The sequence below is a fragment of the Ottowia sp. genome, assembly GCF_035444425.1.
In the GTDB taxonomy this organism is placed as follows: Bacteria; Pseudomonadota; Gammaproteobacteria; order Burkholderiales; family Burkholderiaceae_C; genus Ottowia.
Genome location: NZ_DAOMOQ010000023.1, coordinates 1 through 50817, shown reverse-complemented (window position 1 = coordinate 50817; position 50817 = coordinate 1). Strand labels below are relative to the sequence as shown.

Genomic DNA, 50817 nt, shown 5'->3' with positions numbered 1-50817 from the left:
CTCAGTAACGAAGCTAACGCGTGAAGTTGACCGCCTGGGGAGTACGGCCGCAAGGCTAAAACTCAAAGGAATTGACGGGGACCCGCACAAGCGGTGGATGATGTGGTTTAATTCGATGCAACGCGAAAAACCTTACCTACCCTTGACATGTCTGGAACCTTGCTGAGAGGCGAGGGTGCCTTCGGGAGCCAGAACACAGGTGCTGCATGGCTGTCGTCAGCTCGTGTCGTGAGATGTTGGGTTAAGTCCCGCAACGAGCGCAACCCTTGCCATTAGTTGCTACGAAAGGGCACTCTAATGGGACTGCCGGTGACAAACCGGAGGAAGGTGGGGATGACGTCAAGTCCTCATGGCCCTTATAGGTGGGGCTACACACGTCATACAATGGCCGGTACAGAGGGTTGCCAACCCGCGAGGGGGAGCCAATCCCACAAAGCCGGTCGTAGTCCGGATTGGAGTCTGCAACTCGACTCCATGAAGTCGGAATCGCTAGTAATCGCGGATCAGAATGTCGCGGTGAATACGTTCCCGGGTCTTGTACACACCGCCCGTCACACCATGGGAGTGGGTTTCACCAGAAGTAGGTAGCTTAACCTTCGGGAGGGCGCTCACCACGGTGAGATTCATGACTGGGGTGAAGTCGTAACAAGGTAGCCGTATCGGAAGGTGCGGCTGGATCACCTCCTTTCTGGAAAACAGCAATTCAATTCAAACGTCCACACTTATCGGTTGTTGGAAGGTGTCGCCGCCAGCGGTCTGGGCTAGCGTGGCCAAGCGACCGGCTTGGGTCTGTAGCTCAGTTGGTTAGAGCACCGTCTTGATAAGGCGGGGGTCGTTGGTTCGAGACCAACCAGACCCACCATCCCACCGCATCGGAAGTCAGACTTCGGGGGATTAGCTCAGCTGGGAGAGCACCTGCTTTGCAAGCAGGGGGTCGTCGGTTCGATCCCGTCATCCTCCACCATTCATTGCCCGCATCAAAGCGTTCATGCAAGAGTGCTTTGATATTGGCATTGCCAATAACGAGTCGCAAGACTCACGGCTGTTCTTTAACAATTCATAGAGTCGAATCAGCGTTGTCAACGGAAAGAGCGTCATGGCTCACCGTGCCGTTGGCAACAATTTTTGATTGCGTCACAACGAATTCAGCTTGTCTGAAATTCGAGTAATTTGAGCTCTCAGCTCAATTACGGCATAACGCGCCAGGTGAAAGACCTGGCAAGTCTCTTGATGACTTCGTGTTTCGTGAGAAACGTCAAAGTTATAGGGTCAAGTGACTAAGAGCATGTGGTGGATGCCTTGGCGATGATAGGCGACGAAGGACGTGATAGCCTGCGATAAGCTTCGGGGAGCTGGCAAATTAGCTTTGATCCGGAGATTTCCGAATGGGGAAACCCACCCTTTAGGGTATCGCATGATGAATCCATAGTCATGCGAGGCAAACCGGGTGAACTGAAACATCTAAGTAGCTCGAGGAAAAGACATCAACCGAGATTCCGAAAGTAGTGGCGAGCGAAATCGGAGCAGCCTTCTAGTGATAGCACGACAGTTAGCAAAACGGTTTGGAAAGACCGGCCATAGTGGGTGATAGCCCTGTATGCGAAAACTGACGTGTGGTACTAGGCTAGAGACAAGTAGGGCGGGACACGTGTAATCCTGTCTGAACATGGGGGGACCATCCTCCAAGGCTAAATACTCATCATCGACCGATAGTGAACCAGTACCGTGAGGGAAAGGCGAAAAGAACCCCGGGAGGGGAGTGAAATAGATCCTGAAACCGCATGCATACAAACAGTGGGAGCCTCGAAAGGGGTGACTGCGTACCTTTTGTATAATGGGTCAGCGACTTACGTTCAGTAGCGAGCTTAACCGCATAGGGGAGGCGTAGGGAAACCGAGTCTGATAAGGGCGCATGAGTTGCTGGGCGTAGACCCGAAACCGGATGATCTATCCATGGCCAGGATGAAGGTGCCGTAACAGGTACTGGAGGTCCGAACCGACTGGTGTTGCAAAACTAGCGGATGAGCTGTGGATAGGGGTGAAAGGCTAAACAAACTTGGAAATAGCTGGTTCTCTCCGAAAACTATTTAGGTAGTGCCTCAAGTATTACCTTCGGGGGTAGAGCACTGTTTTGGCTAGGGGGTCATGGCGACTTACCAAACCAAGGCAAACTCCGAATACTGCAGAGTACAGCTTGGGAGACAGAGCACCGGGTGCTAACGTCCGGACTCAAGAGGGAAACAACCCAGACCGCCAGCTAAGGTCCCTAAAATTGGCTAAGTGGGAAACGAAGTGGGAAGGCATAGACAGTCAGGATGTTGGCTTAGAAGCAGCCATCCTTTAAAGAAAGCGTAATAGCTCACTGATCGAGTCGTCCTGCGCGGAAGATGTAACGGGGCTAAGCCAGTTACCGAAGCTGCGGATGCACAGCGATGTGCATGGTAGGAGAGCGTTCTGTAAGCCTGTGAAGGTGAATCGTAAGGTTTGCTGGAGGTATCAGAAGTGCGAATGCTGACATGAGTAGCGTTAAAGCGGGTGAAAAGCCCGCTCGCCGTAAGCGCAAGGTTTCCTACGCAACGTTCATCGGCGTAGGGTGAGTCGGCCCCTAAGGCGAGGCAGAGATGCGTAGCTGATGGGAAACAGGTCAATATTCCTGTACCGATGTGTAGTGCGATGTGGGGACGGATCCTAATAGGTCATCCAGTTATTGGATTCTGGTTTAGGCAGATGTAGGCGACAGGTAGGCAAATCCGCCTGTCATATACCGAGGCTGTCGATCGAGCGAGCTTGCTCGCGAAGTGACTGAACGGGGTCCCAGGAAAAGCCACTAAGCTTCAGCTGCACACGACCGTACCGCAAACCGACACTGGTGCGCGAGATGAGTATTCTAAGGCGCTTGAGAGAACTCTGGAGAAGGAACTCGGCAAATTGACACCGTAACTTCGGGAGAAGGTGTGCCCCGGTAATGTGATGAGAACATCTGAGCATGAAAGGGTTGCAATAAATAGGTGGCTGCGACTGTTTATCAAAAACACAGCACTCTGCAAACACGAAAGTGGACGTATAGGGTGTGACGCCTGCCCGGTGCTGGAAGGTTAAGTGATGGGGTGCAAGCTCTTGATCGAAGCCCCAGTAAACGGCGGCCGTAACTATAACGGTCCTAAGGTAGCGAAATTCCTTGTCGGGTAAGTTCCGACCTGCACGAATGGCGTAACGATGGCCACACTGTCTCCTCCTGAGACTCAGCGAAGTTGAAATGTTTGTGATGATGCAATCTCCCCGCGGAAAGACGGAAAGACCCCATGAACCTTTACTGTAGCTTTGTATTGGACTTTGAACAGATCTGTGTAGGATAGGTGGGAGGCTTTGAAGTGTGGTCGCTAGATCACATGGAGCCAACGTTGAAATACCACCCTGGTGTGTTTGAGGTTCTAACCTAGGCCCATTATCTGGGTCGGGGACAGTGCATGGTAGGCAGTTTGACTGGGGCGGTCTCCTCCTAAAGCGTAACGGAGGAGTTCGAAGGTACGCTAGTTACGGTCGGACATCGTGACGATAGTGCAATGGCATAAGCGTGCTTAACTGCGAGACTGACAAGTCGAGCAGATGCGAAAGCAGGTCATAGTGATCCGGTGGTTCTGTATGGAAGGGCCATCGCTCAACGGATAAAAGGTACTCTGGGGATAACAGGCTGATACCGCCCAAGAGTTCATATCGACGGCGGTGTTTGGCACCTCGATGTCGGCTCATCTCATCCTGGGGCTGTAGCCGGTCCCAAGGGTATGGCTGTTCGCCATTTAAAGAGGTACGTGAGCTGGGTTTAAAACGTCGTGAGACAGTTTGGTCCCTATCTTCCGTGGGCGCTGCAGATTTGAGGAAGGCTGCTCCTAGTACGAGAGGACCGGAGTGGACGCACCGCTGGTGTACCTGTTGTCACGCCCGTGGCATTGCAGGGTAGCTAAGTGCGGAAGAGATAACCGCTGAAAGCATCTAAGCGGGAAACTCGTTTCAAGATGAGATCTGCCGGGGCCTTGAGCCCCCTAAAGAGTCGTTCTAGACCAGGACGTTGATAGGCTGGGTGTGGAAGTGCAGCAATGCATTAAGCTAACCAGTACTAATTGCTCGTGCGGCTTGACCCTATAACTTTGATCGAAGCCGATCAGGGTTGTTATGCCAAGTGACGCATTCAAGAGATCGTGCAGGTTTGCACGATACCGAAGCTGATTTGCTCTATGAATTGGTCGTCCAGTCGCTCGACTGGACGGCAAAAAGTTATGCCTGATGACCATAGCGAGGTGGTACCACTCCTTCCCATCCCGAACAGGACAGTGAAACGCCTTAGCGCCGATGATAGTGCGGATTCCCGTGTGAAAGTAGGACATTGTCAGGCTATTACAGCGAGAGACGCCCAGTCATTACTGACTGGGCGTTTTCTTTTGTACAGTCGAAAATCATTGCGGCGCAGCTTGCGTGCGCCTGCCGGGCAGTTTGGTCCATCACGTATTTGAGCTGCGGCAGCGGCTTGGCAACGGCTCTACAATGCGCTCATGATTTCGCGTGAACCGACCATCGAGCGTCTGGCAACCGCCAGTGATCTGTTGCTGCAGCCTTTCGGCCTGGACGAAGGCGATCTCGGCAGCACCCTGGCCTTGATTGCCGAGCAGAACATCGACGACGCCGACCTCTACTTCCAGTACACGCGCAGCGAGGGCTGGAGCCTGGAGGAAGGCATCGTCAAGACGGGCAGCTTTTCGATCGATCAGGGCGTGGGCGTGCGCGCAGTTGCGGGAGAGAAGACGGCGTTTGCGTATTCGGACGATATTTCCATTGGGTCACTGACCGATGCGGCGCGCGCGGTGCGGGCGATTGGCGGCGCCGGCCAGAGCCGGCGTGTCCGAGTGTCGGGGCGCAAACTGGCCGCCAGCCGGGTTCTGTACGGCGGACTTGATCCGATCGCCACTCTGGACAGCGCCGACAAGGTGGCGCTGCTGGAAAAGGTCGAAAAACTGGCGCGAGCCAAGGATCCACGCGTCGTGCAGGTGATGGCCGGGCTGGCCAGTGAATACGACGTCGTGCTGGTGGCGCGGCTGGACGGAACGCTAGCGGCCGACGTCCGCCCGCTGGTGCGGCTGTCGGTGACGGTGATCGCCGAACAGGGTGGTCGCAGCGAGGTCGGCTCCTTCGGCGGCGGCGGTCGTTTCGGTCTGGCCTACTTCGATGATGCATTGGTGCAACACTACGTCGACGAGGCGGTGACGGCGGCACTGACGAATCTGGAGTCGCGGCCGGCGCCGGCTGGCGAGATGACGGTGGTGCTCGGCCCCGGTTGGCCAGGTGTGCTTTTGCACGAGGCGGTCGGCCACGGGCTGGAAGGCGACTTCAACCGCAAGGGTTCGAGCGCCTTCAGCGGCCGCATCGGCCAGCGCGTGGCGGCCAAGGGCGTCACGGTGCTGGATGACGGCACGATTCCCGACCGGCGCGGCAGCCTGAACGTGGACGATGAAGGCCACGCCACGCAGCGCAACGTATTGATCGAGGACGGGATTCTCAAGGCCTACATGCAGGACGCGATGAATGCGCGCCTGATGAAGGGCAAGCCGACCGGCAACGGCCGGCGCGAGAGCTACGCCCACATACCGATGCCGCGCATGACCAACACCTACATGCTTGGCGGCGACAAGGATCCACGCGAAATCGTCGCCAGCATCAGGAAGGGCCTTTACGCGACCAACTTCGGTGGTGGACAGGTGGACATCACCAGCGGCAAGTTCGTGTTTTCGGCCAGCGAGGCGTTCTGGGTCGAGAACGGCAGAATCCAGTACCCGGTGAAGGGCGCCACCATCGTCGGCAGCGGGCCGGAGTCGTTGAAGAAGATCAAGATGATCGGCAGCGACATGCGGCTGGATTCCGGCGTGGGGACCTGTGGCAAGGAAGGCCAGAGCGTGCCGGTCGGCGTCGGGCAGCCGACCCTGCGTATCGACGGCCTGACGGTGGGTGGGACGGCCTGAGCGCGGTGTTTCACGCAGCCGCAACCCTGCTCATGCAGGTGAGCCTGTCTTTTTCGCACCACAGCTCCCGGCTGTCAGGATGCTTGGCGCCGAGTTGTGCTACATTTAACAGCTTATGGAAACGCGAGTCGCTTTCGGCTTTTACTTTTGGTTCTCTGTCCACGGCGGACGAGAGGTAAACGTGTAAGCGCGAAACGGACCTCCTGAAAAGAACCGCCGATGCGAAGAGCCCGGCGGTTTTTTTGTGCCTGGATCAACCCCCAGACCATTACCTGAAGGAACAGACCATGAACGCCAAAGCCGTGCCTGCCACCGATTCCTGGCAGAGCTCGCCGGAACGCACCAGCCAGACCGACGACGAACGCATCAAGGAAATCACCGTGCTACCGCCTCCCGAGCACCTGATCCGCTTCTTCCCGATCCGTGGCACGGCCGTGGAAGCGCTGATCAGCAACACCCGCCGGGCCATCGGCCGCATCATTGCCGGCAAGGACGATCGGTTGATGGTGGTCATCGGCCCATGCTCGATCCATGATCCGATCGCTGCGATGGACTATGCCCGGCGTCTGAAATCGCTGCGCGACAAGTACGCCGATGTGCTGGAAATCGTGATGCGCGTCTATTTCGAGAAGCCGCGCACCACCGTCGGCTGGAAGGGATTGATCAACGATCCCTACCTGGATGAAAGCTACCGCATCGACGAAGGCCTGCGCATCGCGCGCCAGCTGCTGATCGAGATCAATCGCCTAGGCCTGCCCGCCGGCAGCGAGTTCCTCGACGTGATCTCGCCGCAGTACATCGCCGACCTGATCGCCTGGGGCGCGATCGGCGCACGTACCACGGAGAGCCAGGTGCATCGCGAACTGGCCAGCGGCCTGTCGGCGCCGATCGGCTTCAAGAACGGCACCGACGGCAACATCCGGATCGCCACCGATGCCATCCAAGCGGCCGCGCGCGGACACCACTTCCTGTCGGTGCACAAGAATGGCCAGGTCGCGATCGTTCACACCGACGGCAACAAGGATTGCCATGTCATCCTGCGTGGTGGCAAGGCGCCCAACTATGACGCCGCCAGTGTCGAGGCGGCGTGCAAGGAACTCGAGGCCTGCAAGCTGCGGCCTTCGCTGATGATCGACCTCAGCCACGCCAACAGCAGCAAGCAGCACGAGCGCCAGCTTGACGTGGCGCGCGACGTCGCGGCACAGGTCGCCAGCGGCTCGCGCCGGGTATTCGGCGTGATGGTCGAAAGCCACATCAACGGTGGCGCGCAGAAGTTCACGCCTGGCAAGGACGATGTCGGTGCGCTCGAGTACGCCAAGAGCATCACCGACGCCTGCATCGGCTGGGACGGTTCGCAGAAGATCCTGGAAATGCTGGCCGACGCGGTACGGGCACGCCGCGTGCGCTGATTGGCTTCAGGCGGGCGCGGACCGAAGTTCGAATACAGTTGCTGGGTGTGCGGCTGGCGGTGTCGCCGCCGCGCTCATCCTCAGGAGAAAGTCCCATCATGCAGAGTGAAGTCCGCGTCATCCAGGATGAACGCACCGAGTGGCGTTTCGATCTCGATCCAGCCGAGCCCATGAGCAATGCCGACGGTCGCGAGTGGCTGGACGCGCAGTTCACCCAGTTGGGCAGCGAGCCGCTGCGCCCGACCGGCAAGCTGCTGCTGGCCGACAAGGTGCTGGTGGTGGCACGCGATGCGGGGCCACGCCTGCTCGGCGATGCCGCATGGGGCCGGGCGTTTGCCCGCGCCGCCAGTGCCGCGCTGGCTAAGCCGGTGGTGCGGATTGACCTGGAGGCGATGACGATTTCCTACTGACTGGCCGGCCGCTGCGCGGCTGCCGCCGTGGCGGCGACATGGCCAACGCTAAGCCTCGCGCAAGGCTTCCAGCAGCTTGCCGTGCACGCCGCCGAAACCGCCGTTGCTCATGCACAGCACGTGGTCGCCAGCGCGGGCGACCGCAGCGACCTGGCGCACGATGTCGTCGATCGAATCAGACACCTGCGCCTTTGAGCCGAGTGGCGCCAGCGCCGCGGTGGCGTCCCAATCCAGGCCGCCCCTGTGGCAGAAGCTCAGGTCGGCATGCTCCAGCGACCAGGGCAACTGCGCTTTCATGGTGCCCAGCTTCATGGTGTTGCTGCGCGGCTCGAACACTGCGAGTATGCGCTCACTTGTGCGGCCGGTGGTGTCCAGCTGATGGCGCAATCCATCGACCGTGGTGCGGATGGCGGTCGGATGGTGGGCGAAATCGTCGTACACGGTGATGACGCCGCCCGCGCGCGGCACGGTGCCGCGCGTTTCCATGCGGCGGCGCACGTTCTGGAAGCTGCCGAGCGCGCGCGCCGCGTCCTGTGGCGCCACGCCGACATGCTCGGCCGCGGCAATGGCGGCCAGGGCGTTGAGCTGGTTGTGGATGCCCGACAGCGGCCAGACGACGTGGCCGGCAGCCTGGCCGCGCTGCATAACCTCGAAATCCGAGGCATCGCCCAGCGCCGAAAAGTCGGCCACGGCGCTGCCGAAACTGCGTCGTTCGCTCCAGCAACCCTGGCCCAGCACGCGCACCAGGCTTTCCTCCAGATCGTTGAACACCACGCGGCCGGAACCGGGGACGCTGCGCAGCAGATGGTGGAACTGGCGTTCGATGGCGGCCAGGTCGTCGAAGATGTCGGCGTGGTCGAATTCCAGGTTGTTGAGCACCGCGGTGCGCGGACGGTAGTGCACGAACTTGCTGCGCTTGTCGAAGAAGGCAGTGTCGTATTCATCGGCTTCCAGCACGAACAGCGGCCTGGGCCGGCCGGCCGCCTGGGCGCCGAGCCGGGCCGAGATGCCGAAGTCGAGTGGCACACCGCCGATCAAAAAGCCGGGCGTCAGGCCCGCCGATTCCAGCACCCAGGCCAGCATCGACGCGGTGGTGGTCTTGCCGTGCGTGCCAGCCACGGCCAGCACGTGGCGACCCTGCAGCACGTTCTCGAGCAGCCATTGCGGGCCGCTGATGTAGGGCGCCCCGGCATCGAGGATGGCCTCCATCAAGGGGTACTTGGGCGAGCCGTCGGGCAGTTGTGCGCGGCTGATGACGTTGCCGATGACGAACACGTCGGGCTTGATGGCCAGCTGCTCGACGCCGTAACCCTCGATCAGCTCGATACCCAGTGCGCGCAGCTGATCGCTCATCGGCGGGTAGACGCCGGCGTCGCAGCCGGTGACGGTGTGGCCGGCCTCGCGCGCCAGAGCGGCGACGCCACCCATGAAGGTGCCGCAGATACCGAGGATGTGGATGTGCATGGGATCCGATTCTACGTCCTGACATTCCGCTTGCCTGGCTGTGAATCGGCTTATGGCATGAGTTGCCAGCTATTCAAAATGTAGCTTTCGGGGCTGTGCCGAGCGGTCATCTGGCCCCGTTGGGCGCCGGCATGCGGGCACGCCAACGCCATGTGTTCAACTACTTCTGGAACTGTTCGCGCAGCTTCAGCTTGTAGAACTTGCCGGTCGAGGTGCGCGGCACGGCATCGATGGTCTCGTAGCGTTCGGGCAGTTGCCATTTGGCGAATCCCTTGCCGAGCAGCAGTGTGTTCAACTCGTCGGGCGTGGCCTGCTCGCCGGGCTTGAAGACGACGCAGGCCAACGGCCGCTCGCTCCATTTCTCATCGGGAATCGCGATCACGGCGGCTTCGGCCACGGCGGGGTGGGCCATGAGCGCGTTTTCCAGTTCGACCGAACTGATCCACTCGCCGCCCGACTTGATCAGGTCCTTGGTGCGGTCGCTGATGCGCACGAAACCGAGGTCGTCGACGCTGGCCACGTCACCGGTGCGCAGCCAGCCGTCTGCGGTGAACTTGTCGGCCGGCGCGCCGGCGTGGTGGTAGCCGCCGGTGATGAAGGGGCCGCGCACCTGCAACTCGCCCACGCTGGTGCCGTTCCATGGCTGGTCGCCCGCATCGCCATGGATGCGCAGATCGACCAGGGGTACCGGTATTCCGGCAGTGGCCGCGTGGCGGAATTTCTCGTCGATGTCCGCGCCCGCCAGTTCGGCGCGTGGGTACGACAGCGTGCCGACCGGGCTGGTTTCGGTCATGCCCCAGCCCTGCATGATCCAGACACCATGCTTGTCGAAGGCGCGGATCAGGCTTTCTGGCACCGCCGCGCCGCCGACCATCGAGCGCAGGCCGGCTGGCAGCTTCCAGCGGCCGTGGTTGGGGGAGCCTTCCTTCAGCGAAGCGTCGTAGGCCTGGATCATGGCGAGCCAGATGGTTGGCACTCCCAGGGTCAGGGTGGGTGGTTCCTGCTGCATCAGGTCGAGCAGGTCATCGGGGTGCAGGTGCGGGCCCGGAAACACCAGCTTGGCGCCCACCATGACGGCGATGTAGGGCATGCCCCAACTGTTGGCGTGGAACATCGGTGTGACGGGCAGTACCACATCGGTATTGCGCACACAGGTGGCGTCGGGCAGGCCGGCCACCAGCGTGTGCAGCACCGTCGAGCGGTGCGAGTACACGACGCCCTTGGGCTTGCCGGTGGTGCCGCTGGTGTAGCACATCGACACGGGGTCGTTCTCGTCGTGCGGCACATAGGCGAAGCCGTCGGCATCGGCGCTCGCCAGCAGGGCCTCGTAATCGGTGAACCCGGCCGGCACCGGAGCGCCGGAGAAGGGAAACACGATCACCTTCTCGAACCGGTGCAGATGGGCGAACTGCTGGTAGAGCGGCAGCAGCACGTCGTCGATGACCAGAAAGCGGTCCTCGGCGTCGCCGGCAATCCAGCCGATCTCCTCGGGCGGTAGACGCAGGTTCAGCGTGTGCATCACGCCACCGGCGGCCGGGATGCCGAAATAGCACTCCAGGTGCGCGTGGTGGTTCCAGCTCAGCGTCGCCACACGGTCGCCCTTGTTCAGGCCCAGCTCGAGTAGGGCGGCGGCCAAGGTGCGGGTGCGGCGGTAGAACTCGCCATAGCTGTGGCGCCTGAGCGACTTGTCCGGCAGGCGGGACACCACCTCATTGCCGTGGAACAGCTTGCCCGCGCGCTCCAGCAGGTGGTTGAGCGAGAGCGGCACGCTCATCATCGTCGTCTGCATGATCGTCAGGCCTCCTGTCTGGTAGTCAAATGCAAGACAAAGCACTTTACGGCAACGGCCTGCCCTGGCAGGGCAGAATGTGATCCATGGAAACCCTGACGCAGGAGATCGCCGCCGCCGCCGCGCGCATGGTGGTCGAGGACGGGCTGGATTACGGTGCCGCCAAGCGCCGCGCCGGCAAGCTGCTGGGCCTGCCGCCCCGCACGGCGCTGCCGGACAACGACACGGTCGAAGCCGCGGTGCGCGAGCATATCGCCCTGTTCCACGCGGATACGCAGCCGGCCGAACTGGCGGCGCTGCGCCGGCTGGCGCTGCAATGGATGGAACGCCTGGCGGAGTTTCGCCCGCATCTGACGGGCGCCGTGTGGAACGGCACCGCGACCCGGCTGTCGGACGTGGTCCTGCAACTGTTCTGCGATGATCCGAAGTCGGCCGAGATCGCACTCATCGATCACCGGGTCGACTACCAGGCGCGCAGCGTGAACGGCTTCAACGGCGACGCGGTGGATGCCCTGAGCTTTTCCAGCCCGTGCGCGGAGCTGGGCGAAGCCATTGGCGTGCACCTGATGATCTACGACCATGATGACCTGCGCGGGGCCCTCCGGCCCGGCGCCAACGGCCGCGTATCGCGTGGCGACCGCAAGGCGCTGCTGGCGCGCATAGAAGAGGAATCGCAGCATGACTGAACAGCATCCGACCCAGGCCATGGCGGAAGTCGAGAGCGCAACACCCGCGCCGGCCGTCACCCGGCGCTGGGGCCTGGCGGCGATGGCCGCCGCGGCCGCCGCCGCAGGCGCCGGCGTGGCGTGGTGGCGCCTGCAGCCGGGCGAGGCGGACCTGACCGGCTTCTGGGGTCTGTCGTTCCCGACGCCCGACGGCACCACCCTGACCATGGCCAGCCTGCGCGGCAAGCCTCTGCTGGTCAATTTCTGGGCCACCTGGTGCCCGCCCTGCATCGAGGAGCTGCCGCTGCTGAGCCGTTTCTACGAAGCGAACTGGGCCAGCGGCTGGCAGCTGGTCGGGTTGGCGGTGGATCAGCCCGATCCGGTCAAGCGCTTTCTGGACCGCACGCCGGTGGCCTTCCCGGTGGCCATGGCGGGGCTGGCGGGTGTCGATCTGAGCAAGCAGCTGGGCAACGATGCCGGCGGCCTGCCCTTCACCGTGGTATTCGACGCAGAAGGTACACTGCGGCACCGCAAGATCGGCCAAGTCCACGAAGCCGACCTGAAGGCCTGGCGCGGCTGAGCGCCTCGACCGGCCCGGGCGGCACCCAGCCAGCTTAAACAATTCAAAGCAAAATCCGGGCAATTGAAGCCAATTTAAGTTAAATTCGGCGCAATTCACCCGGAATCCACATCTCCATGGATCTACGCAAACTCAAGACCCTGATCGACCTGGTGTCGGAGTCCAACGTCTCGGAACTCGAGATCACCGAAGCCGAGGGCAAGGTCCGGATCGTCAAGGCGTCACCCTCCGGCCCGGTGCAAATGGTGTATGCGCCGCCAGCAGCGGTGCCGGTGGCCGCCCCGGCACCAACCGGAGCGGTGGCGGCACCCGCGGCCGCCGAGGCGCCGCCGCCGGCACCCGCCGAGCCGGTGGTCACCGGCTTCCTGGTCAAGTCGCCGATGGTGGGCACCTTTTATCGCGCCGCCAGCCCGGGTGCCAAGGCCTTCGTCGAGATCGGCCAGAAGGTCAACGAGGGTGACACCTTGTGCATCATCGAGGCGATGAAGATCCTCAACGAGATCGAGGCCGAGAAGGCCGGCACCATCACCCAGATCCTGGGCGAGAACGGCCAGGCGGTGGAATATGGCCAGCCGCTGTTCGTGATCGAGTAAACGGCATCAGATGTTCAAGAAGATCCTGGTCGTCGACTGCGGCATCCTGGCGACAGGCCAGGCGAAACAAACCGCCCCGGCACGTGCCAGCGTGCGGGCGACGAGCCGCGAAGGTGGGCATGTTTAAGAAGATCCTGGTCGCCAACCGCGGCGTTCTGGCCACGGGCCAGGCGAAGCAAACCGACCTGGCGCGCGCCAGCGCGCGGGCGATGAGCCGCGGGGGCGCGCATGTTTAAGAAGATCCTGGTCGCCAACCGCGGCGTTCTGGCCACGGGCCAGGCGAAGCAAACCGACCTGGCGCGCGCCAGCGCGCGGGCGATGAGCCGCGGGGGCGCGCATGTTTAAGAAGATCCTGGTCGCCAACCGCGGCGAAATCGCCCTGCGCGTGCAGCGCGCCTGCCGCGAGCTCGGCATCAAGGCCGTGATGGTCTATTCCGAGGCCGACAAGGACGCCAAGTACATCAAGATGGCGGAGGAGGCCGTGTGCATCGGTCCGGCGCCCTCGAGCCAGAGCTACCTCAACATGCCGGCCATTATCTCGGCAGCCGAGGTGACTGACGCCGAGGCCATCCACCCCGGTTATGGCTTCCTGAGCGAGAACGCCGATTTCGCCGAACGGGTGGAGAAAAGCGGCTTCCAGTTCATCGGCCCGACGCCGGAGTCGATCCGCATCATGGGCGACAAGGTGTCGGCCAAGCAGGCCATGATCAAGGCCGGTGTGCCCTGCGTGCCGGGCTCCGAAGGCGCCTTGCCGGACGAACCGGCGGCCATCAAGCGCATGGCCAAGAGCATCGGCTACCCGGTGATCATCAAGGCCGCCGGCGGCGGCGGCGGGCGCGGCATGCGCGTGGTGCACACCGAGGCGGCGCTGCTGCACGCGGTGCAGACCACCAGGGGCGAGGCGGCGGTGGCTTTCAACAACCCGGCGGTGTACATGGAGAAGTTTCTCCAGAACCCGCGCCACATCGAGATCCAGATCATCGCCGACAAGCACCGCAACGCGGTCTACCTCGGCGAGCGCGACTGCTCGATGCAGCGGCGCCACCAGAAGGTGATCGAGGAAGGCCCGGCGCCGGGCATCCCGCGCCGCCTGATCGAGCGCATCGGCGAGCGCTGCGTGGCGGCCTGCAAGAAGATCGGCTACCGCGGTGCGGGCACCTTCGAGTTCCTGTACGAGAACGGCGAGTTCTATTTCATCGAGATGAACACGCGCGTGCAGGTCGAGCACCCGGTGACCGAGTGGATCACCGGCGTCGACATCGTGCGCACGCAGATCATGGTGGCGGCGGGTGAGAAGCTGCCGTTCACGCAGCGGCAGATCCAGATCAAGGGCCACGCGATCGAGTGCCGCATCAACGCCGAGGATCCGTTCAAGTTCACGCCCTCGCCGGGTCGCATCACCTACTGGCACCCGCCGGGCGGGCCCGGTGTGCGGGTCGATTCGCACATCTACGACGACTACTTCGTGCCGCCGCAGTACGACTCGATGATCGGCAAGATCATCGTCTACGGCGACACGCGCGAGCAGGCCATCGTGCGCATGCAGACCGCGCTGGCCGAGACCGTGGTCGAGGGCATCCAGTGCAACATCCCGCTGCACCGCGAGCTGCTGGTCGATGCCAAGTTCATGGAAGGCGGCACCAACATCCACTACCTGGAGAAGTGGCTGAGCGAGCACCAGCGCTGAGCGCAACTCGCCCAGCTGGTTTTTCGCATGTTCGAACTGCGTCTGGTCTGCCCCGAGGAGCGGGTCGAAGCCATTTCCGACGCGCTGCAGGCGCTGGATGCGCTGAGCGTGTCGGTCGAGGACGCCGACGCCGAAACCGAGGGCGAACGCGCGCTGTTCGGCGAACCCGGCATGCCGCCGCCGGCACAGAGCTGGGTGCGCTCGCGTGTGCTGGCGCTGTTCCCGGACCAGGCGGCGGCGCAGGAGGCGGCGCGGCTGCTCGCGCTACAGGATTTCTTCGCCGGCTGCGAGGTGCAGGCGATCGAGACCGTGCCCGACCAGGACTGGGTGCGTCTGACGCAGTCGCAGTTCGAGCCGGTGGAGATCACGCCGGCGTTCTGGATCGTGCCGACCTGGCACCAGGTGCCGGCGCAGGCCGAGCAGGTGATCCGGCTCGATCCGGGGCTGGCCTTCGGCACCGGCACGCATCCCACCACGCGCATGTGCCTGCGCTGGATCGCGGCGCATCCGCCCACCGGCCAGCGCGTGCTCGACTACGGCTGCGGCTCCGGCATCCTGGCCATCGGCGCGGCATTGCATGGCGCGGCGGAAGTCGATGCGGTGGACATCGACGAGGCTGCGGTGCAGTCGACTCTGGACAACGCGGCCGCCAACGGCGTGCGCCTGTGCGCCGGCCTGCCCGATGCGGCGCGGGGCGAATACGGCACGGTACTGGCCAACATCCTGGCGACGCCCTTGAAAGTGCTGGCGCCGCTGCTGTGCCAGCATGTCGCCCCGGGCGGCGCCTTGGTGCTGGCGGGCGTGCTGGAGCGCCAGACCGAGGAACTGCAAGCCACCTACCAAGCCTACTTGGCCCTCGAGGTCGCCGATCGCGAGGACGGCTGGGTGCTGCTGGTGGCGCGCCGCGCCTGAGTGCCTGAGCGCCCGGACGATTCGCGGGCAGGCCGCTGCCTACAATCGCCACGCTACGCTTCGCCGCAGCTTCGCACCGCCGCCCCATGAGTTCCGTCACGCAATGTCCGGCCTGCGCGACCGCCTTCCGGGTCGTGCCGGACCAGTTGCGCGTGGCCGATGGCTGGGTACGCTGCGGCCATTGCGGTGAGGTGTTCGTCGCTGCCGCGCACATGCTGGAGCACGACGCGCTTGCGCCCGGTCAGCTGCCGGCGACGGATTCGGCGCCCACGGCGGAAGCGTCAATCGACAGTGTGGATGAGCAGCCGCGCGAGCGCGCAGCAGCAGCGCCACTCGTGGCCAGACATGAGGTGGTACGGGACGTTGCCGCTGTTGCGGCGATGCCGGTGGAAGCGGCCGAGCCGAGCCAATCGGATGCGCCCGACGATCTGGTCGGCGAGCGGGGGCCATCCCCCGCTGCTGAAGACCGCTTGGAACCGGGCAGCTTGGCGAGCGCGAGCCAAAGCGCGGATGCCGCCCAGGCGATGCCGGGGACGGTGGGTGAAGCGCCGTTTCTTGCCGCACCGGTTCCCGCGGCCGGCGCCGGGAAGCAGCTGCTCATGTGGGCGCTGCTGCTGGTCCTGCTGCTGAGCCTGGCGCTGCAGCTCGCCCTGAGCCAGCGCCACTGGCTGGCGGCGCACTGGCCGGCGCTGCGGCCGGCACTGCAAGCCCTGTGCGAACCGCTGGCCTGCCGGGGCGATCCACTGCGCCAGCTGGATGCCGTGGTGATCGAGGGTTCCGCCTTCCAGCGCCTGCTGCCGGACCGCTTTCGCGTCAGTTTCACGGTGCGCAACAATGCCGACCTGCCGGTGGCGACACCAGCGCTGGAGCTGACGCTGACCGATGCGCAGGATCAGGTGCTGCTGCGACGCGTGGTGCCGGCTTCCGAACTGGAGGCGCCAGTCACGCTCGATCCGCGCGCCGAGATCCGGCTGGTGCGCGACCTGACCGTGTCCGACGCGGCCCGGCCTGCGGATGTGAGCGGCTACCGGCTGCTGCTGTTCCACCCGTGACGATGGGATGACCGGTATTGGCTGCAGCCAGTATTTTTCTTTCCTGACCAACCTACGACGACACCATGGCCACCCTGATCTGCGGCTCGCTAGCATTCGACACCATCATGAGCTTTGAGGGCCGCTTCGCGCAGCAGATCTTGCCTGAGCAGCTGCACATCCTCAACGTCTCGTTCCTGGTGCCCAGCCTGCGGCGCGACTTCGGCGGCTGCGCCGGCAACATCGCCTACGCGATGCGCCAGCTCGGCGGCACGCCGCTGCCGATGGCGGCGGTCGGCAACGACGGCGCCGGCTACCTGCGGCGCTTCGAGGAACTGGGCATCAGCACCGAGTTCGTGCGCCGCATTGATGACAGCTACACCGCGCAGGCCATGATCATGACCGACCGCGACAACAACCAGATCACCGCCTTCCACCCCGGCGCCATGATGCAGGCGCACTGCAACCGGGTTGCGGCGCGCGACGACATCAGGCTCGGCATCGTCGCGCCGGACGGGCGTGACGCCATGCTGGAGCATGCCGAGCAGTTCCACGCCGCCGGCATTCCGTTCGTGTTCGATCCGGGCCAGGGCCTGCCGATGTTCGACGGTGCCGAGCTGGCGCGCTTCGTCGAGCTGGCGAGCTGGGTCGCCGTCAATGATTACGAGGGCCGCATGCTGTGCGACCGCATGGGCGTCGAACTGGCCGAGCTGTCGCGCCGCGTGCGCGGCCTGATCGTGACCTTGGGTGGCGATGGCTGCGAGATCTGGGAGCAGGGTGAGCGCCGGCATGTGCCGGCCGTGCCGGCGGCGCAGGTGGTCGATCCGACCGGCTGCGGCGATGCCTGGCGCGGCGCCTTGCTCCACGGTCTGGAGCAGGGCTGGGACCTGGCGCGCTGCGCGGCGCTGGGAAACCGGCTGGGGGCACTCAAGATCGCCCAGCGCGGACCGCAGAACTACAGCGTCGATGCGGGCGTGCTGGCCCTGGCCTGAGTTGACTTGGCTGCGCGCGGCATCGTTGTGATCCCGCGCCCGGACTGAAAAAAACCCGAACACGCCGGAGCGTGTCGGGTTGCAGGAACGGCGGCCTCGAGGGCCGCTTTCTTATGCTTGTCAGGGTTTGCTGGCCGTCGGGAAGGGCCACGCGGCCTGCGGGTTCAGCGTGGTCTGCGCCGCTGGTGCCGCTTTCTTGGCGGCTGCTTTCTTGGCCGGCGCCTTTTTCGTGGCTATTTTCTTGGGAGCCGGTGCGGCCTTCTTGGCTGGCGCAGCTTTCTTCGCCGGTGCGGCCTTCTTGGCAGGAGCGGCTTTCTTCGCGGCTACCTTCTTGGCGGCGGGCGCGGCCTTCTTGGCCGGTGCAGCTTTCTTCGCCGGTGCGGCCTTCTTGGCAGGAGCGGCTTTCTTCGCGGCTACCTTCTTGGCGGCGGGTGCGGCCTTCTTGGCCGGTGCAGCTTTCTTGGCCGGTGCGGCCTTCTTGGCAGGAGCGGCTTTCTTCGCGGCTACCTTCTTGGCGGCGGGTGCGGCCTTCTTGGCCGGCGCAGCTTTCTTCGCCGGTGCGGCCTTTTTGGCAGGCGCGGCTTTCTTTGTGGCGGCCTTTTTGGCGGCCGGTTTCTTTGCAGTTGCCATGTTTTTCTCCTAGAGTCTTTCGGTTGAACGTTCAACAGCAGGAAACACTTCGCGCCTGTTGGGACACACGAAGCGATTCATGGCACTGGAGCTTGTCCCCATCACCATGAACAAGGGCGCAACCGCCCACCGGCGCGCGAACGCCGCTGGCGGATTGCTGATTCGGTGACTGCACGGTCTTGTCGTCGCGGCATCAATCCCAGGACAGCGCGCCACCGGTCTGGTACTCGATGACGCGGGTCTCGAAAAAATTGCGTTCCTTCTTCAGATCGATCATCTCGCTCATCCACGGGAACGGGTTTTCCTCGTTCGGATAGAGCGCATCGAGGCCGATCTGGGTCGCGCGACGGTTGGCGATGTAGCGCAGGTAGCCCTTGAACATGGAGGCGTTCATGCCCAGCACGCCGCGCGGCATGGTGTCCTCGGCGTAGCGGTATTCCAGTTCGACCGCGCGCTCGAACAAGGCCTTGATCTCGGCCTTGAAGGCGGCCGTCCACAGGTGCGGGTTCTCCAGCTTGATCTGGTTGATCAGGTCGATGCCGAAGTTGCAGTGCATCGACTCGTCGCGCAGGATGTACTGGTACTGCTCGGCGGCGCCGGTCATCTTGTTCTGCCGGCCGAGCGCCAGGATCTGGGTGAAGCCGACGTAGAAGAACAGGCCTTCCATCAGGCAGGCGAACACGATCAGGCTTTTCAGCAGCGTCTGATCGGCTTCGGGCGTGCCGGTGACGAAGGCCGGGTCCATGATGGCGTCGATGAACGGGATCAGGAACTCGTCCTTGTCGCGGATCGACGCCACCTCGTGGTAGGCGTTGAAGATCTCGCCCTCGTCCAGGCCCAGCGACTCGACGATGTACTGGTAGGCGTGGGTGTGGATGGCCTCCTCGAAGGCCTGGCGCAGCAGGAACTGGCGGCACTCGGGCGCCGTGATGTGGCGGTAGGTGCCCAGCACGATGTTGTTGGCGGCCAGCGAATCGGCGGTGACGAAGAAGCCCAGGTTGCGCTTGACGATGCGGCGCTCGTCCTCGCTCAGGCCATTCGGCGACTTCCACAGCGCGATGTCGCGGTTCATGTTGATTTCCTGCGGCATCCAGTGGTTGGCGCAGGTGGCCAGGTACTTGTCCCAGGCCCACTTGTACTTGAACGGCACCAGTTGGTTGACGTCGGTCTGGCCGTTGATGATGCGCTTGTCGGCGACATTGACGCGGCGCTGCTGCCGGCTGGCGGCGCCGGTCCTGGCGGCGGCTGTGGGTGCTGAAACGGCGGCGGCGACGGGCGGCGTTTCTATCACCGGCTGCAGGCGCGGCTGCAGTGTGGTTGAGGGGGCGTCGTGATCCCAGTTCAACATGGTTTTTCCAATGCTCCGATTATGGGAGCAACGCTATGAAAAGAAAAGTGCTCATTCACATCGTTGCTCGATAAGTGTTGCAACAAGGCATCGCATGCGTGCCGCGTTGCGCGCTTTTGTTCATTGACAGGCTTCGCAGCCCGGATCGTCGATGGCGCACAAGCGCACGTCGGTCGCCGGTGCCTCGGCCAGGTGTGGGTGCAGCGTGGACGGCTCGGCGCGCGCTGCGCTCATGCGCGCAGCGCCGCCGCCGTCGCTCGGCACGGCATTGAGCCGGCCTGATTGCACGGTCGACTTCTCGGCCTGCGTGGCGCTGGTGGTGCGCAGGTAGTAGGTCGTCTTCAGGCCGCGCAGCCAGGCCAGCTTGTAGGTGTCGTCGAGCTTCTTGCCCGATGCGCCGGCCATGTAGATGTTCAGGCTCTGCGCCTGGTCGATCCACTTCTGCCGGCGCGCGGCGGCCTCCACCAGCCAGTGCGGCTCGATCTCGAAGGCGGTGGCGTAGAGCTGCTTCAACTCGCGCGGCACGCGGTCGATCGGCGTGAGCGAGCCGTCGAAGTGCTTGAGGTCCATCACCATCACCTCGTCCCACAGATCCAGGCGCTTGAGCTCGCGCACCAGATGCTGGTTGATGACGGTGAACTCGCCCGACAGGTTGCTCTTGACCGACAGGTTGCCGAAGCAGGGTTCGATCGAGGCGTCGACGCCGATGATGTTGCTGATGGTGGCCGTGGGCGCGATCGCCATGCAGTTGCTGTTGCGCATGCCGTCGTGCGCGATCTTCGTGCGCAGCGCGTCCCAGTCCAGCGTGCTGCTGCGATCCACTTCCACGTAGCCGCCGCGCGCCTGCTCCAGCAGCTCCAGCGTGTCGAGCGGCAGCACGCCGCGCTCCCACAGCGAGCCCTTGTAGGAGGAGTAGCGGCCGCGCTCGGCCGCCAGTTCGGTGCTGGCCCAGTAGGCGTGGTAGCAGATCGCCTCCATGGATTCGTCGGCGAACTGCACCGCCGCTTCGGAGGCGTAGGGGATGCGCAGCGCGTACAGCGCGTCCTGAAAGCCCATCAGCCCCAGGCCGACCGGGCGATGCCGCAGGTTGGCGTCGCGCGCCTTCTTCACCGCGTAGTAGTTGATGTCGATGACGTTGTCGAGCATGCGCATCGCCGTCGACACCGTCTGCTTCAGCTTGTCGTGATCGATGGCTCCGTCCTTCAGGTGCTGCAGCAGGTTGACACTGCCCAGGTTGCAGACCGCGGTCTCGGTGTCGCTGGTGTTGAGCGTGATCTCGGTGCACAGGTTGCTGGAATGCACCACGCCGGCGTGCTGCTGGGGGCTGCGCAGGTTGCAGGCGTCCTTGAAGGTGATCCAGGGATGCCCGGTCTCGAACAGCATCGACAGCATCTTGCGCCACAGCTCGACGGCCGGCAGGGTCTTGCTCGGGCTGATCTCGCCACGCGCCGCGCGCTCCTCGTAGGCGAGGTAGGCCTGCTCGAACTCGGCACCCGACTTGTCGTGCAGATCGGGCACCTCGGAAGGCGAGAACAGCGTCCAGGGGCCCTGCTCCATCACGCGGCGCATGAACAGATCGGGCACCCAGTTGGCGGTGTTCATGTCGTGCGTGCGGCGGCGGTCGTCGCCGGTGTTCTTGCGCAGTTCCAGGAATTCCTCGATGTCGAGGTGCCAGGTCTCCAGGTAGGCGCATACCGCGCCCTTGCGCTTGCCGCCCTGGTTGACTGCCACGGCGGTGTCGTTGACCACCTTCAGGAACGGCACCACGCCCTGCGATTCGCCGTTGGTACCCTTGATGTGGCTGCCCAGCGCGCGCACGCGGGTCCAGTCGTTGCCCAGGCCGCCGGCGTACTTGCTCAGCAGGGCGTTTTCCTTGATCGATTCGTAGATGCCGTCCAGTTCGTCCGGCACCGTGGTCAGGTAGCAGCTCGACAGCTGCGGGCGCCGCGTGCCGCTGTTGAACAGCGTCGGCGTGCTGCTCATGAAGTCGAAGCGCGACAGCACCTCGTAGAACTCGATCGCGCGCGCCTCGCGGTCGATTTCATGAAGCGCCAGGCCCATCGCCACGCGCATGAAGAAGGCCTGCGGCAGTTCGATGCGCTGCTTGCGCACGTGCAGGAAGTAGCGGTCGTAGAGTGTTTGCAGTCCGAGGTAGTCGAACTGCAGGTCGCGCTCAGGCCTCAGCGCCGCGCCCAGCCGCGCCAGGTCGAACTGCAGCAGGCGCTCGTCCAACAGTTCGTTGTCCACACCCTTGCGGATGAACTGCGGGAAGTAGTCGGCGTAGCGATCCGCCAGCTGCGGCAGGCTCAGCGTCTCGCCCAGCACCTCCCGGGCGACGGTGTGCAGCAGCAGGCGCGCAGTGGCGTGGCTGTAGTCGGGCTCCTTCTCGATCAGCGTGCGTGCGGCCAGGATGGCGGCCTTGTAGACCTCGTCCGCCGGCACGCCGTCATACAGGTTGCGCAGGGTTTCGGCCAGGATCGGCTCGGCCCTGACCTCGGGGCTGAGGTCGGCGCAGGCCTGTTCCACCAGAGCCCGCAAGGCCGCCAGGTCCAGCGGCACGCGCTCGCCGCGCTCCAGCACGTGCAGCACCGGTGCGGGCGCCGCGGCCTCGGTCTTCTTCTGTGCGCGTTCCTGCGCGCGGCGTTCGCGGTACAGCACGTAGGCGCGCGCCACCTCGTGGTGGCCGCCGCGCATCAGGCCCAGTTCGACCTGGTCCTGCACGTCCTCGATGTGGAAGGTGCCGCCGCCCGGGCGCGAGCGCATCAGCGCGCGCACGACGGTGTGCGTCAGGCTGTCGACCAGCTCGCGCACGCTGGCCGAGGCCGCGCCCTGCGTGCCGTGCACGGCCAGGAAGGCCTTCATCATCGCCACCGCGATTTTGCTCGGTTCGAAGGCGACCACGGCGCCGTTGCGGCGAATGATCTGGTAGTGGGCGTAGGCGCTGGCGGGCGCGATCACGGCATCTGCGGGGGCGCGCCCGGCAGCGTCGGGCACGCCGATGGGCGGGCGTGTCGTGCTTGCAGTTTGCATGGGAATCCTTTGCTGAGGTGTGGTCGAAGAGGCGCTGCAATCGGTTTTCTTGTTCGTTGGCGACTGCAGGCAAGAACACTATATATAGTGTTTTAGATAAGTTCAAGACACTATCTGTGGTGTTTCTACTGAGTCTGTTCCAGAACGCTGGAGCATCGCTGCTCCGGCCTGCTGGCGGCCTGCGCGCCGGTGGATCGATGGGCGGTGGGGGCGGGTGGCGCGTTGGGTGGCGTAGGCTGCGCGCCGCGTCGGTGTGTCGGTGCGCAAGCGCTACCTACGCCTGATACGGAACCGCGTTCAAGAATATGGAAACCGTTCGGGCTGAGCCTGTCGAAGCCCTGCGTACAGTCTGCACTTCGACAAGGCCTGTCGTGAGCTTGTCGAACGGCTCAGTGCGAACGGGTTCCCAAACCGTCGAGCGCTAACCGACATGACCGGTTGCGGGAAACGCGCTCGCCTTCCAGCCGAGCGCCTGCCGCAGGCGCGTCCAGTCGAAGCCAGGTCCGGGGTCGAACTTGCGCCCGGGCGCGATGTGCTCGTGGCCGGCGACGGCGGCGATGGGGTAGCGCTGGCCGAGCGCCGCGCACAGCGTCGCCAGGCTTTCGTACTGCGCCGGTTCGAACGGCCCGCCCTCCAGGCCCTCGAGCTCGATGCCGACCGAGTAGTCGTTGCAGTTGGCGCGGCCCTGGAAGCACGATGGACCGGCGTGCCAGGCGCGTTCGTCGCAACTGACGAACTGCCACAGCGCACCGTCGCGGCGGATGTAGAAATGCGCCGAGACCTCGAGCCCACGGATGGCGTCGAAGTAGGGGTGTGCGTCCCAGTCGAGCGTGTTGGTGAACAGCGCCTGCACCTGCTCGCCCGCGAACTCGCCCGGCGGCAGGCTGATCGAGTGGACCACGATCAGGCTGATATCGGTGCCCGCCGGACGCGGCCCGAAGTTGGGCGACGCCAGCGTGCGTGCGTGCCGGTACCAGCCGGCCTGCCAGAGCGCGTCCATGCACTCAGCCCGGCTCATCGCCTGGCGCCTTGTCGCTGGGCGCGGTGATGCCCAGGCGCGCGATGCGGTAGCGGATCTGGCGCAGGTTGAGGTCGAGCAAGGCTGCCGCGGCCGTGCGGTTGAAGCCGGTTGCGCGCAGCGCGTGTTCCAGCACCCGGCGCTCCTGCTGGTCGAGCCAGGCTTGCAGGTCGACCGGCAGGGCGGGCAGCGCGGAGTCGGATTCAGGTGCGGCGGCGTTCGCCGCGTCCGCCGGTGCCGGTTGCGCGCTCGGTCGTGGCATCGCGGCGGCTTGCGGCTGCGCCACGGCGGCGACCGATGCGGCTTCGCCATCGGGCTCGCCGCGCAGCGCCAGCGCGCGGTGCAGCAGGTTCTCCAGCTCGCGCACGTTGCCGGGCAGCGGCGCCGTGGCAAGCTCCGGCAGCAGCCCGTCCGGCAACGCCGGGGCGTCCAGGCCGGCTTCGTCCGCGATGCGCCGCAGCAGGGCGCTGCACAGCGCGGGCAGATCCTCGCGCCGCGCGCGCAGCGGCGGCACCACGATCTCGATCACGTTCAGGCGGTAGTACAGATCCTGCCGGAAGTGGCCGGCCTGCACTTCGGCGGCCAGGTCCTTGTGCGTGGCGCTGACGATGCGCACGTCCATCGCCTCCTCGCGTGTGTCGCCAAGCGGTCGCACGCGCCGCTCCTGGATCGCGCGCAGCAGCTTGGCCTGCATCGCCAGCGGCAGGTCGCCGATCTCGTCGAGGAACAGCGTGCCGCCGCGTGCCGCCTGGAAGAAGCCGTTGCGGTCCTGCTGCGCGCCGGTGTACGCGCCCTTGCGGGCGCCGAAGAACTCGGCTTCGAGCAGGTTCTCGGGAATGGCGCCGCAGTTGACCGGCACGAAGGGCCCCGCCGCCCGGTGGCTGCAGGCGTGGATGGCCTGCGCCACCAGCTCCTTGCCGGTGCCCGATTCGCCGCGCACCAGCACCGGCGCCATGCTGGGTGCGACCCGCACGATGGCCTGCTTGATGGCGCGCATGGCGGCCGACTCGCCGACCAGGCGCGCCAGGGCGGCGTGGCCGGAATCGGTGTCGACGGCTGGGCCGGCGTCGGCCGCTGGCGCGGCGGCCTGGTCCGGCGCCGCGACCCGTGCCGGACTGGTGGCGGCACCCTCGGCCAATACGGCCGCATTGATCACGCTGCGGAACTGCTGCAGATCGACCGGCTTGGTTAGGTAGTCGAAGGCGCCGCACTTGAGCGCTTCGACCGCGTTCTCGGCCGAGCCGTAGGCGGTGATGACGACGCTGCGCTCGCTGGCGCGCCGCGCCGACAGCTCACGCAGCAATTCGATGCCCTGGCCGTCGGTCAGCCGCATGTCGGTGATGACGACGTCGAAGCGCTGCCGCCCCAATTGCCCGCGTGCCTCGGCCAGCGAGCCGGCGGTGTGGACCTGGTGGCCCTCGCGCAGCAGCGTCAGTTCGTACAACGTGCGCAGATCCGGCTCGTCATCGACCACCAGGATCCGGGCCGGGCTCGGGGCGGGCTGCGGCGTGCTCATGAGACCGCCAGTTGCTGCGCCGGCGTGCTGCTGGCGGCGTGCCCGGCAGGGGCGAAGCGGATCGAGAAGTCGTTGCCGTCCACCTGTCGGCCTTGCAGCGGGCGCGCGACGCGTTCGTAGGCGATGCCGGCGCCGTGGCGTTCGCACAGTTCGCGGCAGATGAACAGGCCCAGGCCGCTGGAGCGGCTGCGCGACGACGAGAACGGCTCGAACAGGTGCTGCCGCACCGCTGCCGGCAGCGGCGGTCCGTCGCTCCACACCGACAGGGTCGCGGCGCCGTCGCGCGGCGCCCGCGTGCCGACCTGCAGGGTGCCCGGGTGCGGGCTGGCGTAGCGCGCGGCGTTGTCGAGCAGGTTGATCAGGATGCGGCGCAGGTGCTCGCGTTCGAAGCGGACCCGCGCGCCCGGCGCCTGCAGCGTCAGTTGCAGGCGCGTGGCCATGGATCCGTGCTGCGCCACCCATTCGCGGCAATGCGCGGCGACCTCGTCGTCGAGCGGCAGCAGCTGCGGTCGGCCGGCGCTATCTAGGCCCTGCGCCCTGGTGGCGTTCAGGATGTCGTCGACGATGCGGCCCAGGCGCTGCGCGTTCTGCCGCACCATGGCGGCCAGGCGCTGCTGTTCGGGCGCGCGCAGGTCTTCCTCCAGTAGGGCGTTGGCCTGGCTGATGGCCGCCAGCGGGTTGCGGATCTCGTGCGCGACGGCGGTCGACATGCGGCCCAGGGCGGCGAATTTCTCCGTGCTGATGCGCTCCTCGATCTGCTGCAGGTCCTGCAGAAACATCACGCACAGGCTGGCGCCGTCGCGGCCGGGCGCGCTGGTGCGCTGGGCCCGCACCAGCACCTGGTGCGCGTCGTCACCGCCGCCGCCCAGCGCGATCTGCGTCGCCTCGATCGGTACGCCGGTGAAACTGCGCCGGGCCAGTGCCAGCAGCGGCGCCCAGCCGGGGTCGGCATCGAGGCCGAACTGTGCCGGCAGCGATGCCGGCTGGACCGCCAGCAGCGCCCGCGCGGCCGGGTTGGCGGCACGTACCCGCTGCGCGGTGTCGATCACCAGCACGCCTTCGGGCAGCGCCTCGATGACCAGGCTGTTGACCAGCGACTGCGTCTGCGCTTCGGCACGGCTGCGGCGTGCCGCGCTTTCCTCGCGCCGCAGCCGCCCGGCGAGCTGGCTGCCCAGCCAGGCCAGGATCAGCAGGCCGGCGCCGGTCAGGCCGGCCTCGGCGATGTGCGCGGTATGGGCCCAGCCGGCCGCGCCGGCGGCCCAGACGGCGTGGCCGAGCAGCAGCAGCGTGACCAGCGCCGCCGTGCCCAGGGCCAGCGGGCGCGAACCCATGATCGCCGCCAGCAGCACCGGCAGCACCAGCAGCGGCGTGTAGCGGATGTCCGCGGCCTGCTGCCAGTGCAGGGCCATGACGAACACCACGTCGACCGCCACCGCGTAGTGCCAGTGGGCCTCGCGCGACTGCTCCTGGGTGCCGCTGCCGGCCATCATGCGCGCCAGCAGCGTGAGTGCGACGTAGGCGACGCAGATGCCCAGCACCCAGGGTTCGACCGGTCGCCCGGACCGGTCCATCACCAGGTGCAGCCCCAGGATGACCAGCGCGATCAGCACGCGCGCCGACAGCAGCGCCGACCACAGCCGTGGCAGCGCGGGCCCGTTGGCGTGGTCGGCCGGCCGGATCGCGCGGCGCCGCGCCGCTGGATTGGCGGCCGGCGCTGCGTCGGGCCAGGCCGCCGGCTGCCGCGACGGCTGGGCGGGCTTCATTCGCCCTCGGACTCGCGCCGGTGCTTGAGCGAGCAGTACTGGCCGGCGCGCCCCACCACCACCTCGTCGCCGGGCACGTGGACACCGCAGCGCGTGCAGCGCACCATCGGCAGCGTCGATTGCCGGCCCGTGCGCGGGCTCTCGTCGTCGTCGTGCTTCAGGCGCCGTCCGCGCTGCCACAGCCAGACGCCCGCCAGCACCGCCACCAGCACGATCAGCAGCTTCATGCGCCGCGCTCCAGCAGCACCTCGAGCACGAAGCGCGAGCCGACGTAGCCCAGCAGCATCAGGGTGGCGCCGATGTACAGCACGCGCACCGCACGCCGGCCGCGCCAGCCGAAACGCGTGCGGCCGAACAGCAGCACGCCGAAGGTCAGCCAGGACAGCAGCGTGAACACGCGCTTGTGGTCCCAGCGCCAGCCGGTGTAGGAACTGCCGTACAGCACCTCGCCGAAGAAGGCACCGGCCAGCATGGTCAGCGTCAGCAGCACGAAGCCGGCGCCGACGAAGCGGAACATCAGGCGCTCCAGCGTCAGCAGCGGCACGCCGCCGTCGACCGCCTGCACCGCCTGGCGCATGCGCGCCTCGGCGCGCGACATGGCCCAGCCGTGCACCACCGCCGCCGCCAGCAGGCCGTAGGCGGCGATGCCGAGCGCCCAGTGCAGCGGCAGCAGGGGCGACGAGGTGGGCGGCGGCGGCGCGCCCGGAAACAGCAGCGCCAGCACGATGGTGAGCGTGCCGAAACCGGCCAGCGCCCAGCGCGCCTTCATCTGCGGATAGAGCTGGCTCTCGATCGCGTACACGGTGAGCACCAGCCACACCGTGATCGACAGCGCCGGCGCGAAGCCGAAGCGGGCATGGCCTTCCAGCAGGTTCCAGGCCAGCAGCACGCCATGCAGCAGCCAGGCCAGCAGCAGCACGCGCCGCGCGGTGATGGCGCCGACCATGCGCGCCGCCAGCGCCGGCACGGCGTATGCCGATGCCGCTGCCGCGGCCAGCAGCAGGCCGACGGGGGAGGGGCTGGCTAGAATCATGGGCACAGTTTAGCGGTTTGGCCCATTTTCGGCGGTCAAGCCGCGCTCTTTTCCACGGCTTTTTCGCACGCGCCGCCGCTGCGCGTGAAACCCTCATGGCCACAGCGCTCACCGACAAGCTCTCCAGCCTGGTCAAGAAGATCTCCGGCCAGGCGCGCATCACCGAGTCCAACGTGCAGGACATGCTGCGCGAGGTCCGCATGGCGCTGCTCGAGGCCGACGTCGCGCTGCCGGTGGTGCGCGACTTCATTGCCCGCGTCAAGGACAAGGCCATGGGTCAGGAGGTGCTGGGCAGCCTGAAGCCCGGCCAGGCGCTGGTCGGCATCGTCAACCGCGAGCTGACGGCGACCATGGGCGAGGGCGTGGCCGACCTCAACCTGTCGGCCCAGCCGCCGGCGGTGATCCTGATGTCGGGTTTGCAGGGCTCGGGCAAGACCACCACCACGGCCAAGCTGGCGCGTCACCTGATCCAGAGGCGCAAGAAGAAGGTGCTGACGGTGTCGGGCGACGTCTATCGCCCGGCCGCCATCGAGCAGCTCAAGACCGTCACCGCGCAGGCCGGCGCCGACTGGTTTCCGAGCACGCCCGAGCAGCAGCCGCTCGACATCGCCCGCGCGGCGCTCGACCACGCGAAGAAGCATTTCTACGACGTGCTGATCGTCGACACCGCCGGCCGGCTGGCGATCGACGAGGCCCTGATGGCCGAGATCAAGGCCCTGCACGGTGCGCTGAATCCGGTCGAGACCCTGTTCGTGGTCGATGCCATGCAGGGCCAGGACGCAGCCAACACTGCGAAGGCGTTCCGCGACGTGCTGCCGCTGACCGGCATCGTGCTGACCAAGATGGACGGCGATTCGCGCGGCGGCGCGGCGCTGTCGGTGCGCCAGGTCACCGGCGCGCCGATCAAGTTCGCCGGCGTCAGCGAGAAGATCGATGGCCTCGAGGTGTTCGATGCCGAGCGCCACGCCGGCCGCATCCTGGGCATGGGCGATGTGGTGGCGCTGGTCGAGCAGGTCACCGCCAACGTCGACATCGAAGCGGCTAGGAAGCTGGCCGAGAAGGTCAAGAGCGGCAGCGGGTTCGACCTGCAGGATTTCCTGGGTCAGCTGCAGCAGATGAAGCAGATGGGCGGCCTCGGCAGCCTGATGGACAAGCTGCCGAGCCAGCTCGCCGGCAAGGCCAGCGACGCCGACCTGGCGCGCGCCGAGAAGGACATCAAGCGCAAGGAAGGCATCATCAACAGCATGACGCCGCTGGAGCGCCGCAAGCCCGAACTGCTGAAGGCCGCGCGCAAGCGCCGCATCGCCGCCGGCGCCGGCGTTCAGGTGCAGGAAGTCAACCGCCTGCTGAAGGAATTCGAGCAGATGCAGGGGGTGATGAAGCAGTTCAAGGGCGGCGCCATGGCCAAGATGATGCGCCGCATGGGCGGCATGAAGGGCCTGGGCGGGATGCTTGGCGGCGCCGGCATGCCGCCCCTGCCGCCGGACATCGGCGGGCCGGGCGGCGGCAAGCGGCGGTCCTGACGCGGCGCCCTGCCGCCCTGGTTTCGGGGCTGGCGAGGCATGCCCGCCGCGCCAGCGGGCGATCAGTCGAAACGCCAGTTCGCGCTGGCGGCGTCGCCCGCGCGCAGGGTCTGGCCGGCGCCATCCAGGACGATGGCATTCATGCCGAAGCTGAGCGCACCATCCAGCCGCGCATCGGCGCGATAGGTCTGCAGCGTCGCCATCACCTCGGGGCTCACGGCGCCGGTCGCGGGGTCGACGTTGGGCATCGGGCAGCGTCCGCAGGGCTTGACTAGCTTCAGGAGCACCTGGCCATCGGCGGTCTGGATGCGCAGCTCGTCGAGCCGGTCCTCGTCATGCGCCTCCAGCCCGCTCAGCACCAGGTTGGGCCGGAAGCGCTCGATGCCGACTGCCGCGTGGCCGGCCTCGGCCAGGCGCCGGTTCAGCTCGGCCAGCGAGGCTTCGCCGACGACCAGCAGCGGAAAGCCGTCGGCGAACTCGATCGGCGCCTCGATGGCGCCGGTCCACTGCCTCGACGCCCAGCGCCGCACCTCGGGGTCGAAGCGCACCAGGCGCAGGCCGGGCTGCCCGAGGAAGTCGCTGAACCACTGGGCCGCGACCTTGCCCATGTCCCAGGCCTCGACCTCGTCGTTCCACACGCGCACGCGGGCCGGCTGCTCGACCTCGTTGATGCCCAGGTGCAGCGCCAGCATGCCGGGCGCGCGCAGCACCACCTCGGTCAGCTTGATCTGCGGGTGCACCAGCACCATGCGCGGCAGTTCGCGCTGGCTGACGAAGCGGCCCTCGGCATCGACCACCATCCAGGCGCGGTCGAGATCGAGGCCGGTGTCCAGCAGCGGTGCTTCGCGCAACTCGACGCCGGCGCAGGACTTGACGGGGTGGATGAACAGGCGCGCCAGGCAGGCGTGCACGTCGGGCTGGGCTGCGGGCATGGAATGGATCAGGGCAGGAGCGGATGAGTCGGGGCCGATTGTGCGTCACCGCGGTGCAGCCGTCCGGGCGCGTCGCCGCTGCGGCGCAAGACCGCCTTCTACAATGGCCCGCATGGCTGCTACCCCAGACATCTGCATTCGCGGCGCCGGCATCGTCGGGCGCACGCTGGCGCTGCTGCTGGCGCGCGCGCGCCTGCAGGTGGCGCTGGTGGCTGCGCCCGCGCGCAGCGATGCGGTGCCGGACGTGCGCGCCTACGCGCTCAACGCCGCCGCGCGCCAGCTGCTCGAGCGCGTGCGCTGCTGGCCCGAGCCGCGCGCCGCCACGCCGGTGCTGGCGATGGAGGTGTTCGGCGATCGGCAGGGCGCGGTGCGCTTCAGTGCCGACACGCAGGCGGTGGCGGCGCTGAACTGGATCGTCGACGTGCCGACGCTGGAGCGCCAGCTGCGCGAGGCGGTGGCCTACCAGGCCGACATCGAGCTCGTCGGCGAGCCGGTGCCGGCGCCGCTCACCGTGGTCTGCGAAGGCCGCGCCAGCCGCACCCGCGACGAGCTGGGCGTCGATTTCGAGACCACGCGCTACCCGCAGCAGGCGATTGCCACGCGGCTGGACTGCGAGCGAGCGCACCAGCAGGTGGCGCGGCAGTGGTTCACGCCCGAGGGCGACATCCTGGCCTTGCTGCCGCTCGACGGGCCGCAAGGCCACCAGGTGGCGGTGGTCTGGTCGGTGCGCGAGGAACGCCTGCCCGAGTTGCTGGCGCTGGACGACGCGGCCTTCGCGGCTCGCCTGTTCGAGGCCAGCGGCGGCGTGCTCGGTGCGCTGCACATGAACAGCCCGCGCGCGCACTGGCCGCTGCTGCTGGCGCACGCGACGCGCTGGGTCGGCCGCATGCCGGGCCGGCCGCAGCAGAGTTTCGCGCTGGCCGGCGACGCCGCGCACGCCATGCACCCGCTGGCCGGGCAGGGCCTGAACGTCGGCCTGGGCGACGTGGCCGAACTGGCCCGGGTGCTGACCCAGCGCGAGAACTGGCGCTCGCCCGGCGAAATGAAGCTGCTGCGCCGCTACGAGCGCGCGCGCCAGGCCGACTGGCTGCGCATGAGCCTGGCGACCGATGCCCTGCAGCAGCTGTTCGGCCGGCCCGAGGCCGGCGCCGCCGCGCTGCGCAACTGGGGCATGAGCCTGTTCGATGTCAGCGGGCCGTTGAAGTCACGCGTCACCCGCCTGGCGATGGGAACCGCCTGAACACCGGCGGCTCTGATCCATAGTCCTTTCCCGCAACCACGAATGCCGTCCACCATGACCCTGCCCTTTCGCACCCGTGCCGCACTGCTGGCCTGCGCCCTGGCCCTGCCGCTGCTGGCCGGCGCCCAGGAGGCGACCATCCGCAAGAACCTGGCGGAACGCATCCCGGCCCTGAGCAACATCGACGAGATCAGCAAGACGCCGATGAAGGGCCTGTTCGAGGTCCGCATCGGCACTGACCTGCTCTACACCGACGCCGAGGGCAACTTCCTGATCCAGGGCAGCCTGCTCGACACCAAGGCGCGCAAGAACCTGACCGAGGAGCGCGTCGAGAAGCTGACCGCGATCGACTTCAAGGACCTGCCGCTGAAGAACGCCTTCACCCAGGTGTTCGGCAAGGGCACGCGCAAGCTGGCGGTGTTCGAGGATCCGAACTGCGGCTACTGCAAGCGCTTCGAGAAGGACCTGCAGAAGATCGACGACGTCACCGTGTACTTCTTCCTGATCCCGATCCTCGGCAGCGACTCGGTGACCAAGTCGCGCCAGATCTGGTGCAGTGCCGACAAGCTCAAGACCTGGAACGACTGGATGCTGCGCGAAGTCGCGCCCAAGGGCGCCGGCGACTGCAACACCGACGCACTGACCGAGAACCTGGACTTCGCCAAGAAGTACCGCATCACCGGCACGCCGACGCTGATCTTCGCCGACGGCCGACGCGTGCCGGGCGCCATCAACACCCAGCAGCTGGAGCAGAACCTGGCGCGCTGAAGGCGCGCGCCGGCAGTGCGGACACCTGGCGATGGGGACCCGTCAACGCAAGACCAGCGCGGCCGCTGACGGCATCACCGCGCTGCACTACACGGTCTCGGTCGCCAGCCTGCATGGGCACCGCTACGCCGTTCAGCTGACGGTGCCCAGGCCGGCGGCGCGCCAGCGCGTGTCCTTGCCGGTGTGGATTCCCGGCAGCTACCTGGTGCGCGAGTTTGCCCGCCACCTGCAGGGCCTGCGGGCGCAGCAGGGGCGCCGTGCCTGCGCGCTGGAGCAGCTCGACAAGTGCAGCTGGGACATCGAATGCGATCCGGGCAAGCCGCTCGTGCTGCGCTACGAGGTCTATGCCTTCGACAACTCGGTGCGTACCGCCTGGCTGGACGGGCAGCGCGGCTTCTTTAACGGCACCGGCCTGCTGCTGTGCGTGCACGGGCAGGAGGCCGACGCGCATGCGCTGACGATCGAGCCGCCGGCGGACCGGCCCGACTGGCAGCTCGCCACCGCAATGACGCCGCAGGCGGTGGACCGGCGCGGCTTCGGTCGCTACGTCGCCGCCAGTTACGAGGAACTGGTCGACCACCCGGTCGAGCTGGGCACGTTCTGGAGCGGCGACTTCAAGGCCGGCGGCGTCACGCACCGCTTCGTGGTGGCGAGTGCACCGGCATCGTTCGACGGCGAGCGCCTGCTGCGCGACACGCAGAAGATCTGCGAGACGGCGATCCGCTTCTGGCACGGCGCCGGCCGGCCGCCGCACCGGCACTACCTGTTCATGCTGAACGCGGTGGACGAGGGCTATGGCGGCCTGGAACACCGCAACAGCACGGCGCTGATCTGCGCCCGGCGCGAGCTGCCGCGCCACGACGCGCCGGACAGCGCGGCGCGCGTGGGCGACGGCTACGTCACCCTGCTGGGCCTGATCAGCCACGAGTACTTCCACACCTGGAACGTCAAGCGCCTGCGGCCGACCGAATTCGAGCACTACCGCTACGAGTGCGAGAACTACACCCGCCTGCTGTGGTTCTTCGAGGGCTTCACCAGCTACTACGACGACCTGCTGCTGCTGCGTGCCGGACTGATCGATGACGCGGCCTACCTGAAGCTTCTGAACAAGCACATGAACCAGGTGCTGCAGGCGCCGGGCCGGCAGCGGCAGTCGGTGGCGCAGGCCAGCTTCGATGCCTGGGTGCGCTACTACCGCCCGGACGAGAACACCGCCAACAGCACCATCAGCTACTACACCAAGGGCGCGCTGGTGGCGCTGTGCTTCGACCTGACGCTGCGGCATGAGGGTCGCACCACGCTGGACGAGTTGATGCGCGCGTTGTGGCGCCGCTGCGCCGGCGGGCCGATGCAGGAGTCGGATTTCGTCGCCGAGCTGGCCGAGCTGGGCGGGCGCGACTTCAGCGCCGAACTGGCGGCCTGGGTGCACGGCACGGACGAGCTGCCCCTGAAGCCCTTGCTGGAGGCGCACGGCATCGTGGTGCTCGAGGAGCCGTCGCAACTGGCCCAGGCGCTCGGCCTGCGCGTGAGCGAGGGGCCGGGGATCACCATCAAAGTCGTGCTCGACGGCGGGCCGGCGGCACGCGCCGGCCTGGCGGCGGGCGATGAATGGCTGGGTGTCGAGCTGACGCCGCCGCGCCGGCGCGGCCGGCCGGCACCGGCGCCCGAGGCCTGGCGCCTGACGCGGCTGGACGATCTGCCGCTGTACGCCGGGACGGCTCGCAGCGTCACGGTCCTGGTGGCGCGCGACAAGCGCCTGCTGCGCCTGCCTTTGATCCTGCCGGCGCAAGCCACCACCTGGCGTCTGCTGGCGCGCGAAGCTGCTGACGCCCGCAGCACGTGGCCGGGCCGCTGACCACCGTCCGCAACCGGCGTGGCCGGCGCGACCGGCGTGTGCTGCTGCTCCTGACCTGGCTGGTCGTGCTGCTGCACGCGGTGCTGCTGCTGGCGCTGCGGCAGTGGTTGCAGCCGCCCAGCCTGCTGCGCGAGATGGCGCCGCCGTTCTACACCCGCAGCATCGTCCCCGAGGTGCCGCCGGCGCCGGTCGTGGCGACCGCGCCAGTGCAGGCACAGCCTGCGCGGCCCGCCAGACCGACGGCGCGCATCAGGCAGCCGCGGCCGCGCGCTGTGCGCCAGGCTGGCAAACGCGCCGAGCCGGCACTGGTGGACGCCGATGTGGTCGCGCAAGACAGAGCAGAGGCGGCCAGCGATCCGGTGGCGCCCGAGCTGCCGGCCTCGACGCCGCTCGCTGCCGCGTCGGAGCCCGAGGCCGTCATGGCGCCACCAGCGCCCGAACCCGGACCGGCACAGGCTGCGGCGCCGCCCGAGCCGTTGGCGGAGCCGGCGCCTGCCGCCACCGACGTCGTGCCGGCCTTTCTCGCCAGCTGGCCGAGCGACACGCGCCTGAACTACCAGCTCGGCGGCTACTACCGCGGCGAACTGCACGGCGATGCGCGCGTGCTGTGGCAGCGCGAGGGCACGCGCTACCACACCGCGGTGGAGATGAACGCCGGCCTGCTGGCGTCGCTCAGCTTCAGCAGCCAGGGCGAGATCACGGCCGCCGGCCTGCGGCCCGAGGTGTACGAGGAAGACGTGCGCGGCCGTCGCCGTGGCGTGCGCATCGGCGACGCGGAGGTGCGCCTGAACAACGGCAACCGCATGCCGCGGCCGGCCAGCGTGCAGGACACGGCGAGCCAGTTCGTCGAACTCGGCCACCGCTTCTCCAGCGGCCAGGTGAAGCTGGAGCCGGGCGCCCAGGTGCATTTCTCGATGGCGCGCCCGGGCGGCATCGACGACTGGGTCTACGACGTCATCAGCGAGGAGACGCTGCACCTGCCGCGCCTGGGGCCGGTGCAGGCGCTGCACCTGAAGCCGCGCCCGCTCGCCAAGCCGCGCGGCCCGATCACCGCCGAGATCTGGTATGCGCCCAGCCTGCAATACCTGCCGGTGCGCATCCGCATCAACCAGGGGCCGGATACCTACATCGACCTGATCGTGGAGACGGTGGAGCAGCGCTGAGCCGGGCTTCCGGCGTCGACCACCGCACGGCCTACTTCTTGCGCAGGTCTACCACCCGCCGTGCCTTGCCGACGCTGCGCTCGATGCCGCCCTCGGGCTTGAGGTCGATCTCGACGCTGCTGCCGATGTAGACCTTGATCTCGTGCTGGAGCAGCTTGGCGGCGGTGCGCGCCTGGATGCCTTCCGGATCCATGCCTGGCGTGGTTTCCACCGTCACCCGCAGGTTGTCCATCGGGCCGTCGCGCGTCAGCACGCACTGGTAGTGCGGCGACAGCTCGGGGCGGCGCAGGATCAGCTCCTCGATCTGGGTCGGGAACACGTTGACGCCGCGGATGATCATCATGTCGTCGCTGCGGCCGGTGATCTTCTCCATCCGGCGCATGGTGCGCGCGGTGCCGGGCAGCAGGCGCGTCAGATCGCGCGTGCGGTAGCGGATGATGGGCAGCGCCTCCTTGGTCAGGCTGGTGAACACCAGCTCGCCTTCCTGGCCGTCGGGCACCGGCTCGCCGGTATCGGGGTCGACGACCTCGGGGTAGAACAGGTCTTCCCAGATGGTGGGGCCGTCCTTGGTCTCCACGCATTCGCTCGCCACCCCGGGGCCCACCACCTCCGACAGGCCGTAGATGTCGACCGCGTCGATGTTCATGCGCGCCTCGATGGCGCTGCGCATCTCGTTGGTCCAGGGCTCGGCACCGAAGATGCCCAGCCGCAAGGACAACTCGCGCGGATCGAGCCCCATGTGCTCCACCTCCTCGGCGATCGCCAGCATGTAGCTCGGCGTGACCATGATGATGTCGGGCCTGAAGTCCTGGATCAGCTGGATCTGGCGCTCGGTCTGGCCGCCGCCGAACGGCACCACGGTCAGGCCCAGCCGCTCGGCGCCGTAGTGCGCGCCCAGCCCGCCGGTGAACAGGCCGTAGCCGTAGCTGATGTGCACCATGTCACCCGGCCGCGCACCGGCGGCGCGGATGCTGCGCGCCACGGCGTTGGCCCAGACGTCGATGTCCTTCTTCGTGTAGCCGACCACGGTCGGCTTGCCGGTGGTGCCGCTGCTGGCGTGGATGCGCACGATCTGCTCGCGCGGCACGGCGAAGATGCCGAAGGGGTAGCTGTCGCGCAGATCCTTCTTGGTGGTGAAGGGGAACTTGGCCAGGTCCGACAATTGCCTGAAGTCGTCCGGGTGCACGCCGGCTTCGTCGAACTTGCGTCTGTAGACCGGCGAGTTGGCGTAGGCGTGCGACAGCGCCCACTTCAGCCGCTGCAACTGCAGCGCGCGCAACTCGTCGATGCTGGCTTTTTCGATCGGTTCGAGGGGAAAGCTGGTGGCGCTCATGGTGTTGTCTCGATCACTGGTTTGTTGTCTTCTGGTATCACCGTGCCGCTGATCTGCGTGCTCTTGCCGCGAAACAATGCCACAGTCTGGCCCTTCTGGTTACTGACGCGGATATCGTAGATGCCATGGCGGCCGGCCAGCGTCTGCTCGACGCCCTCGCTGGTCAGCACGTCGCCGGCGTGGGCCGGCCGCAGGAATTCGATGCTGCAGCCGTTGGCCACGGTGTTGTGGTTGCGGCTGTTGCAGGCGTAGGCGAAGGTGGAGTCGGCCAGGGTGAAGATGAAGCCGCCGTGGCAGATCTTGTGGCCGTTCAGGTGCAGCGGCTGCACCACCATGCGCATCGTGGCGCGGCCCGGCGTGCAGGACAGCAACTCCATGCCCATGGTGTCCTTGGACGCCAGATCGAGCGCGTACATGGACTCGCCGACCCGGCGCGCCAGTTCGTTGGCCTGCGCTTCCGAGAGCTGCGCACCCATCATTCGCCCTTGAACCGTGGCGCACGCTTCTGCAGGAAGGCGTTGACGCCCTCGATGTAGTCGTGCGTGAAACCCAGGCGCGACTGCACGTCGCGCTCGAGGTCGAGCTGCTCGTCCAGGCTGTGCGTGTGCGCGCCCCGCAGCAGGTGGCGCGTGGCCACCAGCGCCTTGGTCGGCATCGCGGCCAAACGCTCGGCCATGGCCTTGGCCGCCGCCACCGCATCCTCGGCAACGTCCCAGATCATGCCCATGGCCTTGGCATGCTGCGCGCCCAGCTTGTCGCCCGTCATGGCCAGCGCCATCGCGCGTGCCAGGCCGATGCGCTGCGGCAGCAGCCAGGTGCCGCCGCTGTCCGGCACCAGGCCGATCTTGCTGAAAGCCTGGATGAAGCTGGCGCCCGGCGCCGCGATGGCGATGTCGCAGGCCATCGCCACCGAGGCGCCGGCGCCCGCCGCCACGCCGTTGACGGCGCAGATCGTCGGCACGCGCACATTGATCAGCCGGCGCGTGGTCGGGTTGAAGGCCTGGTCGATCACCGGGCCCGGGTCGGCGCGGAACATGATGTCGTCGCCGGGGCGGAAGTCGAACTCGGACAGGTCGGCGCCGGCGCAGAAGGCGCGGCCGGCACCGGTCAGCACCAGCGCGCGGATGTGCTTGTTGGCCTCGATCCGGTCGAGCGCCGCCCACAGCTCGCGGTGCATCTGGCGCGTGAAGCTGTTGAGCGCGGCGGGGCGGTTGAGGGTGAGCACGGCGATCGCGCCGTCCTCCTCGTACAGAACGCAGGGTTCCGAGCTTGCTGTCATGGGTGCTTGTCTCCTTGGGGCGCGAATTTACCATTAACCGACCCGATGGTCGGCTAACGGTGAGGAAGTTCATGGGCTGGTTATATAGTGCCAGTCTGCGACCGAACACGACACAAGGAGAACCCCGTGAGCTATGAATTCATCACCGTCCGCACCGAAGGCGAGAAGGTCGGCGTCATCACCCTGAACCGGCCCAAGCAGCTGAATGCGCTCAATGCCCAGTTGATGATTGAGCTGGGCCAGGCGCTGAAGGCCTTCGATGCCGACCAGGCCATCGGCTGCATGATCATCACCGGCAGCGAGAAGGCCTTCGCCGCCGGGGCCGACATCGGCGCCATGGCCACCTACGGCTTCGCCGACGTCTACCGGGACGACTACATCACGCGCGACTGGGAGCACATCCGCTCGATCCGCAAGCCGGTCATCGCCGCAGTCAGCGGCTTCGCGCTGGGCGGCGGCTGCGAGTTGGCGATGATGTGCGACTTCATCATCGCCGCCGACAACGCGCGCTTCGGCCAGCCCGAGATCAAGCTCGGCATCATCCCCGGCGCCGGCGGCACGCAGCGCCTGCCGCGCGCCGTCGGCAAGGCCAAGGCCATGGACCTGGCACTGACCGGCCGCATGATGGACGCCAATGAGGCCGAGCGCGCCGGCCTGGTCAGCCGCGTGGTGCCGCTCGACAAACTGATGGATGAGGCCTTGGGCGCCGCACTGGCCATCAGCGGTTTCGGCCAACTGGCGGTGATGGCGGCCAAGGAATGCGTCAACCGCGCCTTCGAAGGCCCGCTGGCCGACGGCGTGATGTTCGAGCGGCGCCTGTTCCACGCCCTGTTCGCCACCGAGGACCAGAAGGAGGGCATGGATGCCTTCGTCAACAAGCGCCAGGCCGACTTCAAGCACCGGTAAGCACGCGCCTTCAGCGCGCAGGAATCGCCGGGAAATAGCCTATAATTTCGGGCTTCCGGTGGTATAGCTCAGTTGGTTAGAGCGTGGGACTCATAACCCCAAGGTCGGTGGTTCAACTCCACCTACCACCACCAGGCACCGCGCTGCAGCACGCGCGGGCATGGTTTCAAGAAGCCCCGGGCCTCAAGAACTTGGGGCTTTTTTCATGGCTTTTTGAACTCGGCGCTCAGTGGCCGACAAAGCGCGGCTTGCGCTTCTCCATGAAGGCCCGCGGGCCTTCGCGGGCATCCTCACTGCCGAGCACCTCCCGCTTCGCCGCGTCTTCCAGCGCAAAGGCACTGGCCAGTGGCAGCCCACTGCAGTCCCGGGCAGTCCGCCGGACCGCCTGCACGGCCACGGGGCCGTTGCCCGCGATCTGGCTGGCGAGTTCCAGCGTCCGGTGCAGCAACCGGTCGCCGGGCAGCACTTCCGTGATCAGGCCCCATTGCAGCGCCTGCTGCGCCGAAACCATGCGTCCCGTCAACAGCAGCTGCATGGCGGCCGCATGCGGAATCTGGCGCGGCAACCGGGCCATCGAGCCGGCGAAGGGCAGCAGGCCATGCTGGACCTCCGGCAAGCCGAACTGGGCGTGCTCGGCGGCGATGCGGATATCGGTGCCCAGCATCAGCTCGAATCCGCCGGCTAGGCAGGCGCCGTTGACGGCGCAGATCACGGGCTTGCCCAGATCGAAGTTGCGCAGCGACGAGACTTCCATCGTGAGCGGATTCTCGAGCAGGCGTCGATCGAACTCGTCCGCTGCTGCCCGGGCCCCGGTCAACAGCGGCAGGGTCAAGCCCAGGTCGCCGCCAGAACAGAACGCGGCCTCGCCCGTTCCCGTCAGGACCAGCACCCGGATGTCTGGATCGTCCCTGACTTCGATGAACGCGTCGGCCAGTGCGCACAGCAGCTCCGGCGACAGGGCGTTGCGCGCCTGCGGCCGATCGATCCGGATCAGCGCAACGTGGTCGTCGGGGCAATCGAGATGGAGCGTGCCGTTCATCCGGCATCTCCTTCCGATGGGATTGGTCCAGCCAGGCTCCAGCGCAAGGCAAACGGCTTCATGATCGCTGCGACGGCGGCACGGGTTGCCGGGTCGTCGGCACCGTCGAGCGTCACCTGTGGCCCGCGCTTGTCGGTCTTCACTTCGCAGCACACCGTGCCTGCCAGCGAGCGCTCGGCGAGCCTGGTTTCGATCACCTGCTGAATCGCGAGCTCGCGCAGCCGCGGCTTGAAGAGCTTCCCGATCGCGGTCATCGGCAACGCGTCCAGGATGACGATCTGCTTGGGCGCCGCAGGGCGCTCGGGCACGTGCTGTTCGGCGAACGCCAGCAGTTCCGCTGAGGTGGCCGTCGCACCGGGCTTGAGGGTCACATAGGCGATCGGCAGCTCGCCGGCATATTCGTCGGGCGCTCCGACAGCCGCCGCCATGGCGACCTCGGGATGCCCGTGCAGGGCCTCTTCGATCAACAGCGGATCGATGTTGTGGCCGCTGCGGATGATCATGTCCTTGGCGCGGCCGGTCACGTACAGCAGGCCTGCGGCATCCAGGTGCCCGACGTCGCCGCTGTTCAGCCAGCCGCCGTCCAGGAACACGTTGGCGTTCTTCGTCGCATCGGTATAGCCGGGGCTGACGTTGGGCCCCCGGATGCGCAGCTCGCCGTCGCTTCCCGTCGCCAGCGGCGTGCCATCCGCGCCGACGGCGCGCACCTCCACGAACGGGATCGGCAGGCCGACCGAGCCCGGCGTGCGCGGCATCGCACAAGGCTCGATCGCGATCACTCCGCCGCACTCGGTCATCCCGAAGATGTTGCGGACCGGAATGCCGAATCGTTGCTCGAAATCGTCCGCCAGGTCGGTGGGCAGCGGCGAGCCGCCTGTCAACAAGGCGCGGACCCGGGTGATGTCGGTGCCCTCAGCGGATACCGACAGCAAGGCGGACATCACGGTCGGCACCGCCGCCAGCAGCGTGGCCTGCTCGCGCTGCGCAAAGGCCCAGTACTGGCGGACGAAGCCGGGGTTGCGCATGCCGAGCAGCGTGGGCAGGACGACCGTGGCGCCCACCAGAAACATCGACAGACCGTAGACGAAGGAGCCCGCCACGTGAAACAGCGGAAAGCCGTTGACGATGACATCCTGGTCCGAGGCCGAGTACATGCCCGCCGCACCCGCGGCAGCGCAAAGCTGGTTGCGGTGCTGGTGCTGCGCCAGCTTCGGACTGTCGGTGGTGCCGCCGGTGTGAAACAGCGCGGCGATATCGTCCAGGCCGCGCGCTGCGGCCAAGGGCGCATCGCTCTGCGCCGCGACCGCCTGATCGAAATCGATCGCGCCGGTGGTTTCCTCGGTGGCGCCAACGACCAGCACGTGGAGCAACCGTGGGCAGCGCTCTCGAATGCCGGCCACACGGGACCAGATGTCGAGTTCCGGGTTCGGCCCCAGGGCGACCAGCAGGTTCACCTCGGCGGCCTGCAGCAGTTCCGCGATGTGCTCCTCGCCCAGCAGGTAGTTGACGGGGCAGGCGATGCCGACCGCTTCCGCGCCCCACAGGCTGAAGTGGGCCTGGGGAATGGCGGGCAGCAGGAACGCCACGCGAGCCTGCTGCTGGCCGCACAGGGATTGGAACAGGCGCGCGGCGCGGCGGACCTGCGAGACGAATTGCGTGTAGGACCAGCTGTCAGCCGGCTCGTCCAGGTTCGCGCTCCTGATGTACCTGAGCGCGGTCCGGTCCGGGCTGCGCCGTGCCTGGGATTCCAGCGCGTCGAGCACGCTCGCGTACGGCAGCCAGGCGCTGAACGCCTGCGACTCGATGGCCCGAATGTCATCAATGGAGGAAATGCCACGAATGCTCATGCCGGTACCTCTGTTCGACCATTTCCTGCGTCCGGACACCTGCCGCCTGCTTGCAGCCAGCCCTACTTCACGAAGCCGGGCAGCCACAGCGAAATCGCCGGAAACGCCGACAGGATGAGCAGGCGCAGCACGTCGACGCCGATGAACGGGAAAGTGCCCCGATAAATGTCGACCAGGGAGATGTCGCGCGCCAGCGAGTTGATGACGAATACGTTGATGCCCACAGGCGGACAGATCATGCCGAAGGTGACCGCCATCACGATGATGACGCCGAACCAGATCGGGTCGAAGCCGAGCTGCATCATGGCCGGGAACACGATCGGCACCGTCAGCAGGATCATCGCCAGTTCATCCATCACCGCGCCGAGGATGAAGTAGCCGACCAGCACCAGCGCCAGCACGCCGTACTTGCCGACCGGCAGGTTGACCAGGAACTCCAACGATTGCTGGGTGAACTGGGTGATGGTCAGGAAGTAGCCGAACAGGTAGGCGCCGATGACGATCATCATGATCGCCGACGAGACGCGCAGCGTGTCGACCAGCGCGGCCTTGATCTCGCGCGGCCCCAGCCGGCCGCGCAGCAGCCCGAGGATCAGCGTGCCCACCGCGCCGACGCCGGCGGCCTCGGTGACGGTGTAGAAGCCGACATAGATGCCGCCCAGCACGAACACGAACAGGAAGATCGTCGCCCACAGGCCACGCAGCGAACTGAGCCGAGATCCCCAGCTGTGGGATTCTCCACGGGGCAGCAGGTGCGGGTGCCGCCAGGCGATGAACTGCACCACCAGGAAGTAGAAGCCGATCGCCATCAGGCCAGGAATCACGCCGGCCGCGAACAGCTTGCTGATGTCGGTCTCGGTCATGATGCCGTACAGCACGAAGATGACCGACGGCGGAATCATGATCCCGAGCGTGCCGCCCGCCGCGATCAGGCCGGCCGACAGGGCGCCGGAGTAGCCGGCATTGCGCATCTCAGGCAAGGCCACCTGGGTCATGGTGGCAGCCGTGGCGACCGAAGAGCCATTGATCGCGGCAAAGCCGCCACAGGCGACGATCGAGGCCATGGCCAGTCCGCCGCGCAGATGCCCCAGCCAGGCGCGCCCGGCGGCGAACAGCTCGGTGCTCATGCCGGAGCGGGTCGCGAACGCGCCCATCAGGATGAACATCGGGATGATGCTGAGGTTGTAGTCCGTCACCACCGACAGCGGCACGTTGGACAGCAGATTGAGCGCCGGCTTCAGCCCCGACAGCGCCCCGAAGCCGAGCACGCCGACGATGCCCATGGCGACGCCGATCGGCACGCGCAGCGCCATCAGCGCGAACATGCCGACGAAGCCCAGCAGGGCCACGATCTCGCGACTGACGCTCATGACATCACCTGCCGCCTGGCCGTCATGGGCGTTCCGCCTCGGCCGGCATGATGGTGTCGGCCAGGTCGGGTGGATCGCGCCGGGCGATCAGGGCCAGCCGCACCACGCACAGCACCGCCGCCAGCGTCATGCCCGCCGCGGCGACCGCATAGAACCAGGCCAGCGGCAGGCGCAGGTCGCTGGTGCCCTGCGTGCCGGTGCTGCCGACCTTCTGCCACACCATCCAGGCGGTCGGAATCAGCAGCGCCGCCGTGCAGGCCGTGGCCAGGATGTCCAGCGCGCGCTTGCCGCCCGCGCCCACATGCTCCCAGACGATGTCGACGCAGATATGGCTGCCGTAGTAGGTGGTCAGCGCAATGCCCCAGAACAGCGCGATGCCCTGCAGCATGCGGGAGCCGTCGTACCAGTCGGGGATCGACGGGCCGCCCAGATAGCGCAGGGTGACGTTGCCCGCCGTCAGCAAGGCCACCAGCAGCAGGAAGAAGGCGGCCGTGACCTCGGTGACGACCAGCAGTCGCCGCCCCGCGCGGTTGTGCATCAATGGCCGCCCTTGCGCGTGGCCAGTTCCTTGCGCAGATCCTCCAGCGCCTTCTTCGCGTCGACGCCGGATTTGTCGACGGCGGCCGCCCACTGCGCGTAGACCGGCTCGGCCGACTTCTGCCACGCCTGCAGTTGCTGGGCCGATACCGGCACCATGGTGTGGCCGCCGGCCTTGATCATCAGTTCGCGGCCGCTGTCTTCATCGTCGCCCCAGGAGGCGCCGACCTTGGATGCCCACTCGTTGTTGCAATGGTTGTCGATGACCTGCTTCTGTGCCGCGGAGAGCTTGTTGTAGAAGCCCTGGTTCATGGTCCAGGCGAAATTGGACGAGTACATGCGCGTGTCGGTGTGGTACTTGACTGCCTTGTCGATGCCGAAGGTGATGATCGAATGCCAGGGGAACAGGATGGCATCGGCCACGCCGCGCTCGAGCGCGTCACGCGACTCCGGCGCCGACACCTGCACGTTGGTGGCACCCACCGCCGTCATGTATTGCGACGCCGTGCCGTTGGACGAGCGGATCTTCATGCCCTTGAGCTGCTCCGGGCTGTCGATCGGCTTCTTCGAGTGCAGCGTGCCGACGTGCAGATGCGCCAGGCAGAACTTCACGTCCTTCATCTCCTGCGGCGCATAGGCGCGGTACCACTGATCCAGGGCCGCCGAGCCCGGTCCCGGCTTGGCAACCAGGAACGGCAGTTCTCCGGCCGCGAAGATGGGGAAGCGGCCGGCCTGGTAGCCCGGGTTGGCCCAGGTCATGTCGGCGATGCCGTCGCGCGCCATGTCGTAGTGGTCGGCGGCCTTGCCGAGCTGCTGCGCCGGGAACAGCATGACCTTGATCGAGCCTTTCGAGGCGGCCTCGACCGACTTGGCCCACGGTTCGAAGCCGAGCTTGGCCAGCGGGTGTGTCGCCGGCAGCCAGTGGGCGAAGCGCAGTTCGACGGGCTTGTCCTGGGCCGCGGCGCTGCAAGCCATGGCCACCAGGCCGATGGTCGCGCCGATGCGGCCAATGCGGTGCTTGATCGAAACGTGTTTCACGGCGGGTCTCCTGGAGTCGGGGATGAACAAGAAAACGACGTGCGATCTTGCATGCTGGCGCCGGCTTGCGACAGGGTGTTTTCCCCGTGAACCGTCACGTGCAAGACACCCTGGCGGCCGGATCGGCGCGGTGACCGGCGGCGCAACGCCGAAGCACGGGCGCCGCGCCGACGACCGGCTGGCAGCCGATGGGGACAAGCTGTGTCGTGCTGCCCATGCCGGCTCGACTGTGGATGCCCCGCCGCGCCTTGGTTCGGCATCATCGGTACCGGATGATCGGTGAGAAACCGGCGAAAAAAGAGCCCCGTGAAGGGGCTCCAAAGGATCGGTGCGTGACCGCTGCGCCAGCCCCGCAATCAAACCACTGCGTTCGGTTGGCGTCTGTTGCCTGTTGTCCCTGCGGCTACGCGTGCTGATGTGTGACACCGCGATGCTAGGGTCCTCGCGGCGGCTGCACATCCCTGAAATCAGGTATCTTGCTGGCGGCCGCACTCAATGCGCTGGCAGGGGGATGTCCAGCACGGGCTCGTCAGCGATCCGAGGCGCTAGCCTGCCGTGCACGCGGGCCCACAGCAAGGCCACCGATTCGAGCCAGTTGTAGTCGCCGTACCTGGCCGCGCTGAGGCCATTCATGTGGCAGTAACGCAGATCGGTCTCGATGGATGGCCAGTGTGGCGCCAGCTTGTCGATCAGCGCGGCACGCGGCAGCGGCGCCTCGTGTGCGGCTGCGGCATCCGGGCTGTCGGGTGAATCAACGATGGTCGGCCGGGTCTCGTGGTGTTGCTGCAGGGTCACCCACTCGTCGATGAAATGCTTGAGGTGCGATTCCACGAACGAGCGCTGGAGCAGCCCGTCGGCCTCCAGCGATACCATGGTCAGCACCATGCAGTCGGCATCCTGGCAGCACCACAGGTGGCCGGATGCCAGCTCTTGTTCCAACTTCTCCAGCAACGCTGGCCGACTGGCCAGTTGCCGGGTTGCCATTTCCAGCACGCGCTGAACCGCCATGTTTTCCATCCAGACTCCACACACAGCCCTGTGAACCAGTTCCTGGTGGGAGGCGGGCAGGGTGCACCAGCCGTTTCGCGCCCAGTGCCGGCCGCGACGCCTGGCGTCGCGGCTCAGTCTCTGGGTGGCACCAAGTAAGAACTTTGTAGACGCTTGATTTCCAGCAACAGGCCCAGATGCTTTGGCACCCAGGCCGGTATGGCTACACCCTGATTGCGCCAGCGACTGGGGGTATTCCGATGCAGGCCGGTGGCGCGACAAAAATCGCTCACCTTCCAGCCCAGTTCCGCCAGCGCGACGTCTAGTTCTCCGATTCCCATCGACATTCTCTCCCTGAAATCCGGCTGGCCTCTTGATGCCAACTCTGATTACTGTGCGAAATTCTACGATAATGACACCTTACGCAACAAGTGCGTGCATTTGTTTTGATCTTGCGCAGTCATGCGTAGCGCGGCGAGTGGCAAGAGATGGCAACGCGTGTCGTGCAGCGGGTGCTTGTGCGGGCGGACTTGGCGGCCGCCGTGAACGCGTCGTCGTCTGGATGCCTCAGGCGCGACGCCCGTAGATCCAGCCGCGCGACCAGGGCAGCGTGTCCACCGTCTGGCCGGCGCGCCGGCACAGCACTTGGAACAGTGAGATCTCGTCGTTCTCGAATGCCCACTGGCTGCCGACCAGGTACATGCGCCAGATGCGCCAGGTCTTCTCGTTGACCAGCGACTTGAGCCGCTCGCTGCTGGCTTCGAAGTTGTCACTCCAGCACTGCAGCGTGCGGGCGTAGTGGCGGCGCAGGCTTTCGACGTCGAAGGGTTCAAGGCCGCCTTCCTGCATGGTCGTCAGCACGGTGCCGATGTGCGGCAGTTCGCCCTGCGGGAAAACATAGCGGTCGATGAAGCGGCCGCCGCCATGGCTGGTTTCGCCGTTCTGTGGGTCGGTCGAGGTGATGCCGTGGTTGAGCGCCCAGCCACCGGGTGCCAGCAGGTCGTGGATGATGCGGAAGTAGGGTGCCAGGTTCTTCAGCCCAACGTGCTCGAACATGCCGACGCTGGTGATGCGGTCGAACGGGCCGCGGACGTCGCGGTAGTCCTGCATGCGGATCTCGATGCGGTCCTGCAGTCCGGCCGCACGCACGCGCGCGCTGGCTTCGTCGAACTGGTTCTGCGACAGCGTGATGCCGACGCAGCGGGCGCCGAACTGCTGCGCCGCCCGCAGCACCAGCGCGCCCCAGCCACAGCCGATGTCGAGCAGGCGCTGCTCGGGCTGCAGCCGCAGCTTGGTCAGGATGTGGTCGATCTTGTTCTGCTGCGCTTCGGCCAGGGTCTCGTTGCCGTGCTCGAAATAGGCGCAGGAATAGACCATCGCTGGGTCCAGCCACTCGGCGTAGAAGGCGTTGGAGACGTCGTAGTGGTACTGGATCGCCGCGCGGTCGGCATCGCGCGTGTGGCTGACGGCGTCGGCCATGCGCCGGGCGATGCGCCGGACCCAGCCCGGATCGGCCTCGGTGCTGCTGCCGGCCTCGGCCAGGCGATGGGCGATGTCCATGATGTCGTGCGCCTTGCCGCTGACGTCGATGTGGCCTTCGACGTAGGCGCGGCCGAGGTGGTCCAGCGACGGGCTGAGCAGGGCGGCGGCGCCGGCGGCGTCGCGCACGTCGACCGTGACGCGCGGGGTGTCGAACTGGCCCAGGCGCAGGCCGGGGCCATTGTTCCAGCGCACCAGCAGGGGCAGGTCGAAGCGCTGACGCAGGCGATCGGCCCAGGGACTCAGGGCGGCATCGAATGGCGAGGTCGCGGAAAGTCGCATGGCGGGCAAGCTCCTTGTGTCTGGCGCGGCAGCATTCCGGGGTTGCCGCGTATGGCCATTTCAATCGGCTTGCGCGCAAATTACCACGTCTGTGCCACATTTGCACGTCGGCCGTGGGCTAAAGTCATCCTTTTGAAGCCCGGCACTGGCACGGCCGGGAACCCGCAGCCCGGTTTGCGCCTCCCACATCGGATTTAGGTTTTGTCGTTGTCTCTCATGTCGACCTGGCGCTCACTGGCATTCTGGCTGCTCACCCTGCTCGTGGTGGCGTTCGGTTTCGATCGCGCCTACGCCCAGGCTCCGGGGACCAGCAAGACCGAGGTGCGCACCGACCAGGTGCAGGCAGTGCTGCTGGCGCACGCGCCCCAGGGTGTGCCGGTCGGCCTGGCGCCCGAGGCCGCCACCGGCCAGCCGGTCTGGGTCGGGCTGCAGCTCACCCACGCGCCCGACTGGCACACTTACTGGAAGAACTCCGGCGACTCCGGGCTGCCAACCGAGTTGCAGTGGACGCTGCCGCCGGGCGTGATGGCGGGCGACATCGCCTGGCCGCTGCCGAAGAAGATCCCGATCGCCAACTTGGCCAACTACGGCTACGAGGACACCGTGCTGCTGCCGGTGCCCTTGATCATCACGCCCGAGTACAAGCCGGCGCTGATGGCCGACACCATGGAGATCAGGCTGAAGGCGAACTGGCTGGCCTGCCGGATGGAGTGCATTCCGCAGGAAGGCGAATTCACGCTGCAGCTGCCGCTGCACGGCTCCACCGGCCTGCACGGCGCCGCGTTCGAGGCCGCCTTGCGTGCGCAGCCGGCCGAGGTGCCCGGCGCGCACCAGGTCGAGCTGACCGAGGACGGCAGGCGCCTGGCGGTGCGCGTGACCGGCCTGCCGGCCAGCGTGCGCGGGCAGACGCTGGAGCTGTTCCCCGAGACGCCCAACGTGATCGTCACCGCCGCCACCCAGGCCAAGCCGGGCGAGCCGGTGGGCGAGCGCAGCTGGAGCCAGCGCTGGGACGGCGAGGTCTGGACCGCCGATGTGCCGGTCTCGCCCGACCGCGCCGACGCGCCGGAGCGGATGCCACTGGTGCTGGTGGCCGGCGAGCAGGGCTGGCGCGCCGAGGCGCCGGTGCTCGGCAGCTGGCCGGCGCTGGCACAGGCGGCCGTGGTGTCGCCGGCGCTGGAGGCGGCGCTGAAGGCCAATGCTGCCGCTGCAGCCGGTGCGGGCGCCGCGCTGCCGACGACGACCGGCGTGCCGGCAGCCACCTTCATGCTGGCGCTGCTGGGCGCGCTGGTCGGCGGCATGATCCTGAACCTGATGCCCTGCGTGTTCCCGATCCTGGCGATCAAGGTGCTGGGCTTCACGCGGCACGCGCACGAGCAGCGTGCGCAGCGCATCGGCGGGCTGGCCTACACCGCCGGCGTGGTGCTGTCCTTCCTGGCGCTGGGCGCGCTGATGCTGGCGCTGCGCGCGGCCGGCCAGCAGCTCGGCTGGGGTTTCCAGCTGCAGTCGCCGGCCGTGGTGGCGGCGCTGACGGTGCTGTTCACCGTGATCGGGCTCAACCTGGCCGGGGTGTTCGAGTTCGGCCATTTCGTGCCCAGCCGGCTGGCCACGATGGAGGCCAGGCACCCGCTGACCAATTCGCTGCTCACCGGCGTGCTGGCGGTGGCGGTGGCCTCGCCCTGCACGGCGCCGTTCATGGGCGCGTCGCTGGGCCTGGCGGTGGCGCTGCCGGCGCTGCAGGCGCTGGCCGTGTTCGCCGCCATCGGCTTCGGCATGGCGCTGCCGTACCTGGCCGCCAGTTGGTGGCCGGCGGTGGCGCGCCTGCTGCCCCGGCCGGGCGCCTGGATGGAGAGCTTCAAGAAGTTCATGGCGTTCCCGATGTTCGGCACCGCCGTGTGGCTGCTCTGGGTGCTGGGCCAGCAGACCGGCATCGACGGCGCCGGCGCGCTGCTGGCCCTGCTGGTGACGCTGGCGCTGGTGCTGTGGGCGCTGGGCGGCCTGCGCGGGCGTGCACGCGCCATCCTGGCGCCCTTGTCGATCGCGTTCGGCGTCTTCATGGTGGCGGCGATCGGTCCCAACGTGGTCCGCCTGATCGAACCGGCCGAGGCCGAGGCCGGGACCGTGGCGGCGAGCGACGGCGCGCGCTGGCAGCCCTGGTCGGCACAGCGTGTCGAGGCGGTGCTGACGGCGGGGCAGCCGGTGTTCGTTGACTTCACAGCCGCCTGGTGCGTGACCTGCCAGTACAACAAGAAGACCACGCTGGCCAACGCCGAGGTGATCGCCGCCATGGACGCCGCCCGCGTGCAGACCTTCCGCGCCGACTGGACGCGCCGCGACCCGGCCATTACCGCCGAGCTGGGCAAGCTGGGGCGCAGCGGTGTGCCGGTGTACGTGCTGCAGGCGCCCGGCAAGGCGCCGGTGGTGCTGTCCGAGATCCTTAGCGTGGCCGATGTGAAGGACGCGCTCGGCCAGCTCTGAGCCGTCCCGTTGGCCGGCGCGACCACCCCTCAACCATTCCGCACGACGGCAGCGCGCGATCATGAGCGTGAGAAAGCGCAGACAGCAGGCGCGCCGGCGTCATCTGGTGCGGCGCGGCCTGGTCTATTCGCTTTTCCTGGTGGCCGCCATCCTGCTGCTGGGCGGCGTCGGCTTCTGGGCGCTGGATCCGCGCGTGCACAGCCTGCAGGACGGCCTGTGGCTGGCCTTCACGACCGCCGCGACCGTGGGCTATGGCGACGTGGTGCCATCGACGACCCTGTCGCGCGTATTCGCGGTGATCGTGGTGCTGCTGGGGCTGGCGGTGCTGTCGCTGGTGACGGCGTCGCTGGCAGCGATCTTCGTCGAGGAAAAGGTCGAGGAAGAGGAGCGCCAGATCGAGCGTGACCTGATGCAGGAGATCCGCGGCCTGCGCCACCAGGTGGAGGCGCTGCGCGAGGAGGTGCGCTACCTGCGCAACTGCGCCGACGAGCAGATGAACCGCCCGGCCTGAGCCGGCATCCGCTCGGGCCGGGCGGCGTCCTGCCGTCCTACTTGGCGTAGCTGTACACGCCGGTGCCGGTCTTGCGTCCGAGGCGGCCGGCGGCGACGTATTCGCGCAGCAGCGGGCAGGGGCGGTACTTGCTGTCGCCGAACTGCTCCAGGTAGACCTCCATCACCGCCAGGCAGACGTCCAGGCCGACCATGTCGGCCAGCGCCAGCGGGCCGATCGGGTGGTTGCAGCCCAGCTTCATGCCGGCGTCGATGTCTTCCGGCGTGGCCAGGCCCTCGGCCAGCACGAAGAAGGCCTCGTTGATCATCGGCACCA

41 protein-coding genes, 3 tRNA genes and 3 rRNA genes are annotated in these 50817 nt (G+C 66.8%); 24 read left to right on the top strand and 23 right to left on the bottom strand.

Going from position 1 to position 50817, the window contains the following annotated elements; genetic code table 11:
* The 8 genes from PK606_RS10470 to PK606_RS10435 all read left to right on the top strand — a co-directional run.
* Positions 1 to 688 (top strand): 16S ribosomal RNA (locus tag PK606_RS10470); the annotation flags it as partial.
* A 97-nt stretch (positions 689 to 785) separates the two neighbouring features.
* Positions 786 to 862: transfer RNA gene (locus tag PK606_RS10465), tRNA-Ile, on the top strand.
* A 26-nt stretch (positions 863 to 888) separates the two neighbouring features.
* A tRNA-Ala gene (locus PK606_RS10460) sits at positions 889 to 964 on the top strand.
* 303 nt (positions 965 to 1267) lie between these two features.
* A 23S ribosomal RNA gene (locus PK606_RS10455) occupies positions 1268 to 4139 on the top strand.
* Between the two features lie 138 nt (positions 4140 to 4277).
* Positions 4278 to 4390, top strand: a 5S ribosomal RNA gene (rrf, locus tag PK606_RS10450).
* 157 nt (positions 4391 to 4547) lie between these two features.
* A complete protein-coding gene (gene tldD, locus PK606_RS10445; RefSeq protein ID WP_324563599.1) occupies positions 4548 to 6008 on the top strand; it encodes a metalloprotease TldD in 1461 nt (486 codons plus the stop codon).
* Positions 6009 to 6295: 287 nt separating this feature from the next.
* Complete coding sequence (locus PK606_RS10440; protein ID WP_324563598.1) at positions 6296 to 7417, top strand: 3-deoxy-7-phosphoheptulonate synthase; 1122 nt, start codon at positions 6296 to 6298, stop codon at positions 7415 to 7417.
* 98 nt (positions 7418 to 7515) lie between these two features.
* The gene (locus tag PK606_RS10435) at positions 7516 to 7827 is read left to right on the top strand and encodes a hypothetical protein (RefSeq protein ID WP_324563596.1); all 312 of its coding nucleotides are present in this window, start codon (positions 7516 to 7518) and stop codon (positions 7825 to 7827) included.
* Between the two features lie 48 nt (positions 7828 to 7875).
* Here the strand turns inward: PK606_RS10435 and mpl are convergent, their stop codons facing one another.
* Both mpl and PK606_RS10425 read right to left on the bottom strand, forming a co-directional pair.
* Positions 7876 to 9291, bottom strand: coding sequence for a UDP-N-acetylmuramate:L-alanyl-gamma-D-glutamyl-meso-diaminopimelate ligase (mpl, locus tag PK606_RS10430; RefSeq protein ID WP_324563594.1), 1416 nt, complete (start codon positions 9289 to 9291; stop codon positions 7876 to 7878).
* A gap of 160 nt (positions 9292 to 9451) precedes the next feature.
* Positions 9452 to 11080, bottom strand: a complete 1629-nt coding sequence (locus PK606_RS10425) for a long-chain fatty acid--CoA ligase (protein ID WP_324563592.1) — start codon at positions 11078 to 11080, stop codon at positions 9452 to 9454.
* 86 nt (positions 11081 to 11166) lie between these two features.
* Between PK606_RS10425 and PK606_RS10420 the strand changes: the two genes are divergently transcribed.
* The 7 genes from PK606_RS10420 (at position 11167) to PK606_RS10390 (ending at position 17540) form a co-directional block, all read left to right on the top strand.
* Positions 11167 to 11766 (top strand): hypothetical protein, encoded by a 600-nt coding sequence (locus tag PK606_RS10420; RefSeq protein WP_324563590.1) that lies wholly within the window; start codon positions 11167 to 11169, stop codon positions 11764 to 11766.
* The gene (locus PK606_RS10415; RefSeq protein WP_324563588.1) at positions 11759 to 12325 is read left to right on the top strand and encodes a TlpA family protein disulfide reductase; all 567 of its coding nucleotides are present in this window, start codon (positions 11759 to 11761) and stop codon (positions 12323 to 12325) included. Before PK606_RS10420 ends, PK606_RS10415 begins: the two co-directional genes overlap by 8 nt.
* Positions 12326 to 12441: 116 nt before the next feature.
* Positions 12442 to 12918, top strand: coding sequence for an acetyl-CoA carboxylase biotin carboxyl carrier protein (gene accB, locus PK606_RS10410; RefSeq protein WP_324563585.1), 477 nt, complete (start codon positions 12442 to 12444; stop codon positions 12916 to 12918).
* Between the two features lie 337 nt (positions 12919 to 13255).
* Positions 13256 to 14605 carry an acetyl-CoA carboxylase biotin carboxylase subunit gene (accC, locus tag PK606_RS10405; RefSeq protein WP_324563583.1) on the top strand — a complete coding sequence of 450 codons (1350 nt, stop codon included), beginning with the start codon at positions 13256 to 13258 and terminating at the stop codon, positions 14603 to 14605.
* 27 nt (positions 14606 to 14632) lie between these two features.
* The gene (gene prmA, locus PK606_RS10400; protein ID WP_324563582.1) at positions 14633 to 15517 is read left to right on the top strand and encodes a 50S ribosomal protein L11 methyltransferase; all 885 of its coding nucleotides are present in this window, start codon (positions 14633 to 14635) and stop codon (positions 15515 to 15517) included.
* An 86-nt stretch (positions 15518 to 15603) separates the two neighbouring features.
* Complete coding sequence (locus PK606_RS10395; RefSeq protein ID WP_324563580.1) at positions 15604 to 16569, top strand: zinc-ribbon and DUF3426 domain-containing protein; 966 nt, start codon at positions 15604 to 15606, stop codon at positions 16567 to 16569.
* 65 nt (positions 16570 to 16634) lie between these two features.
* Positions 16635 to 17540 carry a carbohydrate kinase family protein gene (locus PK606_RS10390; protein ID WP_324563578.1) on the top strand — a complete coding sequence of 302 codons (906 nt, stop codon included), beginning with the start codon at positions 16635 to 16637 and terminating at the stop codon, positions 17538 to 17540.
* Between the two features lie 120 nt (positions 17541 to 17660).
* Here PK606_RS10390 and PK606_RS10385 read toward each other — a convergent pair whose 3' ends face one another.
* From PK606_RS10385 to PK606_RS10350, 8 genes are all read right to left on the bottom strand, one after another.
* Positions 17661 to 18170, bottom strand: a complete 510-nt coding sequence (locus PK606_RS10385; RefSeq protein ID WP_324563575.1) for a histone — start codon at positions 18168 to 18170, stop codon at positions 17661 to 17663.
* A 193-nt stretch (positions 18171 to 18363) separates the two neighbouring features.
* Complete coding sequence (locus PK606_RS10380; RefSeq protein WP_324563573.1) at positions 18364 to 19518, bottom strand: ribonucleotide-diphosphate reductase subunit beta; 1155 nt, start codon at positions 19516 to 19518, stop codon at positions 18364 to 18366.
* Between the two features lie 120 nt (positions 19519 to 19638).
* Complete coding sequence (locus PK606_RS10375; protein WP_324563571.1) at positions 19639 to 22548, bottom strand: ribonucleoside-diphosphate reductase subunit alpha; 2910 nt, start codon at positions 22546 to 22548, stop codon at positions 19639 to 19641.
* Positions 22549 to 22969: 421 nt separating this feature from the next.
* Entirely contained in the window at positions 22970 to 23566 is a 597-nt protein-coding gene (gene ampD / locus PK606_RS10370) for a 1,6-anhydro-N-acetylmuramyl-L-alanine amidase AmpD (protein WP_324563569.1), read from the bottom strand.
* Complete coding sequence (locus tag PK606_RS10365) at positions 23553 to 25082, bottom strand: sigma-54-dependent transcriptional regulator (RefSeq protein ID WP_324563566.1); 1530 nt, start codon at positions 25080 to 25082, stop codon at positions 23553 to 23555. The genes ampD and PK606_RS10365 overlap by 14 nt, the downstream gene beginning before the upstream one ends.
* Positions 25079 to 26845 (bottom strand): sensor histidine kinase, encoded by a 1767-nt coding sequence (locus PK606_RS10360; RefSeq protein WP_324563564.1) that lies wholly within the window; start codon positions 26843 to 26845, stop codon positions 25079 to 25081. The genes PK606_RS10365 and PK606_RS10360 overlap by 4 nt, the downstream gene beginning before the upstream one ends.
* Positions 26842 to 27072 carry a PP0621 family protein gene (locus PK606_RS10355; protein WP_324563562.1) on the bottom strand — a complete coding sequence of 77 codons (231 nt, stop codon included), beginning with the start codon at positions 27070 to 27072 and terminating at the stop codon, positions 26842 to 26844. The genes PK606_RS10360 and PK606_RS10355 overlap by 4 nt, the downstream gene beginning before the upstream one ends.
* Positions 27069 to 27878: a cytochrome C assembly family protein gene (locus PK606_RS10350; RefSeq protein WP_324563560.1), complete on the bottom strand. Its 810-nt coding sequence runs from the start codon at positions 27876 to 27878 to the stop codon at positions 27069 to 27071. The genes PK606_RS10355 and PK606_RS10350 overlap by 4 nt, the downstream gene beginning before the upstream one ends.
* Before the next feature lie 95 nt (positions 27879 to 27973).
* Between PK606_RS10350 and ffh the strand changes: the two genes are divergently transcribed.
* Positions 27974 to 29401 (top strand): signal recognition particle protein, encoded by a 1428-nt coding sequence (ffh, locus tag PK606_RS10345; RefSeq protein ID WP_324563558.1) that lies wholly within the window; start codon positions 27974 to 27976, stop codon positions 29399 to 29401.
* A 62-nt stretch (positions 29402 to 29463) separates the two neighbouring features.
* Here ffh and PK606_RS10340 read toward each other — a convergent pair whose 3' ends face one another.
* Positions 29464 to 30333 carry an MOSC domain-containing protein gene (locus tag PK606_RS10340; RefSeq protein WP_324563556.1) on the bottom strand — a complete coding sequence of 290 codons (870 nt, stop codon included), beginning with the start codon at positions 30331 to 30333 and terminating at the stop codon, positions 29464 to 29466.
* A 112-nt stretch (positions 30334 to 30445) separates the two neighbouring features.
* On the opposite strand from PK606_RS10340, the gene PK606_RS10335 reads away from it, so the two are divergent.
* Genes PK606_RS10335 through PK606_RS10320 form a run of 4 tightly spaced genes read left to right on the top strand, consistent with a single transcriptional unit; the run spans position 30446 to position 35359 of the window.
* Positions 30446 to 31573, top strand: coding sequence for an FAD-dependent monooxygenase (locus PK606_RS10335; RefSeq protein WP_324563554.1), 1128 nt, complete (start codon positions 30446 to 30448; stop codon positions 31571 to 31573).
* A 54-nt stretch (positions 31574 to 31627) separates the two neighbouring features.
* Positions 31628 to 32341, top strand: a complete 714-nt coding sequence (locus PK606_RS10330; RefSeq protein ID WP_324563551.1) for a DsbC family protein — start codon at positions 31628 to 31630, stop codon at positions 32339 to 32341.
* Between the two features lie 31 nt (positions 32342 to 32372).
* Positions 32373 to 34196 (top strand): M61 family metallopeptidase, encoded by a 1824-nt coding sequence (locus PK606_RS10325; RefSeq protein WP_324563549.1) that lies wholly within the window; start codon positions 32373 to 32375, stop codon positions 34194 to 34196.
* A 38-nt stretch (positions 34197 to 34234) separates the two neighbouring features.
* Complete coding sequence (locus PK606_RS10320) at positions 34235 to 35359, top strand: DUF3108 domain-containing protein (RefSeq protein ID WP_324563546.1); 1125 nt, start codon at positions 34235 to 34237, stop codon at positions 35357 to 35359.
* A 31-nt stretch (positions 35360 to 35390) separates the two neighbouring features.
* On the opposite strand, the gene paaK is transcribed toward PK606_RS10320, so the two are convergent.
* Genes paaK through PK606_RS10305 form a run of 3 tightly spaced genes read right to left on the bottom strand, consistent with a single transcriptional unit; the run spans position 35391 to position 37971 of the window.
* Positions 35391 to 36692, bottom strand: coding sequence for a phenylacetate--CoA ligase PaaK (gene paaK / locus PK606_RS10315; protein ID WP_324563544.1), 1302 nt, complete (start codon positions 36690 to 36692; stop codon positions 35391 to 35393).
* A complete protein-coding gene (paaI, locus tag PK606_RS10310; RefSeq protein WP_502920829.1) occupies positions 36689 to 37171 on the bottom strand; it encodes a hydroxyphenylacetyl-CoA thioesterase PaaI in 483 nt (160 codons plus the stop codon). Before paaI ends, paaK begins: the two co-directional genes overlap by 4 nt.
* Positions 37168 to 37971: an enoyl-CoA hydratase-related protein gene (locus PK606_RS10305; protein ID WP_324563540.1), complete on the bottom strand. Its 804-nt coding sequence runs from the start codon at positions 37969 to 37971 to the stop codon at positions 37168 to 37170. The genes paaI and PK606_RS10305 overlap by 4 nt, the downstream gene beginning before the upstream one ends.
* Before the next feature lie 126 nt (positions 37972 to 38097).
* Here PK606_RS10305 and PK606_RS10300 point away from each other — a divergent pair, with 126 nt between their 5' ends.
* Both PK606_RS10300 and PK606_RS10295 read left to right on the top strand, forming a co-directional pair.
* On the top strand, positions 38098 to 38877 hold the full coding sequence (locus PK606_RS10300; RefSeq protein ID WP_324563538.1) for an enoyl-CoA hydratase: 780 nt from the start codon (positions 38098 to 38100) through the stop codon (positions 38875 to 38877).
* A gap of 57 nt (positions 38878 to 38934) precedes the next feature.
* Positions 38935 to 39011, top strand: a tRNA-Met gene (locus tag PK606_RS10295).
* A 92-nt stretch (positions 39012 to 39103) separates the two neighbouring features.
* On the opposite strand, the gene PK606_RS10290 is transcribed toward PK606_RS10295, so the two are convergent.
* The 8 genes from PK606_RS10290 to PK606_RS10260 all read right to left on the bottom strand — a co-directional run bounded on the left by PK606_RS10290 (position 39104) and on the right by PK606_RS10260 (position 47516).
* Positions 39104 to 39916, bottom strand: coding sequence for an enoyl-CoA hydratase/isomerase family protein (locus PK606_RS10290; protein WP_324563536.1), 813 nt, complete (start codon positions 39914 to 39916; stop codon positions 39104 to 39106).
* Positions 39913 to 41763, bottom strand: a complete 1851-nt coding sequence (locus PK606_RS10285; protein ID WP_324563534.1) for an AMP-binding protein — start codon at positions 41761 to 41763, stop codon at positions 39913 to 39915. Before PK606_RS10285 ends, PK606_RS10290 begins: the two co-directional genes overlap by 4 nt.
* Before the next feature lie 62 nt (positions 41764 to 41825).
* Positions 41826 to 43133, bottom strand: coding sequence for a TRAP transporter large permease (locus PK606_RS10280; protein ID WP_324563531.1), 1308 nt, complete (start codon positions 43131 to 43133; stop codon positions 41826 to 41828).
* Between the two features lie 22 nt (positions 43134 to 43155).
* The gene (locus PK606_RS10275) at positions 43156 to 43671 is read right to left on the bottom strand and encodes a TRAP transporter small permease (RefSeq protein WP_324563529.1); all 516 of its coding nucleotides are present in this window, start codon (positions 43669 to 43671) and stop codon (positions 43156 to 43158) included.
* Positions 43671 to 44708 (bottom strand): TRAP transporter substrate-binding protein, encoded by a 1038-nt coding sequence (locus PK606_RS10270; RefSeq protein ID WP_324563526.1) that lies wholly within the window; start codon positions 44706 to 44708, stop codon positions 43671 to 43673. The genes PK606_RS10275 and PK606_RS10270 overlap by 1 nt, the downstream gene beginning before the upstream one ends.
* A gap of 492 nt (positions 44709 to 45200) precedes the next feature.
* Positions 45201 to 45716 carry a hypothetical protein gene (locus tag PK606_RS10265; RefSeq protein ID WP_324563525.1) on the bottom strand — a complete coding sequence of 172 codons (516 nt, stop codon included), beginning with the start codon at positions 45714 to 45716 and terminating at the stop codon, positions 45201 to 45203.
* A gap of 113 nt (positions 45717 to 45829) precedes the next feature.
* Entirely contained in the window at positions 45830 to 46036 is a 207-nt protein-coding gene (locus PK606_RS15960) for a helix-turn-helix domain-containing protein (protein WP_324567519.1), read from the bottom strand.
* A 226-nt stretch (positions 46037 to 46262) separates the two neighbouring features.
* Positions 46263 to 47516 (bottom strand): class I SAM-dependent methyltransferase, encoded by a 1254-nt coding sequence (locus PK606_RS10260; RefSeq protein ID WP_324563523.1) that lies wholly within the window; start codon positions 47514 to 47516, stop codon positions 46263 to 46265.
* 216 nt (positions 47517 to 47732) lie between these two features.
* Between PK606_RS10260 and PK606_RS10255 the strand changes: the two genes are divergently transcribed.
* Positions 47733 to 49991: a protein-disulfide reductase DsbD family protein gene (locus PK606_RS10255; protein WP_324563521.1), complete on the top strand. Its 2259-nt coding sequence runs from the start codon at positions 47733 to 47735 to the stop codon at positions 49989 to 49991.
* A 67-nt stretch (positions 49992 to 50058) separates the two neighbouring features.
* Entirely contained in the window at positions 50059 to 50502 is a 444-nt protein-coding gene (locus PK606_RS10250) for a potassium channel family protein (RefSeq protein ID WP_324563519.1), read from the top strand.
* A gap of 37 nt (positions 50503 to 50539) precedes the next feature.
* On the opposite strand, the gene PK606_RS10245 is transcribed toward PK606_RS10250, so the two are convergent.
* On the bottom strand, positions 50540 to 50817 hold a 278-nt coding region (locus tag PK606_RS10245; protein WP_324563517.1), incomplete at its 5' end, for a 3-hydroxyacyl-CoA dehydrogenase family protein.

Excerpts from the sequence above, each read along its gene's own strand:
- PK606_RS10360 (WP_324563564.1), bottom strand. The coding sequence starts at position 26,845 with ATGAAGCCCGCCCAGCCGTCGCGGCAGCCGGCGGCCTGGCCCGACGCA.
- ampD (WP_324563569.1), bottom strand. The coding sequence starts at position 23,566 with ATGAGCCGGGCTGAGTGCATGGACGCGCTCTGGCAGGCCGGCTGGTAC.
- accB (WP_324563585.1), top strand. The coding sequence starts at position 12,442 with ATGGATCTACGCAAACTCAAGACCCTGATCGACCTGGTGTCGGAGTCC.
- PK606_RS10285 (WP_324563534.1), bottom strand. The coding sequence starts at position 41,763 with ATGAGCATTCGTGGCATTTCCTCCATTGATGACATTCGGGCCATCGAG.
- PK606_RS10290 (WP_324563536.1), bottom strand. The coding sequence starts at position 39,916 with ATGAACGGCACGCTCCATCTCGATTGCCCCGACGACCACGTTGCGCTG.
- mpl (WP_324563594.1), bottom strand. The coding sequence starts at position 9,291 with ATGCACATCCACATCCTCGGTATCTGCGGCACCTTCATGGGTGGCGTC.
- PK606_RS10365 (WP_324563566.1), bottom strand. The coding sequence starts at position 25,082 with ATGAGCACGCCGCAGCCCGCCCCGAGCCCGGCCCGGATCCTGGTGGTC.
- PK606_RS10420 (WP_324563590.1), top strand. The coding sequence starts at position 11,167 with ATGGAAACCCTGACGCAGGAGATCGCCGCCGCCGCCGCGCGCATGGTG.
- PK606_RS10350 (WP_324563560.1), bottom strand. The coding sequence starts at position 27,878 with ATGATTCTAGCCAGCCCCTCCCCCGTCGGCCTGCTGCTGGCCGCGGCA.
- prmA (WP_324563582.1), top strand. The coding sequence starts at position 14,633 with ATGTTCGAACTGCGTCTGGTCTGCCCCGAGGAGCGGGTCGAAGCCATT.
- PK606_RS10325 (WP_324563549.1), top strand. The coding sequence starts at position 32,373 with ATGGGGACCCGTCAACGCAAGACCAGCGCGGCCGCTGACGGCATCACC.
- PK606_RS10385 (WP_324563575.1), bottom strand. The coding sequence starts at position 18,170 with ATGGCAACTGCAAAGAAACCGGCCGCCAAAAAGGCCGCCACAAAGAAA.
- paaK (WP_324563544.1), bottom strand. The coding sequence starts at position 36,692 with ATGAGCGCCACCAGCTTTCCCCTCGAACCGATCGAAAAAGCCAGCATC.
- PK606_RS10395 (WP_324563580.1), top strand. The coding sequence starts at position 15,604 with ATGAGTTCCGTCACGCAATGTCCGGCCTGCGCGACCGCCTTCCGGGTC.
- PK606_RS10415 (WP_324563588.1), top strand. The coding sequence starts at position 11,759 with ATGACTGAACAGCATCCGACCCAGGCCATGGCGGAAGTCGAGAGCGCA.
- PK606_RS10425 (WP_324563592.1), bottom strand. The coding sequence starts at position 11,080 with ATGCAGACGACGATGATGAGCGTGCCGCTCTCGCTCAACCACCTGCTG.
- PK606_RS10265 (WP_324563525.1), bottom strand. The coding sequence starts at position 45,716 with ATGGCGGTTCAGCGCGTGCTGGAAATGGCAACCCGGCAACTGGCCAGT.
- PK606_RS10440 (WP_324563598.1), top strand. The coding sequence starts at position 6,296 with ATGAACGCCAAAGCCGTGCCTGCCACCGATTCCTGGCAGAGCTCGCCG.
- paaI (WP_502920829.1), bottom strand. The coding sequence starts at position 37,171 with ATGATGGGTGCGCAGCTCTCGGAAGCGCAGGCCAACGAACTGGCGCGC.
- accC (WP_324563583.1), top strand. The coding sequence starts at position 13,256 with ATGTTTAAGAAGATCCTGGTCGCCAACCGCGGCGAAATCGCCCTGCGC.
- PK606_RS10280 (WP_324563531.1), bottom strand. The coding sequence starts at position 43,133 with ATGAGCGTCAGTCGCGAGATCGTGGCCCTGCTGGGCTTCGTCGGCATG.
- PK606_RS10330 (WP_324563551.1), top strand. The coding sequence starts at position 31,628 with ATGACCCTGCCCTTTCGCACCCGTGCCGCACTGCTGGCCTGCGCCCTG.
- PK606_RS10305 (WP_324563540.1), bottom strand. The coding sequence starts at position 37,971 with ATGACAGCAAGCTCGGAACCCTGCGTTCTGTACGAGGAGGACGGCGCG.
- PK606_RS10435 (WP_324563596.1), top strand. The coding sequence starts at position 7,516 with ATGCAGAGTGAAGTCCGCGTCATCCAGGATGAACGCACCGAGTGGCGT.
- PK606_RS10390 (WP_324563578.1), top strand. The coding sequence starts at position 16,635 with ATGGCCACCCTGATCTGCGGCTCGCTAGCATTCGACACCATCATGAGC.
- PK606_RS15960 (WP_324567519.1), bottom strand. The coding sequence starts at position 46,036 with ATGGGAATCGGAGAACTAGACGTCGCGCTGGCGGAACTGGGCTGGAAG.
- tldD (WP_324563599.1), top strand. The coding sequence starts at position 4,548 with ATGATTTCGCGTGAACCGACCATCGAGCGTCTGGCAACCGCCAGTGAT.
- PK606_RS10335 (WP_324563554.1), top strand. The coding sequence starts at position 30,446 with ATGGCTGCTACCCCAGACATCTGCATTCGCGGCGCCGGCATCGTCGGG.
- PK606_RS10380 (WP_324563573.1), bottom strand. The coding sequence starts at position 19,518 with ATGTTGAACTGGGATCACGACGCCCCCTCAACCACACTGCAGCCGCGC.
- PK606_RS10255 (WP_324563521.1), top strand. The coding sequence starts at position 47,733 with ATGTCGACCTGGCGCTCACTGGCATTCTGGCTGCTCACCCTGCTCGTG.
- ffh (WP_324563558.1), top strand. The coding sequence starts at position 27,974 with ATGGCCACAGCGCTCACCGACAAGCTCTCCAGCCTGGTCAAGAAGATC.
- PK606_RS10375 (WP_324563571.1), bottom strand. The coding sequence starts at position 22,548 with ATGCAAACTGCAAGCACGACACGCCCGCCCATCGGCGTGCCCGACGCT.
- PK606_RS10340 (WP_324563556.1), bottom strand. The coding sequence starts at position 30,333 with ATGCCCGCAGCCCAGCCCGACGTGCACGCCTGCCTGGCGCGCCTGTTC.
- PK606_RS10260 (WP_324563523.1), bottom strand. The coding sequence starts at position 47,516 with ATGCGACTTTCCGCGACCTCGCCATTCGATGCCGCCCTGAGTCCCTGG.
- PK606_RS10275 (WP_324563529.1), bottom strand. The coding sequence starts at position 43,671 with ATGCACAACCGCGCGGGGCGGCGACTGCTGGTCGTCACCGAGGTCACG.
- PK606_RS10355 (WP_324563562.1), bottom strand. The coding sequence starts at position 27,072 with ATGAAGCTGCTGATCGTGCTGGTGGCGGTGCTGGCGGGCGTCTGGCTG.